This window comes from Spiroplasma sp. BIUS-1 (assembly GCF_010365805.1).
GTDB lineage: Bacteria > Bacillota_I > Bacilli_A > Mycoplasmatales > Mycoplasmataceae > Spiroplasma_A.
Genome location: NZ_CP048386.1, coordinates 692,059 through 749,729, shown reverse-complemented (window position 1 = coordinate 749,729; position 57,671 = coordinate 692,059). Strand labels below are relative to the sequence as shown.

Here is a 57,671-nt window from a genome sequence, read left to right as displayed (position 1 = left end):
ACAAACACATTGTGTGGTTTAACATTAACTTTTGTTGCTGTTTCACCGTGAGTTTTTAACATTCTATATTCACCATGCATTGGCATGAAACATCTTGGTTTTAATAATGTGAATAATAGTTTTTGTTCTTCTTGACTGGCATGACCAGAGGTATGTATTTTGTTGTCTACGCTATTTTCAATAACGTTTGCACCAATTCTTGTTAACTTGTTAATTACATTTTCTACATCAGCTCTATTACCTGGAATAGGTGATGAAGACATAATTACAGTATCTCCAGGAATTATTTTAATTGTTTGGTGTTCCATTCTAGAAATTCTAGATAGGGCAGCCATTGGTTCTCCTTGACTTCCTGTACATAAAATCATTATTTGATTTTTTGGGAAGTTATCAATTTCGTTTGGTTTAATAAACATTTTATCATTGATATTTAAGTGACCCATTTGTCTAATTATTTTAATAATTCTTTCAATACTTCTACCAATAACAACAATTCTTCTTCCATACTTGTTTGCCAATTCGATTATGTGCTGAAGTCTGTGCACGTTTGATGCAAAAGAAGCAATGATAATTCTTCCTTTTGATTTTAAGAAAAGTGTATCAATGTTTTGAATAACTTTTCTTTCACCAATTGTATAGCCTTCAACCTCAGCATTAGTTGAGTCAGCCATTAATAATTCAATTCCATCATTTCCTCATGATGCTAATCTTTGAACGTTAGCGTCATGCCCTAAAGGTGTTCAGTCAAACTTATAATCTCCTGTTGAAAAGATTGCACCATTAGGTGTTTGAACGTGAATACCAAAAGCATCTGGTATTGAGTGGTTAACTGCTGCAAACTGAATTGTAAAGTTTTTTGTAGAATATACGTCATTTTCAACATATTCTTTAACAACTGTTTTATTTTGTAATTTGTATTCTTTTAATCTATCTCTAATTAATGCTGCAGCTAAAGCTGGTGCATAAATTACAGGTACTTCAACTTGTTGAAGTAGATAAGGAATACCTCCAATATGATCTTCGTGACCATGTGTAATAAATAATCCTTTTAATTTTGAATTATTTTCAACTAGATAGCTAAAGTCTGGTATTACAGCACTAACTCCTAATTGAGTGGCGTCTGGAAATTTAACCCCAGCATCTATCATTATGATTTCGTCATTATATTCGATACAATAAGTATTTTTACCAACCTCTTCTAATCCACCTAGTGCATATACCTTAGTTGGAAAAGGTGCTTGAGGTAATTTTTTCTTTGGCGGATTAACATTATCTGCCAATTTTTTAATCTCTATTTTTTTCTCTAAATCTGCAACTACGCTTTTTACCTGTTGTAGAGACTCTTGTTTTTTGTCTTCCATCATATCAACTCCTTTTATTTAATTGTAAATGTGTAAAAATTTGTAAAAAGATACTTCAAAAGTATTTAATTGTATTATCGTTTCCAAATAATTTAAAAAGTCATAGTTATTAGTATTTTAGCAAAAAACTCAGATAAAAACTAAGAAAAATATAAAAAAACAAAAAAAAGCTTTAATAAAAAGCCTTTTATATTACTATTCAATTCTCGTCTTTAAAGTTAGGATTTTCGTTATTAATTCGATCGTAATATAATTTTCCTTGGTTGTGTTCCAACTCATGTTGGAAAACTATTGCATGATATCCTCTTAAAGTTAAATCAACTTCTTCTTTTGTTAATCAATCATAACCTGTAACTTGTATTTTGTAACTTCTAGGAACAATTCCTTTGTGGTCATCATCCACACTTAAACAACCTTCGCCATCACTTAAACAACCAATTTGATCGCTTTTAGCAACAATTTTTGCATTAACCATTGCAAATTCTTCAACATCATTTCCTTCCAAATCTCACTCAAATCTTGTGAAAAACATATTTGTATTACTTCCGATTTGTGGAGCTGCAAGACCAACTGCTGGTCTTAAATAGTCAGGATTTTCCTTTTTGTTTAATTCTGGATCTTGGCTGTATCTTACAAAATCAATTAATTTATTCATAACAAGTTCATTTTCTTTGCTAAGAGGTAATTCAACATCGATTGAATTGTTTCTAATAACTTCTGGTTGACTGTCTTTTCATAATCATTTATTTGTAGGAATTTCACTTTGTAATAAATCTTTTGTTAAATCTAATTTCATAAATCAACACCTCAACTTTGATTATATATTAATTATTTTTTGTATAATATAAAAGCAAAGGAAATATTACTATGAGAGTTATAAGTGGACGTTTTAGAGGTAGAAAATTAGTAACTTTAGAAGGTATGAACACAAGACCCACAATAACAAGAGTTAAAGAAGACATGTTCAATGTTCTTAATAACTATTTTGTTTTTGAAAATAAAGTTTGTCTGGACCTTTTTGGTGGAAGTGGGGCGCTTTCTCTTGAAGCGCTTTCTAGAGGAATTGGTTTTGCATATGTAAACGATCACTATAAACCAGCTTTAGAAATAATAAAACAAAACTTTAAAGGACTTGAAAAAGATGAATTTGAGCTATTTAATCTAGATTACAAAAGAATGTTAGATTATTTAGTTAATTCTAATAAAAAAATGGACTTAATCTTCTTCGATCCACCATTTGCAAAAGTAGAGTATTACTATGAATTTTTTAAATATATATATGACAATGAATTATTAAATAATTATGGTATATTAATTATGGAGTCAGAGTTGCCGCTAGATATGTCTAAAATAGCAATTCTGAAATTATTGAAGTATAAAGACTTTAAGAATAAACATTTATACATTCTAAGACGTGAAAAAGGAGATTTAGAAAATGAATAAACAAGGGAAAATAATCATTTTATCTGGACCATCAGGTGTAGGTAAAGGTACTATCAACAAAGAATTAGCTCAAGATAAATCATTAAATTTAGTACAATCTATTTCTATGACTACTCGTGCGCCAAGACCGGGAGAAGTTGACGGAGTTAACTACTTTTTCGTTGATAAAGAAACATTTAAAGATGCTATTCAACATAACGAACTAATCGAACATGCAGAATTCATTGATAATTACTATGGAACACCTAGAAAAACTGTTTATGACAAAATTGCAAAAGGTGAAAATGTTATCTTAGAAATTGAAGTTGTTGGTGCAACTCAAGTTCTTAAAAAAGAAAAACCTGAAAACCTAGTGTCAATTTTCTTAATGCCACCAAGCTTAAAAGCTCTTGAACAAAGATTAAGAAAACGTGGAACAGAAAAAGAAGAAATTATCAAACAAAGATTAGATAAAGCTTTATTAGAAATTCCTTTAAAACACAAATACCAATACATAATTGAAATCGATAGTGTTGAAAACGCTGTTGCAAAAGTTAAAGAAGTATTGGCAAAAGAAAATACATTAAGCATTGATTCATCAAATAGTAAATACTTTAAGTTAAAAGAAAAAGTAGAACAAATTGTAAGTGAACAATATGAATTCTTCGTAAACAACTGAAAAGAAAACGTTCAAAAAGTTGGTGGAGAAACAATTGATGCAAGTTTTGATTTTAAAAACTACTTAGTAGAATTATTAACAGATAAAACTTATGCACATGTTTTAGCAAGTGAAGATTTAAACATACTTGATAACTCAGAATTTATTGAAACAATTGTAGAACACTTTATGATTGATGTTAACTTCTTTAGTATTGAACAAAAAGAATTTAAAAAATAATGAATTCAAGAAAAGAAGCGTTAAATATTTTATTTGAAGTAATAAAAAATAATAAGTTCTCAAATAAATTACTTAACAATCTTATAAAAAAAGAAGCTATGTCAAAAGAAGACATAGCTTTTATTTTTAAATTGGTGTATGGAACAATTCAATACAAAATTTATTTAGAGTATGTTGTAAATAAATTAATAGATCCTGAAAAAACAGATTATAAGATTCAAATATTATTATGGATGAACTTATATCAAATAAAATTCTTAAATTCTAAGCCTTACTATGTAATAAATGAAGCTGTAGAAATAGCAAAAGATATAAACAAGAACTATAGTGGTCTTGTAAATAAAGTTTCTAAATCACTTTTAGAAGAAAAATATTGAGAAGTTGATATTAAAAATAAGCAAAATATTTTATCTTTAGAGAATGGTTTTCCATTTTGATTATTTAAAAAAATAGAAAAAGATTATTCTAGAGATCAAGCTGAAGAATTTGTTTTAATTTCAAATGTAGAAAGTAAAATTAGTATGAGACTAAATACTTTGAAAATTTCTAAAGAAGAGTTTGAAAAAAATTATTTAGAAAAATATGAATTAAAAAACTCTAAGTTAATTAATTATTTTTATCTTTCAAATAAAAATATCGTCAATGAAGATATTTTCAAAAAAGGATACGTAACAATACAAGATCAAACTAGTGGTTTGGCTTCACATATTCTTAACCCAAGAAAAGAATCTAAAGTTTTAGATATGTGTTGTGCTCCGGGTGGTAAGTTAACTCACTTAGCTCAAATTATGCAAAACACAGGAACAATTGATGCTTATGAATTGCAAGAAAACAAAATGAAATTAATTCAAGAAAACTTAAATAGACTAGGTGTGGAAAATGTAAATTTAGTTTGCAAAAACGCACTAGATATTGATGAAAGAAAATATAATTATATTTTATTGGATGCTCCATGTTCGGGATATGGTGTATTAAGAAGAAAACCTGAAATAAAATTGAAGAAGCATTCTGAAACAGAAACTCAAAATTTATTAAATCTACAATTAGAACTTTTAGAAAAAGCATATAGGTGTTTAGACAAAGATGGAGAGTTGGTTTACTCTACTTGCACAATAAATAAAGATGAAAATGAAAATCAAATTGAAAAGTTTCTTGAGAGACACAAAGATATAGAAAAGATTTTTGAAAAAGTCTTTTTTGGAAGAGAATACGACAACGATGGTTTCTATATATGTAAAATGAAAATTAAATAATTTTCATTTTTTTATTTTTGGTCGATAAAGTAAGGGGAGGAATTATTAATGTTAAAAATTCTTAAATTACTTTTATTGACTTCTGGAGTTGGGACAAGTTCTGTTTTATCTTTAGAGTCAAAAATTGTTGAAGTTATAGGAAGTCAAGACTCTATTCAAAACAATGAGGTTATAAAAGAACCTTTCTATGTAATTGATGCACCATCTCTTAGAGATGAAAACGTGACTGTGGATAGATATCCAAACAGTTTGGTTTATAAAACTAAAGTTGAACAGTTTATATCTATTAAAGATTTGCAATTAGATCATATGACTGATTATTGATTTGATTCTAGCTTAGAATTAAGTTTCACAAACATAATAGAAAGAGATTCAAATGGAAATTCAATAAGTACTTTTGCTTCAAATCCAAACATGTCTAATGAAACTTTTGATTTTAAAGTTAGTTTGGATAAAAGACAAAAAGAAAAAACTATTGAAAAGGAATATAGCTACCACGATAAATGGAATGATACTTTTATTTATACAAAGCTAAATCTTAAATTTGAAAAAATATATACAGAAAAAAGTGAAGGCTTATTAATTACAGGGATCGTTGTAGAAGAGATATTAAAAGATTCTAAAATGTTTTTTGATAATAACACACAACAATATATAGGAAAAATCACTAAAGGTGGAATGGTTTTAAAAGAAGTTAAAACAAAATTCAGCTCAAGAAAAAATGCTTTTAAAGACAAAGAAGAAATATTCTACACACACAACACTAAATCGAATAGAAATTACTCATATTCAAGAAGAGATTTAGAAGTGAAACTAATTTATGATGAAGAGTTCTACAAGTTTTTAAATATACAAAAAAATATTTATCATAGTGTAAATTTAAAAACTGTATACTCAAAAGATTTATTTGATAATAAAGATTATGTTGGAACGGTTGATGTGTTCGAAAGAGATAAAGTGATAGTTAAAAATTTGAAAGTTGTTTTCAAAAATGAAAATGTAAATGAAGATAATGACTCTATTTATTTAAATTATGAGAGCAAATCTAAAAACTTAGCTCTTAATCACGATAAAATAAAATACTACATTTCTAAGAATTATAAAATAAAAGAAGAAGAAATTTTCTTTGATAATGATGATCTTGAAAACTCAAACTCTATAAAAAAATTTAATTCTGAAAAGTCTGCTGTTTTTAAATACACTTATGAAAAACCTAAGGGTGGAATACTAACTTTCTATGTAAGTGTCCAACACAGCATTAAAAAGTTAGATGGTTATATTAATTTTTCAAACTGATCAGATATAAAATTTGTATCTACTGAAAAAAATTATATTCTAGATAATTTTAAAATAACAAGTGAATCAAAACCTGTTGGAGAAGAACTTAAATTTAAAGATTTTAAAGTATCTAACGAGAGTTTAACTTTAAAAAATAATAATGTTAGTGAATTGTTCATTATAAATGCTGAAGAATTTAGAAAAATAAAAATAAAATCAAGTAATAACCTGGAAGTAAATTTTGAAAAAAATAATATTTTGAAAATTAGAGCTAATGCGTTTGGTTCTGGTTTCATTGAATTAGACTCTATAGATGCAAAAAGCAAAAAGATAATTAATGTTTTTGTGGATAGAGAAGAAGGATACTACGAATTAGAAAAAAACAATTTAGAAATCTCAAGAGGAGAAGTTGGAGAAATAGAAATTAACTCTAGTTATTTAGATCAAATTATTTTAATAAATAGAGATAAAAATTTGAATGCAAAAATTGTAGAAAATAAAATTAAAGTTAAATCAAGTTCTGTAGGTAGTTATGAAATAGAGGTTATGTCAAATATAACTAAACATTCAGAAAAAATATTTATAGAAGTAACTGAAAATGCTTCATCAATTAATTTAGAGAAAAGTGTTTCAATAATACAAAAGCAAACGACTCAAGAAGTTAAAATAAATAATTTTGAACAAATGGATCCTTCTGAAATAACATTAGAAACTAGTTCAAATGATTTAATAGCAACTATAATAGACAACAAAATAATTTACTTTGCAAAAACAAATGGGGATTTTGAAATCACAGTAAAATACAAAAACGAAGAAAGCAGAATAAAAATAAAAGTATTTGATGAAATTCAAGAAAAAAAACTTGATTATGAAAACAAAAAAATAGCTTTTGAAAAAGATAGTTTTGAAATAATTCATTTAGATGAAAATACTTTAATAGAACAAGAAGATGATATGCTTGTGTTTTCTTTAAAACCAAATTCTAATAAATGTTATTTTGAAGTTATAAATGAAAAGGGAGAAAAACTTAAAATAACTATAAATAAAGAAAAAGATATTGAAAAAGAGCAAACCGAAAATAAAGAAGATAAAAAAACATCCAAAAAACTAGCTTTAGTTTTAATTCCAATTACTTTTGGTATCTCGATAGCGCTGTTTTTTATATTGAAAAGTGTTTATAAAAAAAGTGAAAATAAAAATAAGTCTTTAAACTAAACAATTATAGTGTGTTAAAATATATTTTGGAGTTAAATTTTTATGGAACAAACAAGCATATTTAGATACACAATTGAAGAGTTGGAAAATATTCTTATGGAAAATGGATTTAAGAAGTTTTCTGCAAAACAAATTTATGATTGAGTTTATATCAAGATGGAAACTAATTTTGATAACATGACTAACTTAAGTAAAGAGTTGAGAGAATTTATCAAAGAAAGATTCACAGCTGATTTATTAAAAGATTTAGTTACTGAAGAATCAAAAGATGGAACAATAAAAATCTTATTTATGCTTGATGATAAAAAAACAATCGAAACTGTTTTGATGCCACAAAAATATGGTCAATCAGTTTGTGTTACAACACAAGTTGGGTGTAGAATGTCATGTAAATTCTGTGCCTCAGGTCTAATAAAAACAGAAAGAAATCTTTCTACAGATGAAATAGTTAGACAAATATATACAATGAATTTATTCTTAAAAGAAAAATATAAAAACGACCCAGATAACAAAAGATCAAGAGTTAGTCATATTGTTGTAATGGGAATCGGAGAACCTTTCGATAATTATGATAATGTTCTGAAATTTGTAAAAATAGTTAATGATAAGAGAGGGTTTGAAATTGGGGCAAGACATATCACAATATCTACTTGTGGTGTTGTTCCAAAAATCAAAGAGTTTGCAGACTTAAAAACTCAAATAAATTTAGCAATTTCTTTACATGCTTCTAACAATGAAGTTAGAAATCAAATGATGCCAATTAACAAAGCTTTTCCAATTGAAAAGTTGTTGGAATCAGTTAGATATTATGTTGATCAAACAAACAGAAGAGTTACTTTTGAATATATATTAATTGATGGTGTTAATGATAAACCAGAACATGCAAATGAGTTAGCAAAAATAATAAGAGGGATAAATGGTTATGTTAACTTAATTCCTTATAATGAAGTTGAAGAAAACGAATATAGAAAATCTAAAAGAATTGATGAGTTCTTTAAGATTCTTAAAAAACAAGGAATTAATGCAATAGTTAGAAAAGAATTTGGAGCAGATATTGATGCAGCTTGTGGTCAATTAAGAGCCAAAAGGGAAGGTGTCCTAAAAAATGAAATTTAAAAGTGCAATGCTTACCGATATAGGTAACTACAGAAAATCAAATCAAGATAATCTTGACTTTGCAACAAAAAAATCAGGAGAAGCTCTTGGTGTTGTTTGTGACGGAATGGGTGGACATGCCTATGGGGAAGTTGCATCAAAAATAGCGGTAGAAAAGTTCATCGAGTACTTTCATGAAAATGATTTTTCTAATATGAATCAAAAAGAAGTTAATAGATGATTGAGAAGTTGTGTAAACAACATATTAACTGAAATGGTTGAATATTCAAATGAAAGATTTGAAACTAGAGATATGGGAACAACTTTAACTGCAATCCTATTTACAAAAGTTGGTGGATTTGTAATTAACGTTGGAGATTCAAGAACATATAAATTAGTAAATGAAGAGTTATTCCAAATCACTCAAGATCAAAACTTATGAAACTCAACTCCTGAAGCAGAAAGAAAAGACATTCAAATGTCAGGTGTTTATGAAAAAGCAAATGACTTCACATTTTGAAAGGTTTTAACAAGTGCTTTAGGGCCACAAAAAACTTTAAGAATAGATACATACTTTATTGAAAACCAAGAAGGTATTTATATCTTAACAACTGATGGAGTTCACGATTATATGGATGAAGAAATTACAGCTTCAACATTAGGAAATCCAAAAGTTAAACTTAAAGATAAAGCACATTTAATTGTTGAAGATGCAAAAGATAATGTATCAACTGACAATTTATCAATTTTAATTATTGAAGCAGAGTAATTTAACTCTGCTTTTTTTGTTATTATATTATTGGTAAAGGAGCAATACTATGAGCAATTATGAACCAGGATCATTAATAAATGATAGATACGAAGTTTTAAATCAGCTTGGTAAAGGTGGAATGGCATCTGTTTTTAAAGCATATGATATTTTTACAAAAACAATAGTTGCTGTAAAAGTTGTTGCTCCAGAAATAGTTATAAAACCTGTTGGTCAAGAAAGATTTGAAATTGAAAAAGAAGCTTTTGCTAGATTAGGATCAAATCCCAATGTTGTTAAATTATTTGACATTATTCAGCAAGGTCAAGAATGATTTATTATTCTTGAATGTGTTGAGGGTGGAACTTTAAAAGATAAGTTTCAAGAATTTGGATCAATGACTTTAAAAGAATTGAAATATTACTTTTCAAAAATTTGTGAAGCTCTTTCTGAAGCTCATAAATTGCAAATTATTCACAGAGATATTAAACCTGATAATGTTTTACTTACTCAATCGGGAGAGGTTAAATTGGGTGACTTTGGTATTTCTGTTATGGAGGGTAAATCAACAGAAATAAATAAAGCAATTGGTACTCCAAAATACATGCCCCCAGAAGTAATTGCTGCACAAGCTCCATCACCTCAAAGCGATATTTATTCATTAGGAATAATGTTATATGAATTTGCAACTGGTACAGCACCTTTCGTTGCAAAAGAGGCACCGAAAATTGCTGCAAAGCACTTGAAAGAAACACCAACTAGTCCTAGACTTATTAACCCTGCAATTCCACAAAGTCTAGAAAACTTGATTTTAAAAATGATTGAAAAAGAACCTGAAAACAGGTTTGAATCAGTGGATGAAGTTAAAAGAGAATTATTAAAAATCAAAGCCACTGACAATCCAAAACCATATGTTTATCACAGAAAAGTTAAATTGAATACAAATGATGGACATAAAACAATAAAAGTTGGAACAGCTTATGACAAACTTCCAGTAACTGCAAGAACTAAGTTCTTTATTGCTTTTATGGTTATATTTGTTGCGCTTATATTGACATTGGTATTGGTAATGGTGTTGTAACATGAATAAAGGTATAATTTTAAAAATATTAAGTGAGTATGCTTATGTTCTTTTTGAAGAAAATCTTTATGAGTGCAAAGCAACAGGGAAAATAAGACATAGCAACAAAAAACCTACAACAGGAGACTATGTAGAATTTGAAATAATAGATCAAGATAACTTCAAAGGTTCTTTAACAAATATATTGGAAAGAAAAAATGAACTTTATAGACCTAGAATTTCTAATATTGATCAAGTTGTTATAATAACTTCTTTGAAAGACCCTGTATTAAATACATATACATTAAATAAGTATCTATTTTTTGTTGAGTCTTTAGGTATTAAACCAGTATTGGCATTTACAAAAGTTGATTTAGCAAACACGAAAGATATAGAAGTTGAAAGAGCAAAGGAATATAAAAAACTAGGCTATGAAACTTATTTAATAAACAACATGATAGACACAGATAAAGAGTGAGTTAGCTTTTTGAAAAGTCTAGAAAGCAAAACTTCAGTTTTCACAGGGCAAACCGGAGCTGGTAAATCAACTACTTTAAATCATATAATTCCTAATCTATTTGAAAAAACTCAAGAAATTTCGAAAGCTTTAAATAGGGGAAAACATACAACTACAAAAAATGAGCTATTCATTTATAAAGATGCTTTAATTGGTGACACTCCCGGTTTTTCTTCTTTTGAATATAAGGAAATAGAAGCAGAAGAAATTGCTTTAAGTATTGAGTTCTTTAAAAACACAAGTTGTAAGTTTAATAATTGCTTACATATAAACAACACACCTGGTTGTGGAGTTATAAAATCTGTAAGTGAAGGTACTTTCCCAGAGTTTATATACAATGATTATGTTAAAGTACAATCTGAAATTGAAGAACAATCTAAAAGGAGAAAATATTAATGAAAAAATATATAGTAGCTCCGAGTATTTTGACTGCAAACTTCTTAGATCTAAAAAAGGACTTAGATAATTTGCAAGATGCTGGAATAGAGTGAATACATTATGATGTAATGGATTATAATTTTGTTCCTAACTTATCTTTTGGACCCAAAATATTATCAGATATAGTGAATAAATATAATTTTAAAATGGACTTACACTTAATGGTTAAAATAGTTAACCTGAGTGTTGAAGAATACTTAAAACCTTTTGTATTAAAAAATGTAGAGCAAATAACTCTACACTTTGAAGCATTAAGTGAAACTCAAATCGAAGATTTTATTGAATTTTGTCAAAAAAATAATTTAAAAGCTTCACTGTCTATTAATCCAAATACAGAAGTAAAAGAAATAGAAAAATATCTTTCAAAAATTCAAAACGTTCTTGTTATGAGTGTTCAACCTGGTTTTGGAGGTCAAAGTTTTATTCCAAATTCTGTAGATAAAATAAAAGAATTACAAAAAATAAAACAAGAAAATAATTATAGTTACCTTGTTCAAGTTGATGGTGGAATTAATCAAGAAACATATAAATTAGTTCAACAAGCAGGAGTTGATATGATTGTTGCTGGAAGTTACTTGGTAGGAGAAAATATATCAAATTTAAGAGAGCGAGTTGTTAATCTTGAAGGATAAGGCTTTAATTGTTATTAGTGAAACAAATATAAATCTTAAACCTTTTGAAAAAAGCCACTTTATAATGGGTATTGAAAGAGGTTGTTTGAGTCTTATTGAAAAAAATATAAGAATTGACTTAGCAATGTCTGATTTTGATCAAGTAACCAATCAAGAATTAGAATCGATAAAAGTAAATGCAAATGAATTTATAAAATTAGATTCAGAAAAAGACTTTTTAGATGGAATTGCTGCTATAAAATATTTAAAAGAAAATGGTTACAAAGATATAACTATGGTTGTGAAACCTTCTAAAAGATATGATATGAACTTAACAATAATTGAGTATGTATTTAAACATGAATTAAAAATAATAAACGATGATTCAATTATTTTTAAAATAAAAAAAGGTATCAATTGTTTAGAATTTAATAATTATCAAGACTATACATATGTTTCTTTATTCAGTTTAGAAGATAATGTTATTACAATAAAAGGGATGAAATATGAAGTTGAAAAAGCTAATTTAGAAGCTTTAAATTCATTTGCTTATTCTAATGAGTTTATTCCATATGTAAATGGGGAAATAGAAGTCGAAAAAGAAGCAATGATAATAATGACAAAATAAAAACAGATTACATATAATGTAATCTGTTTTTTTGTTTTCTTGCTGGTGCCCTCTATCGGAGTCGAACCGATACGATTTCTCGGCAGATTTTGAGTCTGCTGCGTCTACCAATTCCGCCAAGAGGGCATTAACAATTTAATTATATATATAAAAAAAAGAAACTTCTATGAGTTTCTCAATTTATTGTGGTTTATATTGTGAAAACTCTTCAAGATAAAAACCATCAATGTAGTTATATTTATCATTCATTTTTTCAGATGTAACAGGTTTATTTGCATCGAAAAAGAAAAATGTACTTATATCTTTGCTTTTAGCTTTTTTAATAAATTTTTTCTTTCTTGGTGATACATTGTAACTTGTTGTAATGTATTTAACATTATTTTCCAACATAAAATCTATTAATTTATCTCCATAAGTAAATGCGTGTAAAGATAATAAAGTATTTCCAAACCCTATTTCATTAGCTTCTATAACGGCTTGTTTTGAAAATAATTCCATATAAGTTCTTTTTGGATAATCAAATTCAGTTAAGAATCTCTTTGGATCATTTATCTTATCTGTTATTAGATAAGCATCTTCATGTTCTTTAAATCAAACATTAAGTGTGGCTATATCTAAAGGACTGTATTTACCTTTTATTTTAGAATTCATAAATTCTTCGTGGGTTGGTATTTTTTTCTTGTTATTATCTTTAAATCATCTATCTCAATCATGAATGGCAACTATTTTATCATCACTCGTTGTCATAAAATCAAGTTCAAAATATCTGAACCCATCTTCATAAGATTTGTTCATTGCATCTAAAGAATTTGTATAAGAATTACCATCAATAGCACCACCGGCATGAGCTATTAAAATTGGATCTCCTTGTCTTGCATAGTCATAGTTGGAACAACTAACTGTAAGAAGAGAGGAAAGTAATAAAAAAATAGACAATAAAAAATAAAATGCTTTTTTCATGTTTTTTTACCCTTTTTTAAAAAAAAGAAACTTCTATGAGTTTCTTGATTTATTGTAGTTTATTTTGCTAACTGATTGTTTTTTTTCAAAGTTCTTAGAGTTCTGGCTGAAACTTTTAAAGTCATAACTTTACCATTTTCATCCATAACTTGAACTTTCTGTAAGTTAAGGTTTCATTTTCTTTTGTTGGCATTCATAGCATGTGATCTTGAATTACCTGACAAAGGACCTTTACCTGTTAAACCGTCTTTTCTTGCCATATTTTTCACCTCGGACTTATAAATAATATAATAATTAGATTAAAAATACAACAAAATATTGAAATAAATATACTTAAATAATTAAACTTTTGTTTCTTAATAGTTTAATTATTAAAACTATTAGTGTAAAATAATTTTGTACTAGTTTGAAACGTGTCAACATGATCTGTGTATGACCCTGAATTAGAAGAGCACTATATAAATTTTATGGAGGAACTTATGATAGATAAAGTTATTTTAGATTCAATATCAGATGCTGTAGTTACAGTACCCGGAGTTGCGTCTTTTGCAAACTTTGCTGCAAAGTCAGCCTCAGAATTAAAAACTGAAGATATCTCAAAAGCTGTTGAATTAACATCAGCTGATATTACTGATAGGGTAAAGGTGCATATAATTCTAATCAATGGAGTTAATATACGCGACGTTGTCAAAGAAGTTCAAATACGTGTAAAGTATGAATTGGAGAAATTGTCTCAGTTCGTGCGAAATTATATTGTTGATGTTGCTGTAGACGATCTTATTGTTCTTTAGACAATATTTTTATTTATTCAATATCAACTTATGATCTGGCAAATAAATATTTGCAATTTTTTATTATTTTTTTAAAAAGATAAAAAAACAATATAGTTTAGAGGGTGGCAATACTATGAAAAATGCACAAATTTTAAAAGGTATGATAACAAGTGGGGTTAATAATTTATATAATAATTATCCTCATATAGATAAGTTGAATGTTTTCCCTGTACCAGATGGTGATACAGGAACAAACATGAATTTAACTTGTACCAACGGATTTGCTGAAATAGAAAATGAAGACTTTGAGAATATTGGGTCATTAATGGCTAAATTTTCTAGAGGTCTAATTATGGGTGCTCGAGGAAATTCGGGTGTTATCTTCTCTCAAATTATCAAAGGTTTTTCAAATGGGATGAAAGACAAAGAAAACTTGGATCTTGAAACATGAAAAGATTCTTTTGCAAAGGCTAAAGAAGTTGCATATGCAGCTGTTATGAAGCCTGTTGAAGGAACAATTTTAACTGTTATTCGTGAAACAAGTGAGTTTGTTAACTCTATAACAGATGAACTTACTCCAGATGATTTCTGAGATAAAGTTGTAGTGGCTGCAAACAAATCATTAGACGGAACTCCAGATTTATTACCTGCACTTAAAGAGGTTGGAGTTGTTGATAGTGGTGGTTATGGTTTAGTTAAATTCTTAGAGGGTATGCAATACTTTATTAACAAACTAAAACCAGTAGCTAAATTAAAAAAACTTGAAGAAAATACAGGTGCTAATATTGAAATGGCCATTGAAGATGAGTTTGGATACTGTACTGAAGCTATCGTTATGCTAAATGACGAATTTATCAATAAATTAAAAGTTGATACAGTAAGAAACACATTTGAACAGTACGGAAACACTTCAATTGTTGCAGTTATGGATGGAGATATTTTGAAAATCCATACACATGCTTTAATGCCTGGACAGGTATTATCATATTTACAACAATTTGGTGAGTTCAGAACTATCAAGGCTGAAAATATGACATTACAAGCAGATAGACATGTTTCTAACACCGCTGATGAATCATCAGCAAGATCTACAGCACAAAAACAACGTACATTGAAAAATGAAGTTGCTACAATTGCTGTTGTTAGATCAAAAGGTATGGAAGATTACTTTAAAAACGAATTGAGCGTTGATTATGTTATTGATGGAGGATCAAAAATGAATCCTTCAACAAAAGACTTTATGACTGCAATTGAAGCAGTTGACGCTAAAAAAGTTTATATCTTCCCTAACGATTCAAACGTATTATTAGCTGCAAAACAAGCAAAAGATCTTGAGAAAATGTCAAAAGTTGTTGTTATTGAAACAAAAACTATTCCTCAAGGAATCACTGCTTACTTGAACTTAGACACTGATGAAAGTGCTAAGAAAAATGAATCAAATATCGCTAAAGCAATCAAAAACGTTGTTTCTGTTTCAATCAACAAAGCAGCGAGAGATGCAACTATTGATGGAGTTAACATCAAAACAGGCGAATACATGATGACAGCTGATAAAAAAATCACAATATCTGCTAAGACATTAAATGATGTGTTTACAAAATCATTGTCAAAATATATAACTTCAAAAACTGAAATCTTGACAATATTTACTGGACAAGATGCATCATTTAAAGATATCAACGACTTACGTAAGTATTTAGATGAAAATCATGATGTTGAGTATGAAGTAATAGATGGACAACAAGAAGTATACTCATTCATTATTGGTATTGAATAGTTAAAAATGATTCTTTGAATCATTTTTTTATTTTTAATGAGATATAATAGTTTTGTTGAAAAAAAGGAGGAGAATTATGAAATTTATATTAAAAAACTTGAATAATAAAACTTTTTTTAACTTAATAATAAATCTAATAATTACTTTCCTTTCAATATTTTGTTCAATTGCAATTATTACGATTTTATTTGCAAGTAAATCTAAAATTAATAACCACTTGATCACTTTTGCTTTAATAAATGTAGGTTTTTTTATTGGTTTTATATATGCATATAAGTTATTTAATTACTTAAATACAGTAAAGCAACTTAAAAAATTAAAATTAGATCAATTTAATAAGAATCTATTTGACTCTTTAATTAAACAAACAAAGATAGAGTTGAATCCAAGTGTTTACTTGATTTTGGCTGTTTCTACGTTTTTAATATTTTTTTGTGTGGCTTTAAAAAGTCAAACTGAAAGCAAATATGAAATAGAAAGAGTTCTTTTTATACAAAGAATGGTAATTTCTTTAATTACTTTTGCTTTGTTTGAATTTATTAGTTTCGTTGTTATATTTGCTTTCCTACATTTTATAAGACAAGCAATTATTAACTTTTCAACTGTTAATAAATTAAGTATGAAAGCATACTTTATATTTATTAAAGTAGCAAATTTTGTTTCAATTAAGTTTTTAGAGATAAAACATATAGTTTTAATTTCTTATATGAAGATAGTTAATTGTTTATTTACATATGATTCAAATCAAAGAAATTTAATAACAGTTAAGAGATCTGATTTTTTAAATAACCAATTAAAAGGGGAATGTCCACCAGCTATTTCTTTTTAATTTTTAACTAGAAAGGAATACAAAAATGAAAAATATATTTAAATCTTATATGAAAGCTTTTATAAAAGCTTGAGTAGAGACTTTAGGAACAATTGTGTTTCTAATGATTTTTACAATGTTAATTTTTGGTATGTTATCAACACCATTGCAATTATCTTTAAAAGCAACGGATGTTAAAAGACAAACTAATTTTTGACAACAACAATGACAAAGTGCGGGATGGCTAGATGAAGAGTTTGTAGAAAAACTTATTCTGGAAAATAAAAGTGTAAATTTTGAATATGAGGGAATGAATTTTGAAATAAAAAAACCAGATGGAGGTTGGCTGACAAAAGAAACTTTACAATTAGTAGAAGATTATGCAGAAGAAACTGTAAATGAGCAAACAGGAGTTAATGAATCAAATAAACCAGAACTTATTAGACAAGAGAAAGTAAGTGCTGCAAAAGATTTAATTTGATTGTATGAAAATCAAGGTGATGAAACAACAACAAGTCGTTTCAAAACTACACAAACCCCAAATAGAGTACTAACAATTAGTAATATATATACCCCTGATGCTAAAAATGAAATATCTATGAGCAAAGAAATTGGATACACAAACAGATCTTTTAAAAATTATATTGCTTTTAATATGCTTGAACAATTAAAACAACAATCAGAAGAAACTTTCAAATATGAACTTTTTATAAATTCAAATATAAAAATGGACAAGAGTATTGGTGCAAGTGAACAATTTACTTATAACATGTCTAGTGCAACTTCTTTAAGTGGTACCGACGAATTCAATATTAATAATGTTGTTTTACAATCGGGTAGATTACCAAAAGAGAATAATGAAATTGTTGTAAGTGACGCTTATGCAAAAAAACAAAATAAAAAAATCGGAGATAAAATATCTCTTGGTGTTAATAAATCATTTGAAGGTTCACCAAAACCTGGTAAAACAGAAGAATTCACTGTAGTTGGAATTGGGTTGAAATACAGCGCTCTTACTCCGGTTGGTTTCAGTTCTTTTAAAGATTCAATTGATGATTATGCACAAATATTTTTCAAAAATACATTTTTTACTGATTCAAGTTCAAAATATAGTTATAAACAAATTTTTGAACCAGATGACTTTAAGTATGATGCAAAATCAGGTTTTTATTTAAATACTTGAACAGAAGTTTTTATTACTAAAAACGATAGACAATATAATTTAAATGAACTATTTACAAAAACATATACATCAAATTCTAATAACAAGGATTCAAATGAATTTAGTTTATTTAGACCTGGAACAACTTTATTTAAAGCTGCAAAATCATATACAACAATAGATAAATTAACAAGCTTGTATATAATTACATGAATTTATGTTGTTATAGGATCAATTTTATTTATTTTAGGATTCATGTTTATATTATTTGTTCTTAAAAAAGAAATTAACAATACAAGAAAACAACTAGGTGTATTTAAATCACTTGGTTATACAACAAAAGAATTAACATGAGTTTTTGCTGTAAAAACATTCTTAACAATGATAATTGGAATAGGAATTGGTTATTTACTTTCATTCCCGTTCCAAATAGATTCAGCAACAAAACAATTTAGTACATTTGTTATTTTTGACTTTAGCGTTATATACGCTTCTCCAGTATTTTTAATGGTATTAACAATAATTGTTCCATTATTGTTTGCTGGGTTAAGTTACTTAATTATATTTAAGTTCTTAAATGAGGGAGCTTTATCTTTACTAACTGTTGGTCCAAAAAAATCAAAAGCTGACAAATTAGTTTTAGTTCTAAAAATAATATTCTTCCCAGCTTTAATTTATTCTTTAATAAATTGATTAGTATTAAGAAGTCTTAGAAAAAGAAATAAAGGATTTACATTTAGAATGCAACACGCTTTTGTTTCGGCTGGAAAAGGTAAGTTTGCACTTATTATGGGACTATTTATATTCAGTTCTTTCTTGTTCACATTACAATTAAGAGCCATGCCTGTAATCAAAAATATGATTGAAGGTGGTTACAATATTTATACAAAAGAAGTTAACCACTTATATGATCTAAACAGTGTTGTTCCTGTAAATGCAAAAAACGGAAAAATATCTCAAGACATCAAAAAAGAAAACTATGGTATAAAATTCACAAATATTGATGAAGATAAAAATCAAAGTGTTGAGAATTATGTAAGAAATAATCAAGAATATGAAGCTACAAACAACTTTTCAGAAGTAATGACATTAATTGCAGATAAAAGAAAAGTTTCTTTGGATAAACCTTTAGAAAATTTAGTGCAATCAGGAAAGTTGTATCTAGAAGCTATTGATACAGATTTAGGTAAAGGCACAAAAATAGCAAATGCAACTCCTGAAAATATGCCAGGATTATTCTTAAATGATTTTGGAAAATTGGCATGTATTTCTCCAATTGGTTTAATGGGTGATAAACCCTATATGGGAAGTTGTAATGATGTTGAATCATTTAAACCTTACTTATTCGATTTCTTAAATGGTTTACAATCAGGACAAACAAAATTAAGCAATAAGATTAATCCATTCCCTGCAAATGATGCATTCTTTACATTATTATCAACTTTCTCAAAAATGAAAGAAGGAGTAAATCCGTTATTGAGTGTAAACAATATATTATTTAATGGAAATCAAGAAGCTCTTCAAACAAGTCTTTCTTACCATGTAGAAGGTAATTCAGATGTTGATATTAGTAACTCTTTAATTAAATTTATTGATACTACAAATAAAATCGGTGGAAATACAAGAGAGATCGTTAACTTCGATTCAATAAGTGATAAACAAATGAATGAACTTTCTGAAGTCAACGGCGATCATTTAAATGCAATAATATCATTTAGATTGTCAAAAATATTAAATAAAGAAATTGGCGATACTTTTGATATAGTTGTAGGAAAAGATGTAAAAGTAAAAATTAGAGTTGCTGCAATAAATGCAAATGATACTCTAATGCAAGATATTTATACAGACTATACTGCATCAATTAAATTAATAAATGGTGAAGACAAATTTGATGAAAATAAATTATTATTCAATACTTTAATTAGTAATAAAAAAGCAAGTGAAGGAATAATTGACTTAACAAATATAGCTGCATCTATGAATTCATTTACTTATTCAAGAGACACATATGCTATGGCTTCAAGTCCTAATAGTCCTTGACTTGCAAGCATAATGATTCCTATGACTCCTAAACCAAAAGCAAGTACATTGTTTATGGACCCTTCAGTAATTACTTTACCAATTCTAAAATCTGTAATTGATCAAGTTTTAGGAAAAATGACAAACGCAATGTTAATGTACATTTTAATTGACGTAGTTTTATTGATTATTTTACTAATAGTAATTATGAATATTATTATTACTGATTCAATTAATGTAATTACAATTATGAGATCACTTGGTTATACAAATGGTCAAATTAACTGAATGGTTATGGGTAAATATGTAAGTGGAGCTGCAATTAGTTATATATTTGCATTCATTGCATCAATTGGGGTATGACACTTCATACAATCCTTTGTTTGAGCAAGATTTACAGTATTAATAGCATTGCCTTCATTACCTTGAATACCATTTGTTTCAGCAATAATTTTAGGAGCAATCCTTTATATTGGATGAATGGCAGCAATGCTACAAATCAAAAAAAGACCTCTTACATTGCTAGTAAGTTAACAATTATGTATAATTAATTTATACATAAGGGGGTATAAATATGCCATTACCAAAGCAAAATAACCAAGCATCAAGCGATGTTTGTTGTCCTGGAGGAGCTCATAACTGTTACACTTGTAGAGTTTGTAGTGGTTCTTTCCATGGATGTCAAAGCTGTTTAAAATGTATAGGTTGTCAAGTTTGTTTATCAAAACAATGTCCTTGTTGTGATAAAGGAAGCGCAAGACAACAAGAAAACAAAGCTAAATACAAAAAATAAAACATTTAAATGTTTTATTTTTTTTGCTTTAAAAACCAATTATCTATATAATCACTAAAGTACAGGAGAAATAAAATATGGAATATAAAGTAATAGCGTTTGACGTTATGGGTTCAGATAATGGTTTAATTCCAGCAGTTGATGCTGCAATTAAACTTTTAGGTGAGCAAAAAGATTTAAAAATAATCTTTGTTGGTGATGAAGTTGCCTTAAAAAAAGAATTATCATCAAGAAAACACAATCCAGATCAAGTTGAAGTTGTTAATGCAACTGAAGTTATTGAAATGACTGACGGAATAATGGATATTAGAAGAAAAAAAGATTCAAGTATGGTGAGAGCACTAGAACTTGTTAGAGACGGAAAAGCAAATGGTGTAACTACTGGTGGTGCTACAGCTCCTTTTATAGCTGGTTGTCACTTTATAATTAAAAAAATGGATGGTATTGAAAGACCTGGATTTATGCCAGTAATTCCGACAAGCGTTAAAGGAAAAATAACTTTAATGTTAGATGTTGGAGCAAACTTAGAATGTGATCCAGAAGACCTAGTGAACTTTGCAATCATGGCTACAGCATATTCAAAAGCTGTAAACGGAATTGATAATCCAAAAGTTGCTTTACTAAACATTGGTGAAGAAAAATCAAAAGGATTAGAATTACACAAAGCAACTTACAAGTTATTAGAAGAAAACCAAGAAATTAATTTTGTTGGTAATATTGAATCAAGATATTTAGCAAGTGGTCAAGTAGATATTATTGTAACTGATGGATATACTGGAAACGTTGCTTTAAAAGCGCTTGAAGGTATGGGAAAAACTCTACTTACTGAAATAAAATCTGCAATAACAAAAACTTTATTTAGAAAATTAGCTGCATTAAGATTGAAAAAAGCATTTAAAGAAGTGGCTGCAAAATTTGATTATAAAAATCATGCTGGAGCAATCCTTTTAGGAGCAAATAGTATTGCTTTTAAATCACATGGATCAAGTGATAAAGTTGCTTTCTATGCTACTTTAAAAATGACATACAATGCAATTAAAAATGACGTTGTAAATAAAGTAAAGAAAGCTTTGGATAAATAATGCATATAATAGATTTTCTTTTAAAAGAATTTTCAATTGAAGCTAATGATAAAAAACATTATTATGAAGCTTTAACTCACAATTCATTTTCAAATGAAAATAGACTTGCTAAAAACTATCAAAGACTGGAATTTTTGGGAGATGCAATTCTTCAAATGAAAGTTAGTGACTATCTTTATAGATTGTTTCCTAAATCAAATGAAGGATTATTAACAAAATATAGAAGCTCTATTGTTAAACAATCAACTTTAGCTGAAATATCAAGAAAAATAGGTCTAGGAAAATTTATAAGACTAGGTGTTGGTGAATTAGAATCTAAAGGATATGAAAAAGATTCAATTCTTTCAGATATTTTTGAATCACTAACAGCTGCAATATTCTTAGATCAAAACGAAGAAGTGTTAAATAAATGACTTGAAAAGACAATATTTAGTGATTATGTAATAAACCAATTCTTAGATAAATCACATGACTTTAAATCAGAATTACAAGAACTAATTCAACTAGAAATGAGAAGTGAACTTCAATATGTTACGGTTGAGTGTAAAAAACTGAAAAATAATACTGCAGTATTTACTGTAAATGCAGTATTAGATGGAATGGTTTTTGGAACTGGTGAGGGAAGCAATAAAAAACAAGCTGAACAAGAGGCTGCAAAGAACGCTTTATCTAAAATTAAAAAAAATAAATAAAGTAATAAAAAACCCCATAAATAAAGGGTTTTTTATTTTTTTATTATTGTTAAATAATTGTACTAATGTACTAAAATATATATAATGATTTTGTTGCATAGGACGGCTATGTACGATTACACGAGGTAAAAAAACAATGATATTCTTAAAAAAAATTGAAGCGTATGGGTTCAAATCATTTGCTGAACCAACAACTTTAAATTTTGATTTTTCAATGACTGGGATTGTAGGTCCTAATGGTAGTGGTAAGTCTAATATAAATGACGCTATCATGTGAGCTCTTGGAGAACAATCATATAAATCACTACGTGGAGACTCAATGGACGATATTGTGTTTTCTGGAAGTAGTGAAAAGAAACCATTGAATATGGCAGAAGTTACCCTTGTATTCGACAATAGCAATAGAGCTTTTAGCTCATTAGATTATAATGAAGTATCAATTACAAGAAAGTTTTTTAGATTAACAAAAGAATCTGAATACTTTATAAATGGAAGTAGAGTGCGTCTAAAAGATATTCAAGACGTTGCTTTAGAAACTGGATTAACAAAATCAAGTTTAGCAATTATTTCACAAGGTTCAATTAGTAACTTTGTTGAATCAAAACCAGAAGATAGAAGAAGACTTTTTGATGAAGCAGCAGGTGTTGCTCGTTATAAAAAAAGAAAAGAAGAAGCTATTAGAAAACTTGTAAGATCACAAGAAAATTTAGATAGATTAAATGACATAATAAATGAAATTGAAAGAAAATTACCTACTTTAAAAAGACAGTCTAAAAAAGCTGTTGCTTATAAAGAACTTTTTGACGAACTTAAAAACATTGAAGTTTCTGTATTGGTAAATGATATTAAATTATATAAACAAAAAATAATTGAATTAAACGAACAAAAAACAGAGCTTAAAATTCAAATAAGCTCTTTAGAAAAAGAAATTAGCAAAAAAAGTGAAGAATTTAACGGTATTTCACAATCAAACTATAATAGTGAAAAAGAACTTTCTAAACTAAATAAAGAGTTTACAAAAATTGTTGAAAAAATAAGTGAATTAAAAGTTTCTAGAATTACTTTAGAATCTAAGAAAAGTAAAGTAGATATTGATGATAAAGAATTTAAATCATCAGATCTAAAAAATAAATCTAAAGAATTAGAAATTAGATTAGAAGCTGAAGAACAAAAACTATCAAAATTATTGAGTGACAAAGTTGAAAAAAGAGAAAGCTTAGATGATGCTAGTGGTAAACGTTTCAAACTAAACCAAGAGTTAGATGGAATAAGAAAACAATTAGCTAAAACTGAATCTAGTTTAGAAACATTATTATCAAGAAAAAACTCATTAGATAATTTATTTGAAGGTGTTAAAAACGTTTTAGAAAATAGAAACTCACTTTCAGGAATTATAGGTACAGTTCAAGACTTAATAGTTGTTGATAAAGATTATGAAGTTGCTATATCAACAGTTATTCAAAATGGATTACAAAATATTGTAATGAAATCTACAAGTGATGTTAAAGTTGCAATTGAGTTCTTAAAAAATAATAAGGCAGGTCATGCAACATTCTTACCTTTAGATAACTTGAAACCAAGTTTTATAAATAACGAAACAAGATTCGTTATTCAAAAATCAAAAGGATTTATTGGTTTTGGAAATGAATTAGTTAAAATAGAAAAAAAATATCAAATAGTTTTAGATTATTTACTTTCAAATTACTTAGTAGTAGAAAACTATGATGATGCAATTGAACTTTCAAAAGTTACAAATAAGAGATATCACATTGTAACTTTAGATGGTCAAAGAATATTACCTCATGGAGCTATTGTTGGGGGAAGTAGAAAAAATAAAAGTGTTATTTTAAATGATTCAAACCAAATCCAACAGTTAGAAAATACTAAAAAAGAACTTGATGAAAAAGAAGCTTTAATGTCAAAAGAAGTTGGGACATTAAGTGATAAAATTGAGGTTCTTCGTGAAGAACTTGCAGAAATTCAAACTGCAATTGGTGCTTCAAGACACTCATCAGAGTTAATTGAAAAAGAAGCAAACGAAATTAAAGAAGAATTCAGAGTAATTACCGGAAAAGAATTAGATGGTGGAGAACAAGAATTCCAATCAGTTGATGAACAAATTATTAAAATAATTTCTGAAATATCAGAACAAGAAACAAAAAAAGATGAAGTTCAACAACAAATAAACGTTATTAGATCTCTTAAAGATAAATCAAATGAGAGACAAAATAACTTGAACTCAATCATTAATGAAGATAGAGGTATGCTAAATTCATTAAAAGATAAATACTCAAACTTAAATTCTGATGGAACTTTAATGTTTGAAAAACAATCAAATGCAACAGCTAGATTGGCACAAAACTATAACTTAACTTTTGAAGCTGCATTAGAATTAAATACTAATGTAAATGAAACGGAATCAGAAGTAAGAGATAGAATTAACTACTTGAGAAAAGAAATTAACTCATTAGGAAATGTTAACTTAGATTCAATTGAAGAATACGAAGAAGAAAACTCAAGATATCAAACATATGTTGAGCAAACTCAAGATGTACTTGAATCAATCAAAAACTTAAAAGATGCAATTGGTGATATGGATCAACAAATGATAATTCAATTCAAAAAAATTATCAAAGATGTTAATGCAGTATTACCAGACACTTTCGCTACTTTATTTGGTGGAGGAACAGCATCAATAATTTATACTAATCCAGATGATATTTTAAATACAGGTATTGATTTAAAAATGTCTCCTCCAGGTAAAAAAATAGCAAACTTAAACTTATTAAGTGGTGGGGAAAAATCAATGGTTGCACTTTCAGTGTTATTTTCAATATTAAAAGTTAAACCAATTCCATTAGTAATTCTAGATGAGGTTGAAGCTCCTCTGGATATCGCTAATGTTGAACGTTTCGCAAAATATATTAAAACATTCACTACAAGTACACAATTTATGATTGTTACTCACAGAATGGGTACAATGGAAAATTGTGATACATTATTTGGAGCTACAATGGAACAAAAAGGTATTACCAAACTTGTTCAAATTAAATTAGTTGAAGCTAAAAAATTATCAAACACTAATTAGCAAATAAAATGCTAGGAGAATAATTTATGAGTAAGAAGATAAGCATAATATTATTGATATTCTTGTCAGTAATATTAGGTCTATGAATTTGAAGTGCAGCAGTACCGAAAAATTCAATCATTTTAGGTGGAAGTACAAGTGTAAATCCATTTATGCAAAAACTTACAAAAGAATATCATGATGAAACCAAAGTGGACTTTGTTTACAACTCAACAGGTAGTCAAGCTGGAGTGAGTGGTGTAGAAAAAGATATGTACTCTGCTGGTTTTATCTCAAAAGATATCAATGAAGGTACTTTAACTAAAGGAAATACTTTCTTTAGTGATTTTAAACCTAAATCTCAGTATGCAGATTCTTGTAAAACGCAAGGATCAATTAAAGAATATGACTTTGATAAAGTAGAAGAACCTCATTCTGGTGAATCAAGAGACAAATCATATGTTGCTCTTGAATTTGCAATTGATGCAATTGGTATTATATATAATTCTCCTTCATATTGAGGACAAGAAATTAAATATGGTGAAAATAAAGTATTAACATTAAATGATTTAATGAACTTTGATTTAGAAAATGGTTCAGGTAAAAAAATGATATCTGATATTTATAGTGGTTCAAAAAACTGAGAAGATATTGCTTATGAATTGATAATTCAAAATAAAAGTTTAGATGAAGCTACTAAAAATGATTTTATAAATCTTATAAATTCTCAAGCAAAACAAAAAATAGTTACATACACTAGAGAAGATGGGTCTGGAACAAGATCGGCTTTTTCTGATTTAACTGGAGTTAAAAATATGCCTAACTCAAACGTTGTTAACTCAAATGGTTCTATGATTGAAAATATGCAAAGAGCGCCTAGTGTAGGATATGTTTCAAATGCATTTTTAAAACAATTAACTACAGATGGACCAATAAATTTAGCTGGTATTGATGATTACAAATTACCTATTGGAGAAGAAGAAAAACCCTTTGAATTTATAGATAATGAATGGGTTGAAATTGAAGGTAAGAATGTAGATGAATTTATAAGAGATACATACACTTTCAAAAGACCATTTATAACAATTTTTAATACTCATAGTGACAAATATGATGAGTTAATGAAATTATTTGATTTTATTAACTCTGAAAAGTCTGATAATGTATTTAAAAGTGAAGGGCTTGTAAAAAACATGAAATACAAGACAATCATTGGAGGTACTTATGCTTAAACATAATGCAAAAAGTCTTCCAAAGGCAAAGACTTCAAAAATGGATTTAACAACTAAAATATCAATATTTTTTATAACAACAGTTGTACTTCTTATATTGGCTATTTTAGTTGGTTTCATTCTTTATAAATCAGTGCCTGTTTTTCAAGAATTTTCATTCTTTAAATTCTTATTTTCTGGTAATTGAGCACCAGGAAAAGATGGAGCAGAAGGGGCAAGTTACGGACTAGGGAAAATTATCCTTTCAACATTAATGATGATGTTCATAACATTGCTTTTTGCAATTCCTTTAACAATATTCAGTTCATTATTTATTACTGAATATTTAAAAAACAAAACTAAAAAGTTTGTAGTAACAGTAATTCAACTATTGGCAGGTATTCCTTCAGTTGTGTTTGGTTTATTTGCATTAGATCAAATTGGACCAATTTTTGTTGCAATGGGAGCTCCATCAAGTGGTAACATGATGACAGCAAGTTTAACTTTAGCTTTCATGGCATTACCAACAATGATTACATTATCTATTAATGCAATCGAAGCTGTTCCAGAAGGACACAGATATGCTTCATTAGGGTTGGGTATGACAAAAGAAAAAACTACTTTTGGAGTAGTTCTAGTATCTGCTATGCCAAAAATAATAACTGCAATTATTACTGGAGTTGCTAGAATAATTGGAGAAACAATGGCAGTTATTTTAATTGCTGGTAACTCAACAAAAGGTTTAAATACTGATGATGGATTTATTGGGTTTATATTCTCTTCAATAAGAACATTGGCTGGAACAATTGGTTTAGAAATGTTAGAAAATCATGGTACAACTCATGAATCAGCACTTTATGCAATTGGATTTGTTTTATTTATAATTGTTATCATAATTAACTTATTAATAATTGCGGTAGGAAATATTAATAAAAAGAAAGCAAAATCAATTAAAAAAGCTAGACCAAGAAGAATTAAATCTAGAGAAAATAACTATGAATATGACAGTCACAACTTGAATATTTTGGTTCAAACATATACAGAAAAAAGATTCACTAAAAAATTGGAAAGTGTAATCTTGAACTTCTTTATGATAAGTTCAACAGCTATAATTATTGGATTTACAAGTTGAATTTTACTTACAGTTACAGTAAAAGGAATTGGAGGATTTGATTCTCATGCCTTTGTTGAAATTGAAGGACAAAGAAGTGGTATTTTTGCGCTTATATTTACAACAATTCTATTAGTGTTGGCAACAATAATATTTGCAATACCTTTAGCATTAGTTGTTGCGATATATTTAGCAGAATATGCTCACAAAGATAGTAAGTTTGCAAAAGTTATAAGATTCTCAATTAACGTATTGGCATCAACACCAAGTATTGTTTTTGGGGTATTTGGTTTAAGTTTATTTGTTGTTGCTATGAAAATACCTATGTCTATTTTCGCAGCAAGTTTAACTATGACAATGGTTATACTACCTTCTATGATTACTTCTTTTGAAGACTCAATAACATCAGTGCCTTCTCTTTATAAAGAAGCTGCTTATGGTATGGGAATGACAAAAACTGGAGTACTATTTAAAGTAGTTATACCAAACGCAACAAAAGGTCTTGTTACAGGAACAATATTAGCTGTTGCAAGAATTATAGGAGAGTCAGCTCCTGTTTACTTAACATTAGGAACTGCAGTTAGAATGCCAGGAGAAGGTTTCTTCTCATCAGGAGCTACTTTAACAACTCAAATATATATGATGGCATCAGAGGGAAATGATCCTCATACTCTTGGAATAGCTTATCAAATTGCATTAGTTACTATATTACTTGTATTAGGACTAAACTTCTTAAGTAAATATATTGGAGTTAAATTAAATCCAATACATAAAAAAGTACCTTTCAAAGTTAAACTAAAAGCATTTATATCATTGTTTACACTTTCAAGTATTCAAAAAGTAGCTAAAAAAACTAAAAAAGACACATTGATTATTTATAGAAAATGAATAAGCTTATTTAATTTTAAAAGAATAAAAATACATTTCAAAAATGCAAAAATAAGGAATAATGTTATCAAAACAATTAAATTAGAAGCAAAAAATAACACTAAAAAAGGTGTAAAAAAACAAATAGAAGAGAAGGAGGGCTAAAAAATGGCAGAAAATAAAAACTTATTAGATAATGAGTCTTCAAATACTGAAGAGTTAGAACTTTTATCAGAAGAGAAGATATTTCAAAAACCTAAAAAATTACCTTTAAAACAAAGACCTAATGTAATAGAAGTTGAAAACTTTAATTTCTATTATCATGGTGGAGATAAACAAGCTTTATTTAATATTAATATGGCAGTTAAAGAAAATACAGTTACTGCATTTATTGGTCCTTCTGGTTGTGGTAAATCTACACTGTTAAGATCAATAAACAGAATGAATGATTTAGTTGATAACATTGCAATTGATGGACAAATCAAAGTTCATGGTAAAGATGTTTATGAAAAAGGAACAGATGTAGTTAAATTAAGAACTGAAGTTGGAATGGTATTTCAAAAAGCAAACCCATTTCCAATGTCAATTTATGATAATGTAGCATTCGGTCCAAGAAACCAAGGAATCACTGATAAAAATGCATTAAATCAAATTGTAGAAGACTCACTAAGAAAAGCGGCGCTTTGAGATGATGTAAAAGATTATCTAAGAGATTCAGCTTTAGGTTTAAGTGGAGGTCAACAACAAAGATTGTGTATTGCAAGAGCTATTGCTATGAGACCAAAAATCTTACTAATGGATGAACCAACAAGTGCTTTAGATCCAATTGCAACTTTAAAAGTAGAGGAACTTATTCTAAAACTTAAAAATGAATATACAATAGTAATAGTTACCCACTCAATGGCACAAGCCACAAGAGTAAGTGATTATACTGCATTCTTCTTACAAGGAGAATTAATTGAACACGATAGAACTAAAAAAATATTTACAAATCCAAAAAACCAAAAAACAGAAGATTATATTTCAGGAAGATTCGGATAGGGGGAAAAGAAAATGTCATACAATAAAATTTTGGATAATGATATAAAAAGTATTAAAAGAGAATTAATCAGATTAGTTGAAGCTACTAAGTCTCAATATGCTAACACTTTTGAATCTCTGAAATCACAAAACTTGGATTTAGCAAAAGAAGTTGTTGAAGGCGATTTAAAAATAAATGATCTTCAAAATAGTTTTACAAAAATGGCATTGTGAAAAATAGCAAAACAACAAATGGTTGCTGGTGATTTAAGATTAGCAGTTGGTGGAGTTCTTATTAGTCGTGAGATTGAAAGAATTGCTGACGTGGCAAAACACATTTGTGCTTTTACAATTAAATACAAGCCAGAACCAATTGAAATAGATTATATTTCAAAAATGTTTGATCTTGTAAATACAATGTTGAACATCGTTTCTTCTTTAATTGAAAACTATGATAATGACCAACATCAAAAAGTTTTAAAAACAGAAGAATTATTAAGTACAGAATTTGCAAACCTTTCTAATATTTTAGCTGCAAGAAACTTTGAAGCTAAAAATGAAATTGAATCTAAAAAAATAATAACAATAGTAAGACAATTAAAAAACCTTGAAAGAGCAGGGGAATGCTTGATAAACATCGAAGAAACACTTCAGTTTATTAGAACAGGTAAGTTTGAAGAGTTACAAGAAACTCTTATGAACAATTTAGAAACTATAAAATAACATTTAAATATAGAAAAACCTCCATTAATTTTTTTAAAGGAGGTTTTTTAAATTTAATAATTATTAAAAGAAATTTTTAAGCTATTCTAGGTATTTCTATTTTGTAGTTTAACAATTCTATTCTAAAGTAAATTGCATCTGTTCATTTTGAAGCTTTTACTCTGACCTCATTTGTTCTTCATACTATCCTTAAATTACTTCTTTCATAATTTCATGTTGCAATTACATTGTGTTTTAAACCGGCTCATTCTCCCCAATCATAATTATTACCATCAATTAAAATGGAGTTACCATAGTTCATTATTTGTAATATATCTCATGATTCAACTGTTTTTTCTCAACCTGCAACTTGGTTATGCGCTGGTTGACCTGCTTGTGTTGTGAATTTTAATTTAACATTTGACAATACATTTAAATCATATTGAAGTTTTGCAATGTCATAAGAGCCACCTAAATTTTTAAAGTTAATATTAAATTCAATTTGAGAATAGTTTTTTTGATTAAATGAATTATTTTTGATATTTCTTGCATAAACTTTACTATAACTATTATTATTTTTGGTTAAGAATATATCTGGTGTATTTCTATCCAAATCCGAATTTGATCATTCCCCATATACTTTAAACTCGCTAGATATGATATCTTTAAAGTTAACACTCATTTTTTCTACATTTTTAGAAAAACTTTGTACAAAGTATGCTGATGGAATTGAAAGTCCCAAACCTAAAACTGAATATACTATTTTCTTCATATTTATAATTCCTTTCTTCATGACTACCGCCCTTCTTTTAAAAAATATTTTATAAAAAGAAGTGCTATAATCACATTAATTATATAAGAAAGGTAATTATGATACTTAAAGTTTTTTTAAAGTCAAAATTTAAAAGTTTATATAAATTAATTTTACCTTTTTTATTTTTTTTAACTTTCAGCTTATCTTTTATTTTGAGCTTTCTTACATTTACTATTAATATTAATGATAATTTAGATTCGGTTTGAAAAAACGGATATTTTCATAATGTTGAATATGCTGAGTCAAAATTTTCTCAAGAAAATGAAAACTTAAATGGTGAAACTTGAGTTTTCAGAGATGTTAATGATCAAAAAAATACAACATATATTAAAAAATTCATATTAGATAATATTAAATTAAAAAATATAGATGATACTCTATTGAATGATTTTATTGAAGAAGTTGGTAAAGTTAGGGGAGATGTTAATCAAATTAAAAACCAAAATCCCTATAAAGATATAATTGATGCGATCAAAAAATCTGATAGTTTAAATTTAAAATACTATAACTTTAATTTATTAAATGCTTTTATAGTTAAAACATTGTATCAGGATTTGGAAAATGATGTGGAAATATTTCCTGTCAAAGCTACTGATGAAATTTATGATGAAATAAATTATCAAAACTATGAATTTTATGTAGCTCCATACTATAAACAAAATTCTGAAAAGTATTTGCAATATAACCAAAATGATGAGTTTTATATTTTTGATCAAATAAGTGAAAAAGAAGTACAAAAATTAGATAATAACTACATATTTTTAACTCCAGCTGCTTTAAAAAAACACAATAAAAAAATTGGTGAGGAGTTTATATTTTATAATGGTTTTAAAAAATATAGTACAACTATAGCGGGAACTGCAATTACTAAAACAACTATTCCTAAAAAGGTTGATAGTGATTATATTTATGCTCCATATGATTATTTATTGGAAAACGATTTTATGTCATCTTATAATTACGGAGTTTATCTTCATAATTATGGTAGAGATTTTAATGAATCATCTATATTTTTTAATAAGTGATTGAATCGCTATATATATAATGATGACCTTGATTTATATCAAGGAAATTATGTTAAAGATCCAAGTAAATCACCATACTACACAATATATAAAAATCCAAAGTTTATTTTTAATCTTTTAGTGATATTTATAGTAACTATTGTTATATCTTTGGTTGTAATAACATATGGATGAATAGCTATTTTTTCAATAAACAAACAAAAATCATTGCTTTGAACTTTGAAGGCGAATGGTTCAAGTAACACTCAATTGGGTTTTGGTCAAATAATTGGAGACTTATTACCTCAGTTATTTAGTGTTTTACTCTCTGTGCCTGTAAGTTTTTTAATATATAAGATTTTTTTATATGTTGTAAATGATCAGTATAACTTTGATATTTCAAATTCATATATAAACATAAAAGCTGTTATTGTTTGTCTTTCAATATTGATAGTTATTTTTTCTATTTATTTTTTTATAAACTTTTTAATTATAAAAAAAGAAATTACAATTCATAATAAAAAAATACATATCAGCAAGGGATTTGTATTCTTGAAAAAGCTATCTAAAAATAAAAAGGCTAAACTAAATCTAGCTATTTACTATCCTAATTTTAGTAAGTCTATAATAACATCGTTCATGTTGTTGTTTGTATATGCGATAACAAGTTTTGGTTTTATTTTTGAATATAGTTTGAAAGAATCTGTTAGGGAATTTGAAAAATATATGTTGCCATATAAAAGTTATTCTGAACAAATCATTCCTCAAGATACAAAAGAACCAAAGTCAAAAGACGAATATACTAATTTAAATATTGAACAACTAAAAAAGTATAAAGAAACTCAAGAAATTGATTATTTAAAAGAATTTATTCAATATCTAGAAACAGTAAATCCACTGGAAACAAAAGTATCTAGCGAGGATGTAAATTGGTTAAGTTTAAATGAATTCAATAATCCTTTAATTTCAGAAATGCTAAATAAACTAAAATCTAATATTTCAAAATTGAATAATCAATACGATACTAAATTTTATCCAGAAATATATTTTAAAAATTTCCCTAAAATGGAAGAGGAATCTACTTTTAATATATATTTACAAAATAGGGTCTGATATACAATAGTTGGTTTAGAAAAAAATCATGAAATTTTCAAAGAAATAAATGTTACAGGCAATGAAATTTACATAAATGAAATACTTGAAGAGGAATTTTTGAAATGAGGTCAAATTTCTAATGATATTTTAAGTCTAAAAATAAATGATAAGGATATTGAGTTTAAGGTTGTTGGAGTAACTGATAAAGTTGTGGATGATTATTATTTTTTTGCTGATAAAGATTATTTAATAAATGAGATATTTGGTGGGGAAAATCAAAAGAATAATTCATTTTTCACCAAAAATCCTTACCCTATATTTAGTGAATTATTTGTAATTCCAACCGAAAAGAATGGAAACAAAATAACTGACTACTATGATTTTGAATCAAAAAATCTTTATGACTTTTCAGTAAGGGTAATGGATTATGGAATATTAACAGAAAGATTAATTGATAACGGAAAAATGTTTGGTAATTTAACAAAATATACCAGTTATATTGTTATGGTTCTTTCCGTTTTAATTATAACGATCTTAATAGCTTTGATGATTATATCTAATAGTGAAACGCTTCTAATAATGAAACAAATTGGTTATAAAAATAACTCAATAATATTAACTGTATTAACAGGATATCAAGTTGGAGGTTTAGTGACACTAACACTTAATTTTGCTTTAATTGGAGTTATATCGAGTTTTATTTTGAACTTAATAACCTCAGTTGTTGGTGTTAAGGTTTTGCTGTTTTATTCAGCATCATCATTTATAATTCCTATTTTAATTTACTTATCATTTATATCAATTACATACTTAGCTTTGGCTATTTATTTGAAAAAAATGCCAAATTCTATAAAGTCAGATTAATAACTTCAAAAATAAAAAATAATCCAATAGAGATAAAAGTCTGTATTGGATTATTTTTTTATTTATAAAATTAATTTACTTTATTTTCTTCAAAGTTATTAATTTTGGATTTTTAAATAAAATATCTGATAATGAAATTGTAACTATATTTTTATCTAAGTGTTCAATTTTAAATACCTTATCACAGTCTTTAAAGTTTTCATTGAAATAAGAATATGTTTTAATTCATCTAAATATATTTTCTTTAAATATTTTTTCATTTACAGAGAAATTGATATACTTATCAAAGTCATTGCCTGTAAATTCAACAGTGTCTCTAACAACTTTGAAATTTAGTTTTGTATTATTCAAAAAAATGGCTGTGATATTATTTGAAACCTGATCTTGAATGTTTTCAAAATCAACAAATTCTCAAAATTCATTAATACCGTTAAGATATAAAACAGAGTTCGCATAAGTATCAAAAACTACTTTGAACTTATCTTTTAACAAGTCTTCAATTTCCATTTGTATATAATGATTTTTTGTAAGAACTAATGGATTTAAGTTTGCATAGTTATCTATTACATATATAAATTCATTAATTTTGTCATAGTTAAATAAAACAATATTAAACTTTAGAATTATTTTGTCTTTTAATAAATTAGATCCTTTTTTATCTTTAAAAAGAACAGTAACTTCGTTATCGCTATTATTTAATATTTCAAAATTTATACTTTCATAAACTTCTTTTCCAAAACTATCATTATAAAAAGCTTCCTTTATGGTTTTTTTTATTTGAATCTCACTTAAATTATCACTTTTAAAGTCTTTTGGTGTTTTTAAATATAAAAAATCATCCATTGACATTAAATATCGTGCATATTTATTTGTATTCTTACTTTCATTTTCATGAGCAACAGCAAATCCCGTTGATACAGTTAGACCAAGAGATAGTCAAACTGATAACATTTTCTTCATATTCATTCCCTCTTACACTTAATATATTCATAATATATTAAAAATATTATACAATTAATAATGAGAAATGAGGAATTTTTATGGGATTTTGAAATAATTTAAAACAAAGAAGAGAAGTCAAAAAAATACAAAAGAAACATAAAAAGGATCATAAAAATACATTAACTTTTTCAAATGATATTAAAAAACTAAGTAAAAATTATAAAGAACCAAATTCAGATTTTTTTGAAGAACTAGAAAATGTTCTTATCAAAACTGATATGGGTATGAAAATGGTTTTAGAAATATCAAATAGAGTACAAAAAAAAGCAAAACCAAAACACTCATTTAATGAAATAAAAGAAATTTTAGTTGAAGAAATTTACGAAACATATACAGATAGTGGAAAATTTAAAACTGAACTTAACTATAAAGATGGAAGATTAAATGTTTTTATAATGGTTGGTGTAAATGGTGTTGGTAAAACAACAAGTATTGCAAAAATAGCAAACTATTACTCAACTATGGGAAAAAAAGTACTTATAGCAGCAGCAGATACATTTAGAGCTGGTGCTGTGGAACAGCTACAAGAATGATGTGATAAAAGACTTAAAAATGTTGATTTAATAAAATCAGTTAATAATTCTAAAGATCCAGCAAGTGTAGTTTTTGATGGTATCAAAAAAGCAAGTGAAGAAAAATATGATTTATTATTAATAGATACAGCCGGAAGACTTCAAAACAAAGATAACTTAATGAAAGAGTTAGAAAAAATGACTAAAATCATTCAAAAAAGTGTAAATGATGGACCTCATGAAAGACTATTGGTTATTGATGCACAAACAGGTCAAAATGGAATTAGCCAAGCAAAAGCATTTGCTGAAACAACAAATGTCAGTGGAATAGTGCTTACAAAAATGGATGGAACAAGCAAGGGTGGAATAGCTCTTGCTATAAAAGATATTTTAAATATACCTGTTAAATTAATTGGAACAGGTGAAACTGTAAATGACATAGAAGAATTTGAAGTTGATAATTATATTTGAGATTTAACTTCAGATTTTATGGAAGATGATAAAAATGATTAATCAAGATATTCAAAAAACTGCTAATTTAGCAGAATTATATGATTACTACAAAAATCTATTAACAGAAAAGCAATCTCAATATTTTGAACTATATTTTTTTGAAGACTTAACATTACAAGAGATTTCAGAAGAGTTTGGAGTTTCTAGAAATGCTATTTATGATAGTATTTCAAAAACATCAGCTACTTTAGTTGATCTTGAAGATAAATTATCATTAAAAGCTAAAAATATAAAGATTAAAGAAATTTTAGACAAAGCAAAAAGTAAAGAAATAACAACGCAAGAGTTGATCATGGAATTGGAGAAAACTTTATAATGAATTTTTTAATAATAGGAGATATTTATTCTAAATCAGGTAGAGATGTTATAGAAAAAAATCTTGATAAAGTTGTAAAAGAAAATAACATTGATTTTATAATAGCAAATGGTGAAAATATAAGTCACGGTAAGGGTATTAACAAAAACCATTATGATTTTTTGAAAAATAAAGGGGTAAATGTAATAACTTCAGGAAACCATATTTTTAAAGTTAAAGAAACATTTGAATTTATAGAACAAGTAGATGATTTGTTAAGACCTGCAAATATGAACTCATATAATATTGGTTTGGGAACAAATGTTTATAACTTTAAAGATAAAAAAATAAGAGTAACAAACTTAATGGGTAAAAGTTTTATGGAACACGTTAATAACCCATATGAAGTTATGGACAAAATAATGGAAAATGACAATTCTGATATACATATAGTAGATTTTCATGCAGAAGCAAGTGCTGAAAAGTTAGCTTTTGCTTGAAATTATGATGGTAAAATAACAGCTCTAGTAGGGACACACACACATGTTCAAACAGCTGATGAAAGAATTTTGCCAAAAGGAACTGCTTTTATAACTGATTTGGGTATGACAGGACCTATAAACTCTATTATAGGAGCAAATCCTGATGAAGTAATTTTTAAAGAGAAAACAGGGTTACCAACAAAATTTAAACCTTCAGAAAATCCAGGCATACTTTGTGCGGTTGTTGTATGTTTAGATAATGAAAATAATTGTAAAAAAATTAAAAGAATACAAGTTATTTAAAACTTCAAGTTTTAAATTAATCAACATTTAAGCACTTTAAGTAGTATTTTGAAATATTTTTGTGTATAATATTGTTATTACAAGAATTAATCTTATAGGAGATGACGACATGAAAAGACATGATAAGCTTAGAAATTTACACGAAGCATTATTCGCTTTAGACAAAGAAGTTAAAAATGTATGTAGAGGTTTAGAACAAAGACTTAAAACTGCTGCAAAATACAGAGATACATACGAAAGAATTTTAACTGAAGTTGAATTTGAACGTAAAAACGAAATGTATGGTAGATCAACAATATATGACTTTGAACGTATGAGAATTAACCTTGAGCAAGATGCTGGTAACGTTATATATGAAGCAATTAACGTTATGGGTAACGATGAGTTCATTATTAGAAAACAAAACGTTATCTTCGCATTCTGATTTATGGGACAATTTGATGTTTACGCATTAGATTTATCACACGGTGACTAAGATACATTTACAATAATAAACACTTATCAAAAAGTGTTTTTTTTATTTATAATTAAAAATAAGTAAGGTGATTATATGGAAGTTTGAAATGCAGTTTGAAATTTATTAAGCATAATTGTTTATGCTATATTAGGTACTTTTTTATTTATCTTTTTATTAGCTCTGATAGCAAGAATAGTAAAGTTTAATAAATTAAGTTTCAAAAAAACTCCAGTTGTTAAAAGTGAATTAATCAAAAAGAAAATGTTTAAAACAAGTGATGGTTATGAACTTAGATGATTTGGCGAAATAGATCCTCAAAGTGAATACATTCTAATTGGAGTTCACGATATTTACAGAACAAGAAAAGATTTCGACAAGATGGAAGTTTGATTAAGAAAAAATAATAAGGCAAAGTTATCATTAGTTTCATTTGATCAAAGAAATTGTGGAGAAAATATTGTAGATAATCAATATCATTTTGGCACAACAATTAGTGACTTAAATGAAATTGTTGGAGAAATAAAAGAAAAGTTTCCAGAAGCAAAAATTATTCTTCTTGGAGATGGTTTTGGTTCAACATTAGCAACATTTTTAGCAAAAAATAAAAATGTACACAAAATAATTGGTTGTTCACTTAGGCTTAATAATCATTATTCAAAAACATTTGGATTTTATTTAAAACTTTGGTGAGCAACTCTATTTAAAGCAGATACTAAAATGATAAGTGCTATAAATGGAATGGATTTTACAGATGACAAAGACTTTTCTAAATTACTAGAAGATCAAAATTTATCAAAGAACTCTTTTAATGCTAGAGATTATTATTTATGAAAAAAAGCTAACAGATTAAGTATAAAAAACATAAATAACTCAGAGTTGGATATAGTTTTAATGATTTCAAATAATGACTTTTATTGTGCGCCAAAGAATATAGCTAAATTTTTATCTAAATTAAATAAGGATAAATATTCTTTAGAATCAATTAAAGAAAAAAGACATTATCTTTTAAATACTAAAAATTCAGAACAAATTTTTGAATTAATAATCAAAAACATATAATAATTTGTTATTATTACTTTAGAAAACTTAAAAATATTCTTATTAAGAACCACAGAGAGAAAACAACTCAAAGAAGTGGTAGCAACCTATTTGATTAGGTGCTTAAATTAAGGGGAAACCAACGATGAGACCTACAAACTTCTCTTTTGTTGGGAAGTTTTTCTATTTTAGAGGAGAAAAAAACATGAGAAGATTATTTACTAGTGAATCAGTTTCAGAAGGACATCCAGATAAAATTTGTGATCAAATAAGTGATGCGATATTAGATGAGTGCTTAAAACAAGACCCAAGCTCAAAAGTGGCTTGTGAAACATTTGTTACAGAAAATTACTTATTAATTGGAGGAGAAATAACAACAAAAGCCAAAGTTGATTATGCTTCTATTGCTAAGTGGGTTTTAGAAAAAGTTGGTTATGATAATCAAGAAACAGGTATTGATCCAAATACTTGCGAAATTGTTGTTAAAATAAACACTCAATCACCAGATATCGCAATGGGTGTAGAGCAAGAAGAAATGGGAGCTGGAGACCAAGGGATAATGTTTGGTTATGCAAATAGCGAAACATCAACTTATATGCCATACTCAATTCAAGTAGCTCACGACTTAGTTCATTTAGCTTCAAAATTAAGAAAAGCAAAAGCATTTAAGTGAGCTCAACCAGATATGAAGTCACAAGTGACAATGGACTATACAAATGAAAACAATCCAAGAATTGAAACTATTTTAATGTCAATTCAACACGACAACGATTATGTTAAAGAAGAATTTGAAAAATTCATTAAAACTAACATAATGGATGTAGTTGCAAAAAGATATAACTTAAACACAGACTTTAATGTATTGATAAATCCAACAGGAAGATTTGTAATTGGAGGACCAAAAGGAGATACTGGTCTTACTGGTAGAAAAATTATAGTTGATACATATGGAGGTTATTCTCGTCATGGTGGAGGAGCATTTTCAGGAAAAGATCCAAGTAAAGTTGATAGAAGTGCAGCTTACATGTGTAGATATGCTGCAAAAAATATGGTTGCAGCAAAATTAGCAGACAAATTAGAAATACAAGTTAGTTATGCTATTGGAAAACCAGAACCAGTTTCTGTGTTTATTGAAACTTTTGGAACAAACAAAGTAAGTATGGATATTTTATACAAAGCTTTAAAAGAAAACTTTGACTTTAAAGTTAGCTCAATAATTGAAAAACTAGAACTAAAAAGCCCTGTGTACTTTAGAACAAGTAAGTATGGACACTTTGGTAAAAAAGAATTTACTTGAGAAAAATTAGACAAAATTAGAGAGTTAGAGGCTTATTTGTAAAATGTTATTAGAAGTGATTGCTAAAGATTTAAAAGATATTCAAACTATTAATAATTCAAAAGCTAATAGAATTGAATTTTGTAGGGAATTAAAAGTTGGTGGTCTTACACCAAAAGAAAAAGATATAGTAGAGGCTTGTCAAATTTCAAAATTACCAGTGAATGTAATTGTTAGAAATACTGACAGAGACTTTATTTATAGTGATGAAGAAAAAGAAGAAATGTTAGAGCAAGTAAAGTTCATAGCGAAAACAAAAGCTAATGGAATTGTTATTGGGGCTTTAACAAAAGATTTAAAAGTGGATGTAGAATTTATAAAAAAAGTGAATGAAATTAAAAAAGATTTAGAAATAACTTTTCATAAAGCTTTTGATGAAGTTTGTGACTTTAAAGAAGCTTATTCAACTCTAAATGATCTTGGTATAACAAATGTTTTAACAAGTGGTGGAAAAGATATTGAAAAGGGTATTGATGTCTTAAAAGAACTGATCGGTATGAATTTAGAAACAAAAGTTCTAGTTGGTGGCGGAGTAAATCAAAATAACTTTAATCAAATCAAATCAATTTCAAATGATATACATGTTGGAAGTTGTGTAAGACAAGATATGAGTTGGGATAAATGAGCAAAAGCAGAAGAAATAAATAAGTTATTGGAGAATTAATAATGAAAGTTACAATAGTTGGTGGAGGTCTTGCTGGTTGTGAAGCTGCATGACAGTTAGCTCAAAATGGTGTAGAAGTGCACTTGTATGAGAAAAAGAAAGTTAATAAGAATGAAATCCAGAGCTTAGAAACTTTTGCTGAACTTGTTTGTTCAAATACTTTTAGAAGTGTTTCTACACAAAACGCAGTAGGTATATTAAAAAAAGAATTAGAGGTATTGAATTCTTTTATATTAGATTGTGCATATGAAACACAAATACCTTCTGATGATGCATTGGCAGTCGATAGAGAAAAATTTTCAAAGCTTGTAGATGAAAGAATCAGAGGTCATAAAAATATTAAGATTTTTGAAGAAGAGTATTTAAATCTAGATACACAAGAGCCACTTTTAATTGCGTCAGGACCTTTGTGTTCTGATGAATTCAAAAGAAATCTAGAAAGTTTGCTTGGTAAACAAAAGTTATTCTACCTTGATGCTTCAGCTCCAATTGTAGAAAAAGAATCAATAGATTTTTCAAAAGTTTATTACAAATCAAGACACAATGATGACAACAGTTATATTTGTGTACCTTTAAATGAAGAGCAATTTAATGTTTTTCATGAGAAATTAATTAATGCTCAACAAGTTAAGTTAAAAGATTTTGAAAATGAAGTATTTTTTAAAGGTTGTCAACCAATCGAACAATTAGCAAAGACATCCAAGAAAATATTGTTAAGATCGGCAATGTCTCCAAATGGACTTGAAAACAAAGAAGGTCAAACACCCTACTCTGTAGTTCAATTAAGAAGAGACGATGCTTTAGATAATCTTTATAATATGGTTGGTTTTCAAACTAACTTAACTTGAAAAGAGCAAAAAGAAATATTTTCATGACTACCAGGTATGGAAAAAGCTGTTTTTAGAAGATTTGGAGTTATGCACAAAAACAACTTCATTAACTCTCCTAAAATACTTAATAAGAAGCTTCAAATGATGAGAAAGAAAAATATATTTTTTGCAGGACAAGTTACAGGTGTTGAAGGGTATATTGAATCTTTTGCTTCTGGTTTGGTAGCAGCAAGAGGAATTTTAAGTTATATTAACAATACAAAATTTATACCATTTCCCGAAGATACTGTACTGGGAAGTTTAATTGAATATATAACAAATCCAAAACACAAAAAATTAAAACCAATGAAATCAAATATGGGATTAATTAAAATTGATCAAGAGCTAAAGTTTGAATCAAAAGCAGAAAAGAATGAGTTTATTTATAAAAGAGCTTTAGAAAGTATAAAAAGATTTACCTAGATTAGATTATAAAATTAGTCTAATTGGAGGTATTTTTTTGTACAAAAATAAGGAAGTGTGAGCCACAATTGGCTCTAAAATAGTTTCAAATATTTCTTATTACTGAGAATTTAGTTTTTCAGAAGATGAGATATTTGAATTAATTGCAAATGATGAATACCTTTTAGATGACTCCCAAGAAGTTTATGGAAAAAGGTTAATTGATTTTCTAAAAATATGAGAACTTATAAGGGTAAAAATAATTGAATCAAAAGAGAATAATAGAAATAAAAGCGGTAAAACTTGAGCCTTTACTATTGAAGACTACAAAACCATTTACTTACTTTTAGATGAAGAAGCTAAATACAAAGATGCATTTTCTAAATATGATGATGGAAGATCTGAAACTTTGGAAATGATAAGTTTTTTTGAAGAAAGTTTAATTGAAGAAGCTACTTTAGAAGCTTTTTTAGAAGATATGCTAATAACATTTATATATTTTGCTATAGAAAAACCTTTTGGGGAACACACTATAGTTTTCTTTGATTTAATATCAAGTGCTATGATTCTCTACAAAGGATTTGGACCAATATTTCCAACATATAAAGATGAAATGGAAGAGATTAAAAATCAATTAAACAGCTTAATAAGACAATGCACAGGTATGAAAATAGAACATTATAATAGAGCCCCTGGATTTCAAAGTTGTTTTAAAAAACTTCTCGATGTATCAGAAACAACAAAATTGTTATTAGATGCCATTTAATTTTTTAAAAAATATTCTTGAAAGTAGTGTAAAATAAAAAAGTATAGTGTTTGGGCAACACTTTAACTGAAAGGGCTTATTATGGACAAGATAAAATTTAAAAATCCTAAAAAATATAAAGGTATTGTTGAAAAGGTTTTTGTAAAAGAAGGACAACCTGTAAAAAAAGATGAGGTAATTGCTTTGATTTCAACACAATTAGAGAAGTTTGAAATTAAATCAACAATAGATGGTGTTATAAGAAATATTTATGTAATTGAATCATTAATTGTTTCACATGGGGATACAGTTTTTGATGTATTTTCTGATAAAGAAATAAACTCATTGCTTAAAAAACCAACAAACATAAATGATACTTTAAAAGAAGGATTGAACGAATTTGGTTATCTTGAAAAATTAATAAATGAGCCTGAAACAGAAGAAGAAACAGCTATTGAAGTTTCTGATTCTCTAACAGAAGAACTTTCTTCTTTACAAAATCTAAATAATGATGAATATGAAGAAATTGGTGTTACAAAATCATTTAATCAAATAAATGAAGACTTTAAAATGGATGAAATTGAAGAAAAACAAGAAAAAGAAGTTGAAGATAGAAAATATGTAGAAGTTTCCGATTCTCTAACAGAAGAGTTAGCTAGTTTAGATTATTTAAATATAAACAATGAAAACGAAATTGGTGAAATAAGTTCTGTGGACGAAATTGTAGAAGATTTTGTAGAAGAAAAAGAAGAGACAGATGAATTTCAACCACCTGTTTTTGTTAAAAGTGAGACAAACATTGTTCAATTGGATATAAAACCAATAACAGTAGCAGATTCTATTACAGAAGAGTTAGCTTTAAATCATGCTTTAGTTTTTGAAGATGAAAAAGATATCGAGATTTTTTCAAATCATGATCCAAAAGTATCAGAAACTCAAGTTCTTGAAAAACTTTCTAATCATAAATTTTTATCAAAATTTACAGCAGAATCTGAAGGCAAAGAATTAGAGTCTGAAGTTTTAGAAACAGAAAACAAAGAGCAAGAAAACTTGAAGATTAAAGAAAATCAAGAAGTTATTAATGAATTCAAAGCTGAAATAAATAAAGAAAAACAAGAGTTAGAAATAAAAGTAGAAGCAGACAAAGAAGGATTTAACCATGAAGGTCCTAAGTTTGATTACTTAAATGACTTTGATGATGAAAAACTTGAAAAAATACTTAAAAACAGTGAAGAGTTAGAAAATAAATTTAATAGTATCGAACACCAAAAAGAAGAATTAGAAGATAAAATTAAAGACATTGATTCAAGAATTAGTGAATTCAACTCTAAATTAAAAGAAGAAATTGAACACTCTACAAAAGAAGTGGATTTAGATCAATTTGAAGATAAGTTTAAAGAAGTTAATGAAAAAGTGAACAAATTCATTAGCAATTCAAAAGAAGAAAACTCAAAAACTATAAGTGATCTTTTATCTAAAGTTGAAGATAAAATTAAAAATTTAGATGAAAAATTAAAACAAGTTTCTTCAATAAACACTAATAATTCAAAAAGTGAAACAAAAATTACTGAAAAAAAAGTGGTTGTTGATAAAACAAATATCGGTAATTTCTCATTCAAAATCGATATAACAGCTCTTATAAGTTTACAAACTTTAATGATTGAACCTTTAAAAGAAAATGGTTCAGATCTAGAATTAAACTCATTTTATGTAAAAGCTCTTAAAAAGACTTTATCTAAATTTGAAGAGTTAGACTCAAAAGACTCTTTAATTAGATTAATTAAAACAAATGGTATCGAAGCAAATGATACAGTATTAAAAGTTGAAAATGACTCAAGTATTTTAAATATTTCAAAAGAAATTGAGAAAAACACTAAGTACAATAATCAAGAGTTAAAAGTATCATTATATGATTTAACAAGTTTTGGTATTGATAATGCAAGTTTTGGTCTTTCAAATGACTCTGTGATATCAATTTACATAGCTTCAATTTCAAATTCATTTAAAGAAGATGGAACATTATCAAACTTTGCAAAAATAAATTTTGCTTTCAATCAAAATGTTTTAGAACCACAAGATGCAATTATGTTTGGAAAAGAATTTATAAGTATTTTAAAAAATCCAGGATTTTTAATTTAATAACAAATAAGCACTAATTAATGGTGTTTTTTTTGTTAAAATTAACTTATCTTTGAGGAGAATGAAAATGATTAATCAAATAAATGCAGAAAGCAAACTAGTAACTTTAATAGCTAGAATTGAAAAAACAATATTGTCTACTGGAAATAATGGATCAAATTACTTAATTTTAAATTTAGTAGATATGTCAGGTAGAATTGAAGCAAGACTTTGAAATTCAACTGATAAAGATGTTGAAGAGTTAAAAAACGGAGTAATTGTAAAAGTTGATGCAGCAACAAATGTTTATAGACAACAATTACAATTAAAAGTTAATTCTTATGAAGTTATAAAAGAAGAGGATTTTGAAAAACATAATATAAATGAAGAAATGTTTAGTATTAGTGCTCCAATAAACGTTGAAACAAATTATGATAAATTAATTGAGTTTATTGAATCAACAAAAAATGAAGTATACAAAAAAATTACTTTAACTATACTTAAAAAATATGAAAATGAATTTAAAAAATATCCTGCAGCAGTAAGCATTCATCACAATGTTGTTGGGGGATTGTTTTGACACAGTTTCTCACTTTTAATGGGAGCAAAAGCTATTAGAGAAGTGTATAAATATGCAGATATCGATTGAGATTTAGTATATTGTGGAGCAATTTTACATGACATAGGAAAAGTAGTTGAAATGGCTGGTAAAAACGCATCAGAATATACTGATGAAGGTAAATTGTTAGGTCACATTTCAATAGGGAATGCTTTTGTTTCAAACATGGCTATTGAACTTGGTTTAAAAGATGATCAAAGTGTTTTGAAGTTACAACACGCAATACTTGCAAGTCATGGTAAAAATGAATATGGATCACCTGTAGAACCAAATTTAATTGAAGCTGTAATAATATCTTCATTAGATGCTTTGGATGCAAGAATTTATAAAATAAATGATGAACTATCAAAAGTCGAAAAGGGTGCTTGAACTGGAAGAATCCTTTCTGAAGATGGTAGAAGTTATTGAAATCACAATGAAAAAAAGGAAGTTAAGTAATTAACTTCCTTTTATTTTAGTTTTTCAAATACTTCATCAACATCTAATAAATCACCGGGTTGGTTATTTATTTTAAATGTATATCCTTTTTCTTTTTCATATTTTGGAACAATATGTTCATGGTAGTGAAATACCATTTGAAATGCTTCAGAACCTTGATTAGATATGTAATTCATTCCCTTGGCATTTAATTTTTCTTTTAAGATCTTTGAAACAATTTTCTTTGTTTTGGCAACTTCTTGTAAGTAAAAATCATCAGTTTGCTCATAGTCTTCAAAGTGTTTTTTTGGTATTACAAGAGAATGACCATTACTGTTAGGGAATATATCCAGAAAAGCAAGGGTATGCTCATTTTCAAAGATAATTTTTGAATCCATTTCTCTATTTATTATTTTACAAAATATACATTCCATATATTTAACCTCTTTTCATAAATATTTTATAAAAAAATAAACCCTTTAAGAGGTTTATTTTAAAAATTAATCGTCTTTATCATCTTCACTTTTAATGTAAGTTCCAATTTTATCTCATAGACCTGCATAATAAACTTGATCTTTATCTAAGTATTTAGAATAGATTATTGTTTTTGCAAGATCTGTTGATGAAGAATCTTTAGAAAGTCCATACATTATTTCGTTTAATAAAGCTTCTTGTTTAACTGAATCCATTGCTAGTTTTTGAACATCAATTGAATGTAAAGATTGATTGTTTTTATTATTATTTCATCTTTCAGAATAAACATTATCATTAGAAATTGTATTACTAAATTTAATTTTAGATTCTTGAAGTTTATTATCAACTGTTTTACCTTTTATTGTGTAAGTTGGGTCAGTTGAAACTTCGTCATTTAATTCAGAAGAGTTTGCTGGTTCAATTTTACCTGAACCACCTAACAGTTCAATCATATAAACTGGAAGAACTAATACTAAATCAGAATAATTTGTATCTTCTGGATCTTCTGTTAAAAAGTTTGCTGAACTATATTTTACTATTCCTGCAGTGTCATTTCATTTCTTAACATTACTTTCATAAGCTTTTCCTGCTATTGGGCTTTCTCCAACTGCATTTTCACCATTATATATTGTTAATCCTTGATATCCACTTAAACCAAAATATGAATCATATCCTGTTTTGTTATCAGTTATAGGTGTTATATTTGATTTTTTGAATATTTCGTAAATTTCACTTAAACTTTTTTTATCTTTTAATGCTCCTGAAGAATTATCAACTATTCCTGAACCAGATATAGCTTTGTTTATATTTGTGATCTCGCTTTCTGAGTTTGTTTCAAATCTAATTGTTCAAACCATTTTTACATTAGTTTTTCATTTTTCATTTATTGAAGGCTCATTTAAAGTTTGTGTTTTTGAAAACATTGCAGAAGATGGGTTTATATATGGAGATTTCTTATTGTCTCCAGATTGTTTTATATCAAACATAGTTGATTTTAAATAAGCTGTAGTTAATAAATTCTCGTTTATATCTTCTAATATCTTTGTCTCAAAATAGTCTTGAAATCTAAGATATAATGCAGTTTTTGAAGATATATTTTTAAATCCATCTCCTACTTTTACATAAAATGGAGACTTATTAGAGTTAAACTCACTTGTAAGTTGTTGGATTGTTGGTAGTCTATCATCGTTTGTAACGTCTGACGGTATACCAACTTCATCTGTAAATCTTCAAATATCATTTTTTGTAGGGTTACCATTTTCACTTAAATAAATGTATTTGTGATCATCATCTTTAGAAACTGTAATTTCTTCTTTTCCACTGAAATCTTTTACAACCGTATCTTTTTGAATGTTCAAATTGTAGTTGTTATTTACACTTCAATAGTCGAGTTTTGTAGAGTTGATAGACTTTGTATATTCTTCAAATAGTTTGTTTTCTGCAATAGTTCTTGACTCTAGAGAATATTTATCTTTAAAACTTTTTTCAATTTTCTTATCGTTATCTGTTGTGTATTGATCAAAACCAAGTTTGTTAAGAGTTGAATTAGTTGAGTCAAAACTATATTGTAATGAAAGTAATTCATTTATCATGTTAACTAATACAGATTCTATTTGTTCATCTGTAAACATTGATCCAAAATCTATATTTGCTAAATCGGGATTTCCTGATATTGAAACAAGTATTTGTTTAGCTAAATCAATATTTAACTTAGGATTTGTTATTCTTGAACCAGTTCCACAAGCAACAACAAGAGAAGGGGTTGCAACAGTTAATGAGAAAGCGCTTAATATACCTAATAATCTTTTCATTATTTAGCACCTCCCATTTTGAAATTTATGTAAGAATTTTCAATTGATTTAATTGTTAAATTGTAATTAAAAATATAACTTAAATCATTTGTTGAATATTCATATTCCTTAGTAGAACCATTTGCATTATCTCCATCAATAGGCATTCAAAATTTATCTGATGTTAATTTTCTAACACTAGATCTTTTAGCATTAACATTATCTACCATTGTTTTTTTAGGATATCCTGAAGCAACTGTTTTAGAATTAATTTCTTCAGTTCAAGTTCTCTCTGATGTATTAAATAATTGACCAGGAGTTGTTATAATAGAACTTTGTTTAGTGCCCAACTGTTTGTAGAATCAATCTTGAGTATTTTTGGCAACCTCACCATTTTCAGAATCGCTGTTAAAAGTTATATATCTATCAATGAAACTGTTTTGTCCTTTATCTTTTGTATTTGAAATATTAAAGAAGTAATCAAAAACACATGTTGTTCAATAGAAAGAAGATTCATCTGATGAGTTAACTTTTGATCAATTTTTTACATCAGACATTATATCAAAACTATATTGACTACCTTGTAAACCCTTTAACATTGAATTATTAGTTAAAAAATGTAAATAAGGGTTAGTTACAGCTGTGTTTAAAGCGTTATAAGTAGTCTCGTTTTTCATTGCTTCAATTTTTTGATTATCAGTTAAACTATTATACTTTTTGAATTCATTTAATTCTTTCATTGTATCTTTATTTACTTGTTCGTAACCTTCAGAACCTTTTTCTAATCCTTCTTGTTTTGAACCTTTGTCTTTAGTTTTTTCTAAATATTCATAGCCATCTATTTGTACGATATGCATACCAGTAGAATCTATATAATAGACTTTTCCTGTATCGTCATAATTATAAAAATTAGGATTACCTTTATTTCTTGATAATTCTTTTACCATAGAATCTAGTGTTGGGTATTTACTATCATCATCTGTAGAATTGTTTGTTCCTGACCCAATTTTTTTTCCATTTTCATGACCAAAAAGAACTAAGTCATATACAACAGATCTCATATCTTGAGTAAAGTCTGTTGAATTACTTAAAGTCATTAATTGGTCATAATGTTTAACTGTTGCTTTTGGGTGTTTTGTTTTTTGATCAACCATTCAACGGTTTCATGCAACTTGATCTTTATCTTTTATTATTGAATTTAGTAAGTCTTCACTATTTTTTTGATCATTTCCATCTGTTGAATAGAAACTTTGTGGAGTTACTCCTGTATCAAAAGTATGTGTTTCTGAAAAAGGTATAACAACTTCACTTATTGCAAGCGGAGCTTGAGTATTATAGAACTTATCTAAAAAGTATCTTTGTGAGTTACTTAAAAAACCTGCTCTTGAGTTATTTGTATCACTTACAGTAAAGTCATTCATATTAACTGGAGTATCGTTTACTATAGATTTTTTATCTATTTTAACAACTCTTCTAGCTTCATTTGCAATTTCTTTATCACTGCTTGTTGAACTTAGCTTTGTTCCGTTTCATCCTTCGGCTTCTTTTTTTGTTGAGTTTTCAATTTGAGCTATTTGATCTAAGTCTGACTTAACATAGTTGGCAATAGCTGTATTGTTTTTTTCATTCTCTTCTAAATTTGCATTAACAATTCTTTCTAATGCATTATATTTTCTTAAAATATCACTTGAACTTATTCAAGTAACACCCATTTGATCTGTGTTAAGTAAAACATCCAATAGTGTTTTTGTAGCACTATTGTTTTCATCGGATAATAATATATCTGATTTATATTTGTTTTCTAGGAATTCTCTGTCCATTGATTTTACATCATCTTGATAAACACTATATTTGTTTACCAACATCTTGTCTCATTCTTTTTCTCATTTTTTTCCATGGTCTTTTTTGTATTTGTCTTTTTCAGTACTTATTTGTCTATCAACTGTTGAACTTAATGAAGTTCATCTTTCTTGTAAAATTTTTGAAAGGTTATAGTTTGTATAAATGCTTTTATCGTTGATATCATCTATATTCTCTTGTTTTCCTGAGTTAGATAAAATAGATAAATTAATCATTTTTAGAAGATCTAAAGTTAATTTTTCTCTATTTTTTGGACCATTATCTTTATTTATTAATTTTCAAAGTACATCTGTTGATGTTATTTGTGCTTTTCCATCGATTGATTGTAGAAATTGAATAAGAATTGAGTTTCCATCTTTGTCTTTTTTGTCGTAGTTTGTTCCACAAGCAACAGCCATTTGTGCTGTTGTTGCAATTAAACTAACACTTCCTAAAAGTGTTAATAATTTTTTCACACCATTCACTCCTTGGTTTATATCAAAATAATTATAAAGAAAAATAAGCAAAAAAGACATTAAATTACAACTAAATATTAAATAGATTAGGGATTTAAAATCAATTTTAATTCATTTCAAATTGATTAATTTTTTTAGAGATAAATAACTATAATAATAGGGCAAGGAGTTTTTTAAAAATGCATAAATTAGAAATAAAAGATTTATACGTAAGTATAGAAGATAAAGAAATTTTAAAAGGTGTGAATTTAACAGTTAATTCTGGAGAAATTCATGCTCTTATGGGACCAAATGGTAATGGTAAATCAACATTACTTATGGCAATTATGGGACACCCAAAATATGAAATAACATCAGGAGATATTTTAGTTGATGGTGAATCAATTTTGGAAATGAGCGTTGATGAGAGAAGTAAAGCAGGGTTATTTTTAGCAATGCAAAACCCTCAAACAATTCCGGGAGTATCAAATTTAGAGTTTTTAAAATATATTGTAAATGCTCACAGTGAAGAGAGCAAAAAACTACAAGAAATTTTTAAAGATATTAAACAAGGTGCAAGTGATTTAGACTTTGACCTAAATATGCTAAAAAGATTTGTAAATGATGGATTTAGTGGTGGAGAAAAGAAAAAAAATGAAATTCTTCAACTAAAAATGTTAAGTCCAATATTTAGTTTAATTGATGAAATAGATTCAGGATTAGATGTTGATGCTTTAGAAGTTGTTTCAGAAAACTTAAACAAAGTTGATTTAACAAGAAATGCAATGGTTATTGTTTCTCACTACGATAGATTCTTTAAAAAAGTAAAACCAACACATGCTCACGTAATTATTGAAGGAAAAATAGTTACTAGTGGAGGAAATGAAATTGTTGAAAGAATTAACACTGAAGGTTATGCTTGAGTTAAGGAATTAGCTAAATAATGACAAATTTTAAGCTAAATGATTCTTATATTGATTTTAGAGAAAATCTACCTTCAAGTTTTACATTTGAAAACAGTGAAAATAAAATAATCTTATTAGAAAACAAGTTTGGAACAATTGATTTCAACTTAAAAGAAAATGTTGAAATGAAAGTAATAATCTTGTTTTTACCTTCAAAAGATGAAACTAAAAAAGAATTCAATATTAATTTCAATCTAAATAAAAACGCTAGATTAGATTTAAAAATATCAAATATAGCTAATTATGATTGTGATGATAACTTTACAATTAACTTAAATGAAGAAAATACTTCAATTGAGTTTTACAATGCAACAATAATAAACAAAGATATTAAAAAGAACTCATTAATTAAATCAGTTCATAATGCAAGAAACTCATATTCAAATATCAAAACTTATGAAGTTTTAAAAGACACATCAAAAGGATTTATTAGATGTGTAAGTGATATTAAAAAAGGTTCTAATCAAGCAGAAGCTCATCAAGAATTAAGGTTATTGGTTCTAGATAAACAGGCAAAAGCCGATTCTGATCCGGTTTTATTAATTGATGAAAATGATATTGTAGCAAGTCATGCCAATGCTATTGGTATGTTAGACCCAGATCAAGTTTTTTACTTACTATCAAGAGGGTTGAACAAATTACAAGCTCAAGAATTAATTATTAATGGTTATTTCGAACCAGTATTTCAAGAAATTCTTGAAGAAGAATTATTAAATTACTTAAAAGAAAAATTAAAGGAAATGATCTAATGAATTTTAAAGATAACTTTTCATATTTTAAAAATAACTCTAAAGAAATCTATTTTGATTCAGCTGCAACTTCAATCAAATTTGATAAAGTTGTAAAAGCTCAAAGCGAATATGATTTAAAAATTGGAGCAAATACACACAATAACTTATTTGATAATGCTTATAAAGCAAATCAAATGTTATTGGAAACTAGACAAAAAATAGCTGATTTTATTGGTGTTAAAGACAGTAGTGAAATAATATTCACTAGTGGAACTACACACTCTTTAAATCAACTAGCATTTGGTATGAAAAGTTATTTAAAAAAAGAGGATGAAATTTTAGTTACTAAAATGGAGCACTCTTCAAATCTATTGCCTTGAATGGTTTTATCTGAAGAATATGATTTGAAATTAGATTACCTAGATTTAGATGAAAACTTTTTAATTGATTTAAATAAAATTGAACAAAAAGTTAATCAAAAAACAAAAGTTGTTTCTTTTGCTATGAATTCAAATACAACAGCAGGTTTAAATGATGTTGAAAACATAGTTAAAAAAATAAAAGAAATAAATAAAGAAGTAATTGTTATTTTAGATTTAGCACAATCAATTGCTCATAACAAAATTGATGTGGAAAAACTAAATGTTGATTGTATAGCTTTTTCAACACATAAACTATATGGACCATTTGGTTTAGGTGTTCTTTGGGCTAAAAAAGATATTTTAAAATGACTAAAACCAATTTTTTATGGAGGGGGTAACAACACAAATATTAGTGTTGAAAACTATAAGTTAGCTCCAATACCGGAAAAATTTGAAGCAGGTACTTTAAATTTATCTGCAATATATGCTTTTAATGTTTGTCTTGATCTTATTGAGGAATTTAAATTAGAAAACTTAATAAGTTATGAAAAAGAGTTAAAAGTTTATTTTAGAGAAAAATTAAAGCAAGTAGATACTTCTAAGTTTGATTTTTATAACTTAGAAAATGATCAACCAATAGTTTTATTTAATTTAAAGAATGTTAATTCACAAGATTTCGGAGCATTCTTAAATAAAAAATATAACATTTCAGTTAGAGTTGGAAAGCACTGTGCAAGACTTGCAAATGATTTATTTAAAATAAGTTCAACTATAAGGGCAAGTTTTTCAATTTACAACACAAAAGAAGATATAGATGTATTTATAGAAGCTTTAAAAGATTGTGATAATTGAATAAATGAAATTATTTAAAAGGAGGTTTAAATAATGTTTGATAAAGATGACAAAATTCAATTAAGACAAATTATAATGGAACATTATACTCAACCAGACTTTAAGGGTTTAATTGAAAATGATAAATCAATTATTAAGTTTCAAGACTCTCCAACATGCAGTGATGAGATAAATGTTCAATTATTAATTGAAAATGATCAAATAATTGATGCAAGATTTGATGGAAATGCATGTGCAATTTCAACAGCATCAACTGATATAATGTGTTCAAAATTAAAAGGATTAAGTGTAATAGAAGCTCAAAAACAGCTTGTAAATTACTACAACATGATCGCTGGAAATGAATATGATGAGTCTATACTAGATGAATTAATAGCTTTTTGAGAGATTAACAAACAAGGAAACAGAATAAATTGTGCACTTTTAGGTGCAGATGGTTTCAAATCTATTCTAAACAAGGAGGTATAGTTAATGAAAAAACTAAAACAAGAAGAAGAAATTAAACAAATATCTGACTATAAATACGGTTTTAATGAAGGTGAAGTATCTACATATAAAGTTCAAAAGGGATTGAATGAAGATGTTGTAAGAGAAATATCTAAACATAAAGAAGAACCACAATGAATGTTAGATTATAGATTAGAGAGTTTAAAAATATTTGAACAAAAACCTCAACCAAGTTTTGGACCGGACTTAAATTGAGTAGATTTTAATGATTATTACTATTACACTGAAGGTGCAGGAAAAACAGTAAAAACTTGAGATGAAATACCAGATAATATTAAAAGAACATTTGATAGACTTGGAATTCCAGAAGCTGAAAAAAACTTTTTAGCAGGAATTAATGCTCAATGAGATGCAAGACCAGTTTATGAAAGAATGAACGAAGAGTTAGAAAAACAAGGAGTTATTTTCACTGATTGTGATACAGCTTTGAGAAAATATCCGGAGTTATTTAAAAAACATTTTGGAAAATTAGTTAAAAACGATGATAACAAATATGCTTCACTAAATGCAGCGGTTTGATCAGGGGGAACTTTCATTTATGTTCCAGAAGGGGTTAAATTAGAAAAACCTTTACAAGCATATTTTAGAATTAACTACCAATCATCAGGACAATTTGAAAGAACTTTAATTGTAGTTGAAGATGATGCTCAATTACACTATATTGAAGGATGTACTGCACCAATTTATTCAGAAAACAACTTACATGCAGCTATTGTTGAAATATTTGTAGGGAAAAGAGCGAGTGTAAGATACACAACAGTTCAAAACTGAAGTGATAATGTTTTAAACTTAGTTACAAAAAGAAGTATTGTTGAAGAAGATGGAAGAATGGAATGAATTGATGGAAACATCGGTTCAAAAGTAAATATGAAATATCCTTCTTGTATATTAAAAGGTGATAGAGCTCAAGGTGACACAATTTCAATTGCTGTTGCAAAAAAAGGAGTTTATCAAGATGCAGGAAGTAAAATGATTCATCTTGGTAAAGAAACAAAATCAAAAATTGTTTCTAAATCAATCACTTTCCAAGGTGGAACTGCAAACTACAGAGGTCTTGCATATATTGGACCTGATGCAATTAACTCAAAAGCAAGAGTTGAATGTGATACATTAATACTTGATAACCAATCTCATTCAGATACTATTCCTCAAAACAAAGTTCACAATAACCAATCTCAAATCGAACATGAAGCAACAGTTTCAAAAGTAAGTGAAGAACAGTTATTTTACTTAATGAGTAGAGGTTTAGATGAACAACAAGCTTTAGAAATAATTGTTATGGGATTTTTAGAACCATTTACAAAAGAACTTCCTTTAGAATATGCAGTTGAGTTAAACCAACTAATAAAAATGGATATGGAAGGATCTGTAGGATAAAAAATCAACTTTAAGGTTGATTTTTTGTCTTTAATTATTTACTATTACCATAAGGGTGAATGAAATGAAAGAAAAGAATTGAAGGTATATAGTAGTATATATACTTTATGTTTGATGTGCCGTAATGCCGTTATTAGCTATTTTTTTAGATTTATTTTTGACTGTTATACTAGGGGACGCTGCAACAGAACTTACTTTAAATTTTGATGTCTCATTAATTAATCAAATGATATATTTATCTGTTTGAGTTACATTAGCAACTTCTATATTTGGAATTTCAAATTGAATAAATTTGCACAATAAGAAAATGCCAAACTGAATTACAGGAAAAAATGCTCATACATTAATACTTGTTGCAAATATTTATGTATTTGCTTTATACAATGTGACAATGTGAACTTCTAATGGAGAAGGGATTGTTGGTTTTAATAATTGATATAAAATACTTAAATCAATTGTAGAACACTCAATTACTCCAGTTGCTGTTCTTGCGATTTATGCATTGATAAGAAAACAATCAGTAAGTGTAGGTCAATATTCAAGTAAATACTGTTGATATAATCTAATACTTCCAGCATTATATTTAATATTTATATTTTTTAGAGCATTTTTATTGGTTAGATATAAAAATATGAATCCAGAAGCTGAAATTTTTATGCCTTTCCCATATGCTCAATTAGATCCTGGAAAAGTGGGTTTTGGTTTCGTGTTATTTTCAGTTTTTGCTTCTTGCGCATTTTTTGTAGCTGTACCAATCGGAGTACACACACTAAAAGAATTAAAGATTGATTTTAAAAAACAAAAAGCAATTAAGTAATTGCTTTTTTTGTTATTTTTTTAGTTGCGCATTTATAGCAAAATAATACATTTAACTCCATTTTAAATCCTACTTTACCAGATTTAAATGAGAAGTTATTAATCTCTGGAATAACTTTATCTACTTTTGAGAATCATTCCATATATTTGTTTGATGTACATTTCTTTTTGCAATTAGTGCAAGTTATTGTTTTAACTTGATTTTTTTTGATTATTGCTCTTATTTCAGCTAAATATCACTCAAAGTCATTTTTTGAATAGTTTTCTGAGAAATATTTATCAAAAGCATCTAGAAGTGCGCTTTCTCCAGCATCAATTTTTTGCTTCTTATCATTATATTTTTTAACTAAAAAAGGTAAAAGTAATGAAGCGGTAAAAACTGTTGTTGTTGAAATTGCTGTAAGTACCGTATTTATAATATCTGTTTCAGTTGTCAATAAAATCATAATAATCTCCTTTTAATAAGTTACATTACTAATTCTACGCCATCGATGTCGTATGGAAACTCTTCTATAAGAGCTACTTCAACACCTTCTTTAAAGGTTAATTCTGTAAGTCCACAACCTACACAATTACCCATAAGTCTAATATAAACTAATCTATTTTTAATTGCTACAAATTCCATATCTCCACCATCTTGTGCGACATATATTCTTAATTGATCGATTGTAGCTTTTACTTTTTCTTCTAAGGTATTTTTTTCCAAAATTTACCCCTCCTTTTAAAAAATTTTTTCAAATTTTTTATTGATATACTAAATTAAGTTTATAATTATTTTGTAAGGAGAGCAATAGGATGTTAGAAAAAGGACAAAAAGTTAAAGCTAAAATTACAGCTATTGTTAACTATGGTGCTTTTTGTGAAGTTACAGACGGAAATGAAATAATTAAGGGTTTAATTCATATTTCAGAAATTTCAGACTTTTTTGTAAAAAGTGTTGAAGAATTCTTGAAAATGGATGAAGAGTATGAAGTTGAAGTTATTGAACTTTTAAACGAAAAAAATCAAGTTAAACTAAGCTATAAAGCTATAAGACCAGAATTACTAAAATCACCTGAAACAAAAATAAAAGAAACTAAAAGTGGTTTTAATAACTTAAAAAATAGTGTAGAGTCAAATTAACAATAAAGGAGCAATATCGCCATGATAAAAACAATATTAAAAGATTCTAAAATTGAAAATGAGGTTTCTAATTTTAGTAAGGATGAAGTTAAAAAAGTTAGTGAAATGATAGAAAACAAAACTGGTGAAGGAAACGACTTTTTAGGTTGAGTTACTTGACCAAATGATTTTGATAAAGATGAATTAAGTAGAATGAAAGTTGTAGCAAACAACTTAAAAGAGAAAATAGAAGTATTACTTGTTGTCGGGATTGGTGGTAGTTAC

The 57,671-nt window shown here is 27.1% G+C and carries 53 protein-coding genes and 1 tRNA gene (2 of these 54 only partly in view); 42 read left to right on the top strand and 12 right to left on the bottom strand.

What is annotated here, in order from left to right; genetic code table 4:
• Together SBIUS_RS03565 and def are read right to left on the bottom strand one after the other, a co-directional pair.
• Positions 1-1,361, bottom strand: partial view of a ribonuclease J gene (locus SBIUS_RS03565; RefSeq protein WP_162685112.1) — the 5' portion only. The gene continues 439 nt to the left of window position 1, outside the view; only the first 1,361 of its 1,800 coding nucleotides appear in the window; the start codon lies at positions 1,359-1,361; its stop codon lies beyond the left edge, outside the window.
• A gap of 187 nt (positions 1,362-1,548) precedes the next feature.
• Positions 1,549-2,157 carry a peptide deformylase gene (def, locus tag SBIUS_RS03560; protein WP_162685111.1) on the bottom strand — a complete coding sequence of 203 codons (609 nt, stop codon included), beginning with the start codon at positions 2,155-2,157 and terminating at the stop codon, positions 1,549-1,551.
• 71 nt (positions 2,158-2,228) lie between these two features.
• Between def and rsmD the strand changes: the two genes are divergently transcribed.
• From rsmD to SBIUS_RS03510, 10 genes are read left to right on the top strand one after another with little or no spacing between them, the layout of a single operon-like run.
• Positions 2,229-2,804, top strand: a complete 576-nt coding sequence (gene rsmD / locus SBIUS_RS03555) for a 16S rRNA (guanine(966)-N(2))-methyltransferase RsmD (RefSeq protein WP_162685110.1) — start codon at positions 2,229-2,231, stop codon at positions 2,802-2,804.
• Positions 2,797-3,681 carry a guanylate kinase gene (gene gmk, locus SBIUS_RS03550; protein WP_162685109.1) on the top strand — a complete coding sequence of 295 codons (885 nt, stop codon included), beginning with the start codon at positions 2,797-2,799 and terminating at the stop codon, positions 3,679-3,681. The genes rsmD and gmk overlap by 8 nt, the downstream gene beginning before the upstream one ends.
• The gene (gene rsmB, locus SBIUS_RS03545; RefSeq protein WP_162685108.1) at positions 3,681-4,934 is read left to right on the top strand and encodes a 16S rRNA (cytosine(967)-C(5))-methyltransferase RsmB; all 1,254 of its coding nucleotides are present in this window, start codon (positions 3,681-3,683) and stop codon (positions 4,932-4,934) included. Before gmk ends, rsmB begins: the two co-directional genes overlap by 1 nt.
• Positions 4,935-4,982: 48 nt before the next feature.
• Positions 4,983-7,427, top strand: a complete 2,445-nt coding sequence (locus tag SBIUS_RS03540) for a hypothetical protein (protein WP_162685107.1) — start codon at positions 4,983-4,985, stop codon at positions 7,425-7,427.
• 42 nt (positions 7,428-7,469) lie between these two features.
• Positions 7,470-8,543, top strand: a complete 1,074-nt coding sequence (gene rlmN / locus SBIUS_RS03535) for a 23S rRNA (adenine(2503)-C(2))-methyltransferase RlmN (RefSeq protein ID WP_162685106.1) — start codon at positions 7,470-7,472, stop codon at positions 8,541-8,543.
• Complete coding sequence (locus SBIUS_RS03530; RefSeq protein WP_162685105.1) at positions 8,533-9,291, top strand: PP2C family serine/threonine-protein phosphatase; 759 nt, start codon at positions 8,533-8,535, stop codon at positions 9,289-9,291. The genes rlmN and SBIUS_RS03530 overlap by 11 nt, the downstream gene beginning before the upstream one ends.
• A gap of 49 nt (positions 9,292-9,340) precedes the next feature.
• Complete coding sequence (locus SBIUS_RS03525) at positions 9,341-10,351, top strand: serine/threonine-protein kinase (protein ID WP_162685104.1); 1,011 nt, start codon at positions 9,341-9,343, stop codon at positions 10,349-10,351.
• A 1-nt stretch (position 10,352) separates the two neighbouring features.
• Positions 10,353-11,243: a ribosome small subunit-dependent GTPase A gene (gene rsgA, locus SBIUS_RS03520; protein ID WP_162685103.1), complete on the top strand. Its 891-nt coding sequence runs from the start codon at positions 10,353-10,355 to the stop codon at positions 11,241-11,243.
• Positions 11,243-11,917 carry a ribulose-phosphate 3-epimerase gene (gene rpe, locus SBIUS_RS03515; protein WP_162685102.1) on the top strand — a complete coding sequence of 225 codons (675 nt, stop codon included), beginning with the start codon at positions 11,243-11,245 and terminating at the stop codon, positions 11,915-11,917. Before rsgA ends, rpe begins: the two co-directional genes overlap by 1 nt.
• Entirely contained in the window at positions 11,907-12,524 is a 618-nt protein-coding gene (locus SBIUS_RS03510; RefSeq protein WP_203352877.1) for a thiamine diphosphokinase, read from the top strand. The genes rpe and SBIUS_RS03510 overlap by 11 nt, the downstream gene beginning before the upstream one ends.
• A gap of 43 nt (positions 12,525-12,567) precedes the next feature.
• On the opposite strand, the gene SBIUS_RS03505 is transcribed toward SBIUS_RS03510, so the two are convergent.
• The 3 genes from SBIUS_RS03505 to rpmB all read right to left on the bottom strand — a co-directional run bounded on the left by SBIUS_RS03505 (position 12,568) and on the right by rpmB (position 13,744).
• Positions 12,568-12,650 (bottom strand) — tRNA-Leu (locus tag SBIUS_RS03505).
• 54 nt (positions 12,651-12,704) lie between these two features.
• The gene (locus tag SBIUS_RS03500) at positions 12,705-13,484 is read right to left on the bottom strand and encodes a glycerophosphodiester phosphodiesterase family protein (RefSeq protein WP_162685101.1); all 780 of its coding nucleotides are present in this window, start codon (positions 13,482-13,484) and stop codon (positions 12,705-12,707) included.
• 59 nt (positions 13,485-13,543) lie between these two features.
• Entirely contained in the window at positions 13,544-13,744 is a 201-nt protein-coding gene (rpmB, locus tag SBIUS_RS03495) for a 50S ribosomal protein L28 (RefSeq protein ID WP_020834659.1), read from the bottom strand.
• Between the two features lie 207 nt (positions 13,745-13,951).
• Here rpmB and SBIUS_RS03490 point away from each other — a divergent pair, with 207 nt between their 5' ends.
• The 12 genes from SBIUS_RS03490 to phoU all read left to right on the top strand — a co-directional run bounded on the left by SBIUS_RS03490 (position 13,952) and on the right by phoU (position 30,589).
• A complete protein-coding gene (locus SBIUS_RS03490; protein ID WP_238988292.1) occupies positions 13,952-14,275 on the top strand; it encodes an Asp23/Gls24 family envelope stress response protein in 324 nt (107 codons plus the stop codon).
• A gap of 115 nt (positions 14,276-14,390) precedes the next feature.
• Positions 14,391-16,034, top strand: a complete 1,644-nt coding sequence (locus SBIUS_RS03485) for a DAK2 domain-containing protein (RefSeq protein WP_162685100.1) — start codon at positions 14,391-14,393, stop codon at positions 16,032-16,034.
• Positions 16,035-16,110: 76 nt separating this feature from the next.
• On the top strand, positions 16,111-16,863 hold the full coding sequence (locus tag SBIUS_RS03480; protein ID WP_162685099.1) for a hypothetical protein: 753 nt from the start codon (positions 16,111-16,113) through the stop codon (positions 16,861-16,863).
• A gap of 25 nt (positions 16,864-16,888) precedes the next feature.
• Complete coding sequence (locus SBIUS_RS03475; RefSeq protein ID WP_162685098.1) at positions 16,889-20,557, top strand: ABC transporter permease; 3,669 nt, start codon at positions 16,889-16,891, stop codon at positions 20,555-20,557.
• A gap of 40 nt (positions 20,558-20,597) precedes the next feature.
• Entirely contained in the window at positions 20,598-20,816 is a 219-nt protein-coding gene (locus SBIUS_RS03470; RefSeq protein ID WP_162685097.1) for a hypothetical protein, read from the top strand.
• A 77-nt stretch (positions 20,817-20,893) separates the two neighbouring features.
• Complete coding sequence (gene plsX, locus SBIUS_RS03465; protein WP_162685096.1) at positions 20,894-21,898, top strand: phosphate acyltransferase PlsX; 1,005 nt, start codon at positions 20,894-20,896, stop codon at positions 21,896-21,898.
• Positions 21,898-22,590 carry a ribonuclease III gene (gene rnc / locus SBIUS_RS03460; protein ID WP_162685095.1) on the top strand — a complete coding sequence of 231 codons (693 nt, stop codon included), beginning with the start codon at positions 21,898-21,900 and terminating at the stop codon, positions 22,588-22,590. The genes plsX and rnc overlap by 1 nt, the downstream gene beginning before the upstream one ends.
• Before the next feature lie 136 nt (positions 22,591-22,726).
• Positions 22,727-25,678, top strand: coding sequence for a chromosome segregation protein SMC (locus SBIUS_RS03455; protein ID WP_162685094.1), 2,952 nt, complete (start codon positions 22,727-22,729; stop codon positions 25,676-25,678).
• A gap of 26 nt (positions 25,679-25,704) precedes the next feature.
• Complete coding sequence (gene ptsS / locus SBIUS_RS03450; RefSeq protein WP_162685093.1) at positions 25,705-26,889, top strand: phosphate ABC transporter substrate-binding protein; 1,185 nt, start codon at positions 25,705-25,707, stop codon at positions 26,887-26,889.
• Positions 26,882-29,011, top strand: coding sequence for a phosphate ABC transporter permease PstA (pstA, locus tag SBIUS_RS03445; protein ID WP_162685092.1), 2,130 nt, complete (start codon positions 26,882-26,884; stop codon positions 29,009-29,011). Before ptsS ends, pstA begins: the two co-directional genes overlap by 8 nt.
• Positions 29,012-29,014: 3 nt before the next feature.
• Positions 29,015-29,887, top strand: coding sequence for a phosphate ABC transporter ATP-binding protein PstB (gene pstB / locus SBIUS_RS03440; RefSeq protein ID WP_162685091.1), 873 nt, complete (start codon positions 29,015-29,017; stop codon positions 29,885-29,887).
• Positions 29,888-29,899: 12 nt separating this feature from the next.
• Positions 29,900-30,589 carry a phosphate signaling complex protein PhoU gene (phoU, locus tag SBIUS_RS03435; protein WP_162685090.1) on the top strand — a complete coding sequence of 230 codons (690 nt, stop codon included), beginning with the start codon at positions 29,900-29,902 and terminating at the stop codon, positions 30,587-30,589.
• 76 nt (positions 30,590-30,665) lie between these two features.
• Here the strand turns inward: phoU and SBIUS_RS03430 are convergent, their stop codons facing one another.
• A complete protein-coding gene (locus tag SBIUS_RS03430) occupies positions 30,666-31,340 on the bottom strand; it encodes a hypothetical protein (protein WP_162685089.1) in 675 nt (224 codons plus the stop codon).
• A gap of 194 nt (positions 31,341-31,534) precedes the next feature.
• Between SBIUS_RS03430 and SBIUS_RS03425 the strand changes: the two genes are divergently transcribed.
• Entirely contained in the window at positions 31,535-34,345 is a 2,811-nt protein-coding gene (locus SBIUS_RS03425; protein WP_162685088.1) for an ABC transporter permease, read from the top strand.
• 75 nt (positions 34,346-34,420) lie between these two features.
• Here SBIUS_RS03425 and SBIUS_RS03420 read toward each other — a convergent pair whose 3' ends face one another.
• Positions 34,421-35,305 (bottom strand): hypothetical protein, encoded by an 885-nt coding sequence (locus SBIUS_RS03420; RefSeq protein WP_162685087.1) that lies wholly within the window; start codon positions 35,303-35,305, stop codon positions 34,421-34,423.
• Between the two features lie 80 nt (positions 35,306-35,385).
• On the opposite strand from SBIUS_RS03420, the gene ftsY reads away from it, so the two are divergent.
• The 11 genes from ftsY (at position 35,386) to SBIUS_RS03365 (ending at position 46,138) form a co-directional block, all read left to right on the top strand.
• Positions 35,386-36,372 (top strand): signal recognition particle-docking protein FtsY, encoded by a 987-nt coding sequence (gene ftsY, locus SBIUS_RS03415; protein ID WP_162685086.1) that lies wholly within the window; start codon positions 35,386-35,388, stop codon positions 36,370-36,372.
• Positions 36,365-36,688, top strand: a complete 324-nt coding sequence (ylxM, locus tag SBIUS_RS03410) for a YlxM family DNA-binding protein (protein WP_162685085.1) — start codon at positions 36,365-36,367, stop codon at positions 36,686-36,688. Before ftsY ends, ylxM begins: the two co-directional genes overlap by 8 nt.
• A complete protein-coding gene (locus SBIUS_RS03405; protein ID WP_162685084.1) occupies positions 36,688-37,452 on the top strand; it encodes a TIGR00282 family metallophosphoesterase in 765 nt (254 codons plus the stop codon). Before ylxM ends, SBIUS_RS03405 begins: the two co-directional genes overlap by 1 nt.
• Positions 37,453-37,561: 109 nt before the next feature.
• Positions 37,562-37,927, top strand: coding sequence for a hypothetical protein (locus SBIUS_RS03400; RefSeq protein WP_101780931.1), 366 nt, complete (start codon positions 37,562-37,564; stop codon positions 37,925-37,927).
• Positions 37,928-38,002: 75 nt separating this feature from the next.
• Positions 38,003-38,968 (top strand): serine aminopeptidase domain-containing protein, encoded by a 966-nt coding sequence (locus SBIUS_RS03395; protein WP_162685083.1) that lies wholly within the window; start codon positions 38,003-38,005, stop codon positions 38,966-38,968.
• 184 nt (positions 38,969-39,152) lie between these two features.
• Entirely contained in the window at positions 39,153-40,286 is a 1,134-nt protein-coding gene (gene metK, locus SBIUS_RS03390; RefSeq protein WP_162685082.1) for a methionine adenosyltransferase, read from the top strand.
• Between the two features lies 1 nt (position 40,287).
• Complete coding sequence (locus tag SBIUS_RS03385) at positions 40,288-40,947, top strand: copper homeostasis protein CutC (RefSeq protein WP_162685081.1); 660 nt, start codon at positions 40,288-40,290, stop codon at positions 40,945-40,947.
• Complete coding sequence (gene trmFO / locus SBIUS_RS03380; protein ID WP_162685279.1) at positions 40,944-42,239, top strand: methylenetetrahydrofolate--tRNA-(uracil(54)-C(5))-methyltransferase (FADH(2)-oxidizing) TrmFO; 1,296 nt, start codon at positions 40,944-40,946, stop codon at positions 42,237-42,239. The genes SBIUS_RS03385 and trmFO overlap by 4 nt, the downstream gene beginning before the upstream one ends.
• 37 nt (positions 42,240-42,276) lie before the next feature.
• Positions 42,277-42,984, top strand: a complete 708-nt coding sequence (locus tag SBIUS_RS03375) for a hypothetical protein (protein ID WP_162685080.1) — start codon at positions 42,277-42,279, stop codon at positions 42,982-42,984.
• An 81-nt stretch (positions 42,985-43,065) separates the two neighbouring features.
• The gene (locus SBIUS_RS03370; protein ID WP_162685079.1) at positions 43,066-45,102 is read left to right on the top strand and encodes a biotin/lipoyl-containing protein; all 2,037 of its coding nucleotides are present in this window, start codon (positions 43,066-43,068) and stop codon (positions 45,100-45,102) included.
• A 67-nt stretch (positions 45,103-45,169) separates the two neighbouring features.
• Positions 45,170-46,138 carry a 3'-5' exoribonuclease YhaM family protein gene (locus SBIUS_RS03365; protein WP_238988291.1) on the top strand — a complete coding sequence of 323 codons (969 nt, stop codon included), beginning with the start codon at positions 45,170-45,172 and terminating at the stop codon, positions 46,136-46,138.
• A gap of 11 nt (positions 46,139-46,149) precedes the next feature.
• On the opposite strand, the gene SBIUS_RS03360 is transcribed toward SBIUS_RS03365, so the two are convergent.
• The 3 genes from SBIUS_RS03360 to SBIUS_RS03350 form a co-directional block, all read right to left on the bottom strand.
• On the bottom strand, positions 46,150-46,551 hold the full coding sequence (locus tag SBIUS_RS03360) for an HIT family protein (RefSeq protein WP_162685077.1): 402 nt from the start codon (positions 46,549-46,551) through the stop codon (positions 46,150-46,152).
• 66 nt (positions 46,552-46,617) lie between these two features.
• Positions 46,618-48,402 carry a lipoprotein gene (locus SBIUS_RS03355; protein ID WP_162685076.1) on the bottom strand — a complete coding sequence of 595 codons (1,785 nt, stop codon included), beginning with the start codon at positions 48,400-48,402 and terminating at the stop codon, positions 46,618-46,620.
• A complete protein-coding gene (locus tag SBIUS_RS03350; RefSeq protein ID WP_162685075.1) occupies positions 48,402-50,696 on the bottom strand; it encodes a lipoprotein in 2,295 nt (764 codons plus the stop codon). The genes SBIUS_RS03355 and SBIUS_RS03350 overlap by 1 nt, the downstream gene beginning before the upstream one ends.
• 179 nt (positions 50,697-50,875) lie before the next feature.
• Between SBIUS_RS03350 and sufC the strand changes: the two genes are divergently transcribed.
• From sufC to SBIUS_RS03320, 6 genes are all read left to right on the top strand, one after another.
• Positions 50,876-51,619, top strand: coding sequence for a Fe-S cluster assembly ATPase SufC (gene sufC / locus SBIUS_RS03345; RefSeq protein WP_162685074.1), 744 nt, complete (start codon positions 50,876-50,878; stop codon positions 51,617-51,619).
• The gene (locus SBIUS_RS03340) at positions 51,619-52,389 is read left to right on the top strand and encodes a SufD family Fe-S cluster assembly protein (RefSeq protein WP_162685073.1); all 771 of its coding nucleotides are present in this window, start codon (positions 51,619-51,621) and stop codon (positions 52,387-52,389) included. Before sufC ends, SBIUS_RS03340 begins: the two co-directional genes overlap by 1 nt.
• On the top strand, positions 52,389-53,603 hold the full coding sequence (locus tag SBIUS_RS03335) for an aminotransferase class V-fold PLP-dependent enzyme (protein ID WP_162685072.1): 1,215 nt from the start codon (positions 52,389-52,391) through the stop codon (positions 53,601-53,603). The genes SBIUS_RS03340 and SBIUS_RS03335 overlap by 1 nt, the downstream gene beginning before the upstream one ends.
• Before the next feature lie 15 nt (positions 53,604-53,618).
• Positions 53,619-54,053, top strand: a complete 435-nt coding sequence (gene sufU, locus SBIUS_RS03330; RefSeq protein WP_162685071.1) for a Fe-S cluster assembly sulfur transfer protein SufU — start codon at positions 53,619-53,621, stop codon at positions 54,051-54,053.
• 3 nt (positions 54,054-54,056) lie between these two features.
• Positions 54,057-55,469, top strand: a complete 1,413-nt coding sequence (sufB, locus tag SBIUS_RS03325) for a Fe-S cluster assembly protein SufB (protein ID WP_162685070.1) — start codon at positions 54,057-54,059, stop codon at positions 55,467-55,469.
• Between the two features lie 64 nt (positions 55,470-55,533).
• Entirely contained in the window at positions 55,534-56,286 is a 753-nt protein-coding gene (locus SBIUS_RS03320) for a hypothetical protein (RefSeq protein ID WP_162685069.1), read from the top strand.
• Here SBIUS_RS03320 and SBIUS_RS03315 read toward each other — a convergent pair.
• Together SBIUS_RS03315 and SBIUS_RS03310 are read right to left on the bottom strand one after the other, a co-directional pair.
• The gene (locus SBIUS_RS03315) at positions 56,279-56,731 is read right to left on the bottom strand and encodes a hypothetical protein (protein ID WP_162685068.1); all 453 of its coding nucleotides are present in this window, start codon (positions 56,729-56,731) and stop codon (positions 56,279-56,281) included. The two genes, SBIUS_RS03320 and SBIUS_RS03315, sit on opposite strands and share 8 nt — an antisense overlap.
• 20 nt (positions 56,732-56,751) lie before the next feature.
• Positions 56,752-56,991: a NifU family protein gene (locus tag SBIUS_RS03310; protein ID WP_238988290.1), complete on the bottom strand. Its 240-nt coding sequence runs from the start codon at positions 56,989-56,991 to the stop codon at positions 56,752-56,754.
• Between the two features lie 89 nt (positions 56,992-57,080).
• Here SBIUS_RS03310 and SBIUS_RS04430 point away from each other — a divergent pair, with 89 nt between their 5' ends.
• Positions 57,081-57,407: a S1 RNA-binding domain-containing protein gene (locus SBIUS_RS04430; protein ID WP_203352875.1), complete on the top strand. Its 327-nt coding sequence runs from the start codon at positions 57,081-57,083 to the stop codon at positions 57,405-57,407.
• Positions 57,408-57,428: 21 nt separating this feature from the next.
• A protein-coding gene (locus tag SBIUS_RS03305; RefSeq protein WP_203352874.1) for a glucose-6-phosphate isomerase crosses the window boundary here: on the top strand, positions 57,429-57,671 show its beginning. 1,038 nt of this gene lie beyond the right edge of the window; the window shows 243 of its 1,281 coding nt (coding positions 1-243); its start codon is at positions 57,429-57,431; its stop codon lies beyond the right edge, outside the window.